Origin of the sequence: Vibrio sp. 10N.239.311.G01, from assembly GCF_041465805.1 — a bacterium.
Lineage (GTDB): Bacteria > Pseudomonadota > Gammaproteobacteria > Enterobacterales > Vibrionaceae > Vibrio > Vibrio crassostreae_C.
In genome coordinates this window covers 1-57,671 of the sequence record NZ_JBFSRM010000011.1, presented here as the reverse complement: position 1 = coordinate 57,671, position 57,671 = coordinate 1, and the positions used below count along the sequence as shown (strand labels likewise).

General features: G+C 45.1%; 42 protein-coding genes. 17 read left to right on the top strand and 25 right to left on the bottom strand.

Going from position 1 to position 57,671, the window contains the following annotated elements:
• Window positions 1-19: 19 nt before the first annotated feature.
• Window positions 20-1,168: an L-threonine dehydrogenase gene (yiaY, locus tag AB6D06_RS10895; RefSeq protein ID WP_017060904.1), complete on the bottom strand. Its 1,149-nt coding sequence runs from the start codon at window positions 1,166-1,168 to the stop codon at window positions 20-22.
• A gap of 260 nt (window positions 1,169-1,428) precedes the next feature.
• Window positions 1,429-1,581: a hypothetical protein gene (locus AB6D06_RS10890; protein WP_017060903.1), complete on the bottom strand. Its 153-nt coding sequence runs from the start codon at window positions 1,579-1,581 to the stop codon at window positions 1,429-1,431.
• 234 nt (window positions 1,582-1,815) lie between these two features.
• Between AB6D06_RS10890 and yjjG the strand changes: the two genes are divergently transcribed.
• Window positions 1,816-2,490: a pyrimidine 5'-nucleotidase gene (gene yjjG, locus AB6D06_RS10885; RefSeq protein ID WP_372107258.1), complete on the top strand. Its 675-nt coding sequence runs from the start codon at window positions 1,816-1,818 to the stop codon at window positions 2,488-2,490.
• Between the two features lie 180 nt (window positions 2,491-2,670).
• Window positions 2,671-3,603, top strand: a complete 933-nt coding sequence (gene yddG / locus AB6D06_RS10880; protein ID WP_017060901.1) for an aromatic amino acid DMT transporter YddG — start codon at window positions 2,671-2,673, stop codon at window positions 3,601-3,603.
• Window positions 3,604-3,650: 47 nt separating this feature from the next.
• Here the strand turns inward: yddG and AB6D06_RS10875 are convergent, their stop codons facing one another.
• Window positions 3,651-4,547, bottom strand: a complete 897-nt coding sequence (locus AB6D06_RS10875) for a cation diffusion facilitator family transporter (RefSeq protein ID WP_102428335.1) — start codon at window positions 4,545-4,547, stop codon at window positions 3,651-3,653.
• Between the two features lie 288 nt (window positions 4,548-4,835).
• On the opposite strand from AB6D06_RS10875, the gene AB6D06_RS10870 reads away from it, so the two are divergent.
• The gene (locus AB6D06_RS10870) at window positions 4,836-5,186 is read left to right on the top strand and encodes a hypothetical protein (protein WP_017060899.1); all 351 of its coding nucleotides are present in this window, start codon (window positions 4,836-4,838) and stop codon (window positions 5,184-5,186) included.
• A 57-nt stretch (window positions 5,187-5,243) separates the two neighbouring features.
• On the opposite strand, the gene AB6D06_RS10865 is transcribed toward AB6D06_RS10870, so the two are convergent.
• On the bottom strand, window positions 5,244-6,122 hold the full coding sequence (locus AB6D06_RS10865; RefSeq protein WP_017071134.1) for a LysR family transcriptional regulator: 879 nt from the start codon (window positions 6,120-6,122) through the stop codon (window positions 5,244-5,246).
• 161 nt (window positions 6,123-6,283) lie between these two features.
• Between AB6D06_RS10865 and AB6D06_RS10860 the strand changes: the two genes are divergently transcribed.
• The 3 genes from AB6D06_RS10860 to AB6D06_RS10850 all read left to right on the top strand — a co-directional run bounded on the left by AB6D06_RS10860 (window position 6,284) and on the right by AB6D06_RS10850 (window position 9,745).
• Window positions 6,284-6,883: a class I SAM-dependent methyltransferase gene (locus AB6D06_RS10860; protein WP_017064785.1), complete on the top strand. Its 600-nt coding sequence runs from the start codon at window positions 6,284-6,286 to the stop codon at window positions 6,881-6,883.
• Between the two features lie 338 nt (window positions 6,884-7,221).
• Window positions 7,222-8,787 carry a YjjI family glycine radical enzyme gene (locus tag AB6D06_RS10855; protein ID WP_017060897.1) on the top strand — a complete coding sequence of 522 codons (1,566 nt, stop codon included), beginning with the start codon at window positions 7,222-7,224 and terminating at the stop codon, window positions 8,785-8,787.
• 43 nt (window positions 8,788-8,830) lie between these two features.
• Complete coding sequence (locus AB6D06_RS10850; protein ID WP_372110201.1) at window positions 8,831-9,745, top strand: YjjW family glycine radical enzyme activase; 915 nt, start codon at window positions 8,831-8,833, stop codon at window positions 9,743-9,745.
• A gap of 75 nt (window positions 9,746-9,820) precedes the next feature.
• On the opposite strand, the gene AB6D06_RS10845 is transcribed toward AB6D06_RS10850, so the two are convergent.
• The 5 genes from AB6D06_RS10845 to yccS all read right to left on the bottom strand — a co-directional run bounded on the left by AB6D06_RS10845 (window position 9,821) and on the right by yccS (window position 15,375).
• A complete protein-coding gene (locus AB6D06_RS10845; protein WP_372110200.1) occupies window positions 9,821-10,732 on the bottom strand; it encodes a LysR family transcriptional regulator in 912 nt (303 codons plus the stop codon).
• Window positions 10,733-10,807: 75 nt separating this feature from the next.
• A complete protein-coding gene (locus tag AB6D06_RS10840; protein WP_029235254.1) occupies window positions 10,808-12,070 on the bottom strand; it encodes a hydroxymethylglutaryl-CoA reductase in 1,263 nt (420 codons plus the stop codon).
• 161 nt (window positions 12,071-12,231) lie between these two features.
• Window positions 12,232-12,552, bottom strand: coding sequence for a hypothetical protein (locus AB6D06_RS10835; RefSeq protein ID WP_017060893.1), 321 nt, complete (start codon window positions 12,550-12,552; stop codon window positions 12,232-12,234).
• 121 nt (window positions 12,553-12,673) lie between these two features.
• Window positions 12,674-12,859, bottom strand: coding sequence for a hypothetical protein (locus AB6D06_RS10830; protein WP_029235859.1), 186 nt, complete (start codon window positions 12,857-12,859; stop codon window positions 12,674-12,676).
• A gap of 332 nt (window positions 12,860-13,191) precedes the next feature.
• Window positions 13,192-15,375 carry a YccS family putative transporter gene (gene yccS / locus AB6D06_RS10825; RefSeq protein ID WP_017067021.1) on the bottom strand — a complete coding sequence of 728 codons (2,184 nt, stop codon included), beginning with the start codon at window positions 15,373-15,375 and terminating at the stop codon, window positions 13,192-13,194.
• Window positions 15,376-15,552: 177 nt separating this feature from the next.
• On the opposite strand from yccS, the gene helD reads away from it, so the two are divergent.
• Both helD and AB6D06_RS10815 read left to right on the top strand, forming a co-directional pair.
• A complete protein-coding gene (gene helD / locus AB6D06_RS10820; RefSeq protein WP_372110199.1) occupies window positions 15,553-17,628 on the top strand; it encodes a DNA helicase IV in 2,076 nt (691 codons plus the stop codon).
• An 87-nt stretch (window positions 17,629-17,715) separates the two neighbouring features.
• Window positions 17,716-18,066, top strand: a complete 351-nt coding sequence (locus AB6D06_RS10815) for a VOC family protein (RefSeq protein ID WP_017071128.1) — start codon at window positions 17,716-17,718, stop codon at window positions 18,064-18,066.
• Between the two features lie 120 nt (window positions 18,067-18,186).
• Here AB6D06_RS10815 and AB6D06_RS10810 read toward each other — a convergent pair whose 3' ends face one another.
• Both AB6D06_RS10810 and torT read right to left on the bottom strand, forming a co-directional pair.
• The gene (locus AB6D06_RS10810; RefSeq protein WP_017064778.1) at window positions 18,187-18,642 is read right to left on the bottom strand and encodes a methylglyoxal synthase; all 456 of its coding nucleotides are present in this window, start codon (window positions 18,640-18,642) and stop codon (window positions 18,187-18,189) included.
• A gap of 60 nt (window positions 18,643-18,702) precedes the next feature.
• Window positions 18,703-19,731, bottom strand: a complete 1,029-nt coding sequence (torT, locus tag AB6D06_RS10805; RefSeq protein WP_372110198.1) for a TMAO reductase system periplasmic protein TorT — start codon at window positions 19,729-19,731, stop codon at window positions 18,703-18,705.
• A gap of 92 nt (window positions 19,732-19,823) precedes the next feature.
• Here torT and torS point away from each other — a divergent pair, with 92 nt between their 5' ends.
• Window positions 19,824-22,829 carry a TMAO reductase system sensor histidine kinase/response regulator TorS gene (torS, locus tag AB6D06_RS10800; protein WP_372110197.1) on the top strand — a complete coding sequence of 1,002 codons (3,006 nt, stop codon included), beginning with the start codon at window positions 19,824-19,826 and terminating at the stop codon, window positions 22,827-22,829.
• 135 nt (window positions 22,830-22,964) lie between these two features.
• On the opposite strand, the gene AB6D06_RS10795 is transcribed toward torS, so the two are convergent.
• The 3 genes from AB6D06_RS10795 to AB6D06_RS10785 are packed head-to-tail and all read right to left on the bottom strand — an operon-like array spanning window position 22,965 to window position 27,005.
• A complete protein-coding gene (locus AB6D06_RS10795) occupies window positions 22,965-24,545 on the bottom strand; it encodes a hydantoinase/oxoprolinase N-terminal domain-containing protein (protein ID WP_017064777.1) in 1,581 nt (526 codons plus the stop codon).
• A gap of 4 nt (window positions 24,546-24,549) precedes the next feature.
• Window positions 24,550-25,674 carry a DUF917 domain-containing protein gene (locus AB6D06_RS10790; protein ID WP_017064776.1) on the bottom strand — a complete coding sequence of 375 codons (1,125 nt, stop codon included), beginning with the start codon at window positions 25,672-25,674 and terminating at the stop codon, window positions 24,550-24,552.
• Window positions 25,675-25,679: 5 nt separating this feature from the next.
• Window positions 25,680-27,005 carry a cytosine permease gene (locus AB6D06_RS10785; protein WP_017064775.1) on the bottom strand — a complete coding sequence of 442 codons (1,326 nt, stop codon included), beginning with the start codon at window positions 27,003-27,005 and terminating at the stop codon, window positions 25,680-25,682.
• Window positions 27,006-27,098: 93 nt separating this feature from the next.
• Between AB6D06_RS10785 and AB6D06_RS10780 the strand changes: the two genes are divergently transcribed.
• Entirely contained in the window at window positions 27,099-28,037 is a 939-nt protein-coding gene (locus AB6D06_RS10780; RefSeq protein WP_017085486.1) for a LysR family transcriptional regulator, read from the top strand.
• A 101-nt stretch (window positions 28,038-28,138) separates the two neighbouring features.
• Here AB6D06_RS10780 and AB6D06_RS10775 read toward each other — a convergent pair whose 3' ends face one another.
• The 3 genes from AB6D06_RS10775 to AB6D06_RS10765 form a co-directional block, all read right to left on the bottom strand.
• Window positions 28,139-30,493: a fatty acid cis/trans isomerase gene (locus tag AB6D06_RS10775; protein WP_102428329.1), complete on the bottom strand. Its 2,355-nt coding sequence runs from the start codon at window positions 30,491-30,493 to the stop codon at window positions 28,139-28,141.
• A 215-nt stretch (window positions 30,494-30,708) separates the two neighbouring features.
• A complete protein-coding gene (locus AB6D06_RS10770; protein WP_372107251.1) occupies window positions 30,709-32,373 on the bottom strand; it encodes a VRR-NUC domain-containing protein in 1,665 nt (554 codons plus the stop codon).
• A gap of 57 nt (window positions 32,374-32,430) precedes the next feature.
• The gene (locus AB6D06_RS10765; RefSeq protein ID WP_017067032.1) at window positions 32,431-33,669 is read right to left on the bottom strand and encodes an OFA family MFS transporter; all 1,239 of its coding nucleotides are present in this window, start codon (window positions 33,667-33,669) and stop codon (window positions 32,431-32,433) included.
• Between the two features lie 594 nt (window positions 33,670-34,263).
• Between AB6D06_RS10765 and AB6D06_RS10760 the strand changes: the two genes are divergently transcribed.
• Window positions 34,264-34,644, top strand: coding sequence for a hypothetical protein (locus AB6D06_RS10760; protein WP_017064770.1), 381 nt, complete (start codon window positions 34,264-34,266; stop codon window positions 34,642-34,644).
• A gap of 180 nt (window positions 34,645-34,824) precedes the next feature.
• Here the strand turns inward: AB6D06_RS10760 and AB6D06_RS10755 are convergent, their stop codons facing one another.
• Complete coding sequence (locus AB6D06_RS10755) at window positions 34,825-35,169, bottom strand: YajD family HNH nuclease (protein ID WP_017060876.1); 345 nt, start codon at window positions 35,167-35,169, stop codon at window positions 34,825-34,827.
• Between the two features lie 284 nt (window positions 35,170-35,453).
• Between AB6D06_RS10755 and yghU the strand changes: the two genes are divergently transcribed.
• The 3 genes from yghU to AB6D06_RS10740 all read left to right on the top strand — a co-directional run bounded on the left by yghU (window position 35,454) and on the right by AB6D06_RS10740 (window position 41,603).
• A complete protein-coding gene (gene yghU, locus AB6D06_RS10750; RefSeq protein ID WP_102332906.1) occupies window positions 35,454-36,311 on the top strand; it encodes a glutathione-dependent disulfide-bond oxidoreductase in 858 nt (285 codons plus the stop codon).
• Window positions 36,312-36,587: 276 nt separating this feature from the next.
• The gene (locus AB6D06_RS10745) at window positions 36,588-41,075 is read left to right on the top strand and encodes an SslE/AcfD family lipoprotein zinc metalloprotease (protein ID WP_372110196.1); all 4,488 of its coding nucleotides are present in this window, start codon (window positions 36,588-36,590) and stop codon (window positions 41,073-41,075) included.
• Between the two features lie 204 nt (window positions 41,076-41,279).
• Complete coding sequence (locus tag AB6D06_RS10740; protein WP_017060873.1) at window positions 41,280-41,603, top strand: DOPA 4,5-dioxygenase family protein; 324 nt, start codon at window positions 41,280-41,282, stop codon at window positions 41,601-41,603.
• 165 nt (window positions 41,604-41,768) lie between these two features.
• Here the strand turns inward: AB6D06_RS10740 and fruA are convergent, their stop codons facing one another.
• Genes fruA through fruB form a run of 3 tightly spaced genes read right to left on the bottom strand, consistent with a single transcriptional unit; the run spans window position 41,769 to window position 45,647 of the window.
• A complete protein-coding gene (gene fruA / locus AB6D06_RS10735) occupies window positions 41,769-43,511 on the bottom strand; it encodes a PTS fructose transporter subunit IIBC (protein ID WP_372100281.1) in 1,743 nt (580 codons plus the stop codon).
• Between the two features lie 15 nt (window positions 43,512-43,526).
• Window positions 43,527-44,504: a 1-phosphofructokinase gene (gene pfkB / locus AB6D06_RS10730; protein WP_372100283.1), complete on the bottom strand. Its 978-nt coding sequence runs from the start codon at window positions 44,502-44,504 to the stop codon at window positions 43,527-43,529.
• Window positions 44,505-44,513: 9 nt separating this feature from the next.
• Window positions 44,514-45,647 carry a fused PTS fructose transporter subunit IIA/HPr protein gene (gene fruB / locus AB6D06_RS10725; RefSeq protein WP_372072848.1) on the bottom strand — a complete coding sequence of 378 codons (1,134 nt, stop codon included), beginning with the start codon at window positions 45,645-45,647 and terminating at the stop codon, window positions 44,514-44,516.
• A gap of 374 nt (window positions 45,648-46,021) precedes the next feature.
• Between fruB and cra the strand changes: the two genes are divergently transcribed.
• Window positions 46,022-47,026: a catabolite repressor/activator gene (gene cra / locus AB6D06_RS10720; RefSeq protein WP_108167004.1), complete on the top strand. Its 1,005-nt coding sequence runs from the start codon at window positions 46,022-46,024 to the stop codon at window positions 47,024-47,026.
• A 33-nt stretch (window positions 47,027-47,059) separates the two neighbouring features.
• Here the strand turns inward: cra and AB6D06_RS10715 are convergent, their stop codons facing one another.
• The 4 genes from AB6D06_RS10715 to nirB form a co-directional block, all read right to left on the bottom strand.
• Window positions 47,060-48,850 carry a bifunctional protein-serine/threonine kinase/phosphatase gene (locus AB6D06_RS10715; protein WP_108167003.1) on the bottom strand — a complete coding sequence of 597 codons (1,791 nt, stop codon included), beginning with the start codon at window positions 48,848-48,850 and terminating at the stop codon, window positions 47,060-47,062.
• A gap of 167 nt (window positions 48,851-49,017) precedes the next feature.
• The gene (locus AB6D06_RS10710) at window positions 49,018-50,487 is read right to left on the bottom strand and encodes a NarK family nitrate/nitrite MFS transporter (RefSeq protein ID WP_017060867.1); all 1,470 of its coding nucleotides are present in this window, start codon (window positions 50,485-50,487) and stop codon (window positions 49,018-49,020) included.
• 143 nt (window positions 50,488-50,630) lie between these two features.
• Window positions 50,631-50,975 carry a nitrite reductase small subunit NirD gene (gene nirD, locus AB6D06_RS10705; protein ID WP_012600889.1) on the bottom strand — a complete coding sequence of 115 codons (345 nt, stop codon included), beginning with the start codon at window positions 50,973-50,975 and terminating at the stop codon, window positions 50,631-50,633.
• Between the two features lie 67 nt (window positions 50,976-51,042).
• On the bottom strand, window positions 51,043-53,625 hold the full coding sequence (gene nirB / locus AB6D06_RS10700; protein ID WP_371721339.1) for a nitrite reductase large subunit NirB: 2,583 nt from the start codon (window positions 53,623-53,625) through the stop codon (window positions 51,043-51,045).
• A 472-nt stretch (window positions 53,626-54,097) separates the two neighbouring features.
• On the opposite strand from nirB, the gene AB6D06_RS10695 reads away from it, so the two are divergent.
• A complete protein-coding gene (locus tag AB6D06_RS10695) occupies window positions 54,098-56,695 on the top strand; it encodes a molybdopterin oxidoreductase family protein (RefSeq protein WP_372100285.1) in 2,598 nt (865 codons plus the stop codon).
• Between the two features lie 408 nt (window positions 56,696-57,103).
• A complete protein-coding gene (locus AB6D06_RS10690) occupies window positions 57,104-57,607 on the top strand; it encodes a hypothetical protein (RefSeq protein WP_017064753.1) in 504 nt (167 codons plus the stop codon).
• Window positions 57,608-57,671 lie beyond the last annotated feature (64 nt).

Genomic DNA, 57,671 nt, shown 5'->3' with positions numbered 1-57,671 from the left:
TAAGTGACTTAATGGCAGATTACATTGCCGCTTCGAAAATCGCAGAGATTTCTTCGTGGGTCGCTTGTTTAGGATTAGTAAAACCACATGCGTCTTTCAGTGCGTTGTCAGACAGAGTAGGGATATCTTCTAGCTTTGCACCAAGTTGCGCGATACCTGTTGGGATGTTCACGTCATTTGCTAGTTGAACAATTGCGTTGATCGCAGCTTCTGCGCCTTGCTCTGGTGACATACCTTCAACGTTAACGCCCATTGCTTTTGCAACATCACGTAGACGCTCAGGACAAACTTGCGCGTTGTAGCGTTGAACGTGTGGTAGCAAGATAGCATTACACACACCGTGTGGAAGATCGTAGAAGCCGCCTAGCTGATGCGCCATCGCATGAACATAACCTAGTGACGCGTTGTTGAACGCCATACCCGCCATGAACTGTGCGTAAGCCATTTGTTCACGTGCTTCAATGTCTTCGCCGTGCGCTACTGCCGTTCTTAGGTGAGCTTGTACAAGTTCAATGGCTTTAATCGCTACAGCGTCTGTAATTGGTGTCGCTGCGATAGAAACGTAAGCTTCGATTGCGTGTGTTAGCGCATCCATACCTGTTGCAGCAGTCAGTGATGCAGGCTTAGCAAGCATTAGTTCAGGATCGTTTACTGAAATAAGCGGTGTTGTGTGCTTGTCAACGATCGCCATTTTAATGTGACGTTCCTCATCAGTGATGATGCAGAAGCGTGTCATTTCTGATGCTGTACCAGCCGTAGTGTTGATAGCGATAAGAGGCATCATTGGCTTTTCAGATTGGTCTACGCCTTCGTAGTCTGCAATCTTGCCGCCGTTAGAAGCAACCAGAGCAATGCCTTTTGCACAATCGTGTGGAGAACCGCCACCTAGAGAAACAACGAAATCACAATCGTTGTCAGTCAGCAATTCAAGACCATCGTTAACGTTCGTGATGGTTGGGTTTGGTTGAGTGCCATCGAATACAACTGCGTCTACGCCTCGCTGGCTAAGAAGGTCTTGTACCTGCTTAACTACACCAATTTGATTCAAGATCTTATCAGTTACGATCAGACCTTTTTTAAAGCCTTGAGACTGAATACTATCAGCAGCATCCTTCAGACAGCCAGTACCCATGAAGTTGATTGTAGGGATGTAAAATGCAGTAGACATTGGAAAACTCCGTTAATTATGATTTTTAATTTCCTACATGTTGTCGGCATTCAAGTGGTCGACCATTGATCTGGAACAACTTTGAATTCGAACTACCACTTTGTGGCTAGTCGTTGTGATAGGGCTCATATAGCAATCGTTTTCATGGTTTTTGGCTGTGTTGATTGTCAGTAATAGATCGCGATAAATCGACTAAATTAGAGACAGTATGGAGCTCTATAACAATGAAAAATAAGGTTTTTCATTGAAAACTCTTCTAGTTAGGCTGGTGTCGACGTTTTATCTGAGTCATCGCTGCATTCAATTTCAGGTTCTTGTGACTCTTCAGAATCAAGCGTGTCTTCTGACTCCTCGTCATAGTATTTGACAAGAAAAGGGGTAAGCATGACAGACGATGGTAAAAAGTGCTTCATAGTACCTCCCGGTACCTAAGTGTATTTATTGTATGGTATTGGTTTAATATGTGGCAAAATTTGCGATACATCATGACTTGCGGCTTGTTTTCTATAAATTATTAGATTTATATACAGGCTCACAGATTTACGAGTAAAGTGATTGCCAGCCTACAAGGCGAAGAGAAAAATTAAGCAAAACTACGATAAAAACAAACACAGCACTGCTCAACAACGCGAATAACAGGACAGAAAATGAAGTACGATTGGATATTCTTTGATGCGGATGAAACCTTGTTCCACTTTGATGCTTTTCAAGGAATGAAGCTGATGTTCTCCCGTTTTGGTGTGGACTTTAGTGAACAGGATTATTCGGTTTACCAAGAGGTTAATTTACCACTATGGGTAGACTATCAAGATGGTCGCATTACGGCTGATCAACTGAAACACACGCGCTTCGAAAGCTGGGCTGAGAAATTAGAGACAACAACCGCTGCTTTAAACAGTGCATTCTTAACAGCGATGGCGGATATCTGCTCTTTATTACCGGGTGCACAAGAGTTGATGGAGTCTTTAAAAGGCAAAGTGAACATGGGCATCATCACTAACGGTTTTACAGAGCTGCAGTCAATTCGTTTAGAGCGTACAGGAATGACGGATTACTTTGAGCACGTGATAATTTCTGAAGAGGTTGGGGTAGCCAAACCGGATGCACAAATTTTTGAATATGCCCATAAGCTGATCGGGTTACCATCTAAGCAACGAGTATTGATGGTCGGAGATAACCCACATTCCGATATTCTAGGCGGATTAGATTTTGGTATTGAAACCTGTTGGTTAAATAGTCAAGAAAAGGCAACGCCAGCCGGAATTAACCCTCATTATCAGGTTAAGTCTCTGGCTGACCTGCAAGCTCTTTTACTAGCATAATTGCTAATTGCTAATTGCTAATTGCTTTTAGATTTTTGAGTGAATGATTGATAGCCGAGTACAGTTATGTGCTCGGCTACTTATTTTTACTTACTGCAACTTATCGATAGTGGCGTTTAAGCCTACCTTTGCTTTAAGCTCGCTTTGATTACCCCATTACAATAAAAATAAGGAAGAGGCGTGCTGAAATCTCATCGCCATAGCTGCTACGGCATTGCTGCCATTTTACTTTGGAGCTGCTTAATCGCGCTGTCTCGTAGCGTATCAGAACAACTGGGCCCAATTGGTGGCGCCGCCAGTCTTTATACAGTGAGCTCACTGTTGTTGGTCTGTGTTATGGGGTTACCTAAGCTGTCGCGGTTTTCTAAGTCATACCTGTTGATTGGTGGTGCTCTGTTCGTTTGTTATGAGATCTTCTTAGCTCTGGCTTTAGGGATGGCAAACAACCGACATCAAGCCTTGGAAATGGCCGTTATCAACTACTTATGGCCTGCATTGACGGTGTTGTTCGCGGTATTGCTCAGCGATAAAAAGATTAACTGGTTGGTTTACCCAAGTATTTTCTTAGCCTTCTTTGGTGTGGCTTGGAGTATCAGTGGCGATCAGGGGCTTTCTGTTGATCAAATCGCTGCCAATATTGCCACCAACCCTAAAACCTATTCAATGGCGTTTTTCGGCGCGATTATTTGGGCGGTCTACTGTAATTACACTCAGAAAGTGGCGAAAGGACAGAATGCGATCGTGCTGTTCTTTATCGCGACTGCAATCACCTTGTGGATCAAATACGCATTGAGTAACGAAACCGGCATGGTGATGACAACCAGTGCTGCAATTGACTTAGTGTTAGCCGGTGTGTGTATGGGCGCAGGTTACGCACTTTGGAATACCGCGATACTTGGCGGCAATATGGTCTTCCTAGCGACCATGTCTTATTTCACGCCTATTTTTGCGACCTTACTGTCTTCTATGATTTTGGGTTTGTCACTGAGCATGACGTTTTGGCAAGGCGTTTGTATGGTGACGATTGGCTCTTTAGCTTGCTGGTGGGTAACCAGAGACAAAAAGCCGACGGTTACGGCGTCGGCTTCTAAAAAGGTTCAATCAGAGTCTTAGTCAGCGAGAGGTTGATTGGTTAGCTCTTGGTTCTTAACTCTCGACTCTTAACTCGCGATATTGAGATTCAATTGAAGCTCATAAGGCATCTTCGATAAGCGTCGCTTAAGTTGGCGGCGCGTACGTTCAATATCATCAACCGCAATTGCATCTTGGTCATTGGTATGAATATCAACGTTGATTCTTAGCTCAGGACCAACCTTAGTCACGCCCATTAGCTCTAAATCTTGATCCGCTTCTTTGTCTACCGCGACAACGTTCTTATCTACCGCATCACAAATATCTTTGTTTGCCGACATCATAAGCAGTTCGCGCATCGCCTCACGTAACATGTCGAAAGGCACTTTGATGAAGTAGAAAGACATTAGCAACATCATCATTGGGTCGGCATACACTGCGTATTCTGCAAGCGGAGAAAAAGTAATTAACCAAGCCGCTACGAAACCCGCTGTTACCGCTACACTCAGTAGCGTATCCATCTGCCACTGCTTAGATTCAGCCTGAATCAGACCTGAAGAAATACGTTTGCTCTTATTCGCGATGTACCACCAAGCGTAACCACAACCCAACACGTTGAAAATACCAAACAGAGTTGCAATAGAAGCATCAACTTCACGACCACCCGTCATTAGGGCACCAATCGCAGAGTAAAGTGAATAACCAACCACAAGAAGAATCACAACGGCTTTAATCGCAATCACAATCGGCTCGATGATAGCTCGACCAAACGGGAACTCAGTGTCCGAAGGGCGATTGATGTATTTCGACGCAGCTAGTGACAATAAAGTTAACAGTAAGCTGATAAGAGAATAGACACCGTCAAACACTATGACCAGAGAGCCAACGAGAAGACCCAACACCAATCCGCCAATTGCGAAGCCTGATGCTAAAAGGGCTGAGAACAATAGTACTCGATTTTCGTTTTGGCTTTTCCTGTCACACATAATATTTTCCAGATGTTTTTGATAACTTCATTGTTCTAATAATGAGCTAACTTTACAAACTTTATCTGATGATGTTTATATGTCTTATTTAATTCGAACATATAAATCAATAAAATTCAGTTACTTAAGATCAAGGTGTGGTGTCAATAAAGTTGACGTTGAGTGTTTTTTGGTGATGGTGTGCAACTGAAATAGGATCGTTTATGATTAATAAAACACATTAGTCGCTAAGGTCTTATTGGTCTTCTAGATTTGACTGCGACTGCGATGGACAAGGAGTGAATCAATATGAAGTTTGACGATATCAGTGATAATGAGTTGTGGGCGATTGCTAACCCGATCATGGATAATCTGATGGATGGTTCAACTAAGGTTGATCATGAACAGCACTGTCGAGATTTTACTCAAAGGATGAAAGACATTGTTACGCCAGAATATTTAGAAAAGGTGTGTCACCATTATCAGCACAGTAATGGCTTTTTTGCTGAGCGTGAGCAAGTTGCTTTATTTAGACGTTCAGACTCCATCGCCTTTGTGTGGAAACAAGCTTACACCATCGCCAAAGGTGAGTTTGTCGCTGAAATGGTATTGGTTGAAGAAGACGGACGCTATTTAGTGGATCACGTGATGGTCTTTTAGGAGTAGTGCTGTTTGTGGTTTTTCCCTTTGTTATCGACGATAAGCAATAAGCGCGAGCTAGAAATCAAACAAATAATCACTAAGCTGGTCGGCCAACCAATTCATTCCTGGGTGCTCTGCCATGCCAGCCGCGGTAAACATACAGTAGTCTTCTTGTGTTAAACCGTAGGTGTGTTTGATCACGGCAAGCTCTTGTTTACGCAGTAAATGGCGAATCAATGGCTCAGGCATTACGCCCCATGCTTCTTCACGTAGAATCGTATCCAACATAAAGTCGAAGCTAGAGAAGCCAATGTAACGACGCGAGAAGGGCTCAAGTTCAGGATTATCCTTTTCATTAAGATAAACCATGGTTGCTTGCATCGAATTTCTCAGTACTTCATCAGACACTCGTCGCATCGCACTCAAATCATGTCCTTTCTTACATACAGACATCATTCGAATCTTACCAAGCGGGTTGTAGATAATTCTTGGGTCATCGACGCGTTCGTAATCGACACCAAATGCGAAGTCGACTTGCTGAGTTTCAACTAGGTTAGCTAAGTCACCGCTCGATGCGAGAACGAAGTTGAATGAGGTAGAAGGGTACTTGTTATTTAAGGCGTGAGATAAGTCCTGCCACATTTCATCGGGTAGGGAGTCATCTCGTGCTATCCAAATTTCTGCGTTGAATTCGCCCGAAACATGCAAGCAGGTTTGTTTAATACGCGCGGCTGTCACCAACATGCCTTCGCAATCTTTGTAAATCGCTTTACCCGCTTCTGAAAGCTCAACGTGGTTTCCGCTGCGGACGAACAGCTCGACATCTAACTCTTTTTCCAAGGCTTTAATCGACATGCTGAGTTTGGTTCGGTTGCATTCTAACTGGCGTGCAGCTTCAGAAACTGATCCTAAATCAGCAACGGAACAAAAGGCTTGGACTTGAGAAAGGTTCATTTCATTTCCATATTGAGCGGGGGTCGGTGCATATTATCTGAATATTGTGCTGACTATCTTAGAAATAGTCCATCTTTGCATGATAACTCTATGACGAATTGACTAATTTGGTTTACTCTGGGGAAGTTCCGAACCTACAAGAAGTAAAGATGGAGGCCATGATGGCGAAACAATGGGACGAATACGCCGTTGATTGGGATAAAGATCCCGCAACCGCAGTATTCGCACAATCCGTATTTGACCAGTTAACACAGCTCGTTGATTTAAACGGAACCCGTGTCCTTGATTTTGGTTGTGGTACAGGACTACTCAGCCAGAAAATATCTCCTTTAGCAAAAGAGATCATCGCACTTGATATCTCTGAAGGGATGATTGAAGAGTTAGATAAGAAAGAGTTACCTAACGTTGAACCGGTAGTTGATATTTTATCGCGCGGACTTGCAGCGCAGCATCCAGCATTCAGAAACCAGTTTGACCTAGTGGTAGCCTCTTCGGTGTGTGGTTTTATCCCGAACCTACAAGACACAGTCAGTCTGATTTACACGCTGCTTGAAAACGACGGTACGTTTGTACACTGGGATTGGTACTTGGAAAGCGACAGTGAAGACTACGGTGTAAGCCAACAGCGCTCAGAAAATGTATTGAGTGCAGCGGGCTTTGCAGTAGTTGAAGTCTCTACACCGTTCTCGATTGACACTCCACAAGGAGAGTTAAAGGTATTAATGGGTGTTGGACGTAAACAAGCGCTTCCAGATCTGTAATCGTGTGTATGCCTTGAGCTAGCATTCAGAATGCTCATTTAAACTACTAAACCCACATTAACGACTCTAACGTCAGTTATGTGGGTTTTCTCTTTTTGGCGCTATCGTTTTAAACAGAACGAATTAGCGCTTTCTCATTTCTTCACTACTAACTCTGGTTTCTCTATTTCTCTATTTCTCTATTTCTCTGTTTCTCATCTCGCTCATAGAAAACTCAACACCGCTAATTTACAAATTATTTATTTCCATTTTGGAAATGTAGTCTTGCATACATTTCATTAGTGGAAATATAACGGTGAGATATAAAATAAGCCCATAACAACACTAAGGGTTTAATCATGAGCCACCAATCTGCGTCATCTACTTCTTCACCACTTTCAGAGCAACAACAACGCTTTAGCAATATCATTTCAGATGCCAACCTGTCACCAAAACAGAAGTCGAGCTATCTTGCCTTAGAAGCTGAAGCCAGCTTACCGTATATGCCGGTAAGCAAAGAAGTAGAGCAAGCCTTACAACAAGGTGTGCTGTGTGACATGTTTGAAGGGCACGCCCCATTTAAGCCGCGCTATGTACTTCCAGATTATTCTAAATACTTACATCAAGGCTCAGAGTATTTAGAGCTTAGCGCGGCAACCAACTTCGATGAAGCATTGAACATGCTTACCATCCTTTACCACCATGTTCCGTCTGTCACTTCAATTCCGGTTTACCTAGGTCAGTTGGATGATGTGTTGATGCCTTTCGTGGGCGACTTAACAGAAGAGCAGGTATACCAAAAGATTAAGCTGTTCTGGATCATGTTGGATCGCACACTGCCAGACGCCTTTATGCATGTGAATATCGGCCCGACAGACAACATTATCTGCCGTACGATTTTACGTGTAGACGCTGAATTGAAGCAGATCGCGCCAAACTTAACCTTTATGTACGACCCAGCCGTGACACCTGATGATCTACTTCGTCATGCGGCGAGCAACATCTGTGAATGCAGTAAACCACATATTGCAAACTATCCAGCGCATGCCGAGGCTTACGGCGATAAGCGTTTTGGTATTGTGAGCTGCTACAACTCTCTGCCGTTAGCGGGTGGTTCAAACACCTTGGTGCGTATGAACCTTAAGCAAGTGGCGTTGAAGTCTGAGGACAGTGCTGATTTCTTACAACAAGTATTGCCGAACTACAGTGGCATCATGGTTGAGTTGATGAACGTTCGAAGCCGCTTCTTGCATGAAGAGTCTAACTTCTTCGAAGGCTTCTTAACCAAAGAAGGTTTGATCGAAGAGGATCGCTTTGCGCCAATGTTTGGTATTTACGGCATGGCGGAAGCAGTCAACATCTTGTTGGAGAAAGAAGGTCAAGCAGGGCGTTATGGTCACGATGAACTGGCGAATCAGCTTGGTCATCGTATCTCTGAAAAGCTGGCTGAGATCGTTGAACGCTCTGAAGTGAAATATGGATTAGAAGGTAAAGCTCTGCTGCATGCTCAAGGCGGTATTAGCTTAGATGAAGATGTGACGCCGGGTGTCCGTATTCCTTATGGTACCGAACCGGATCCTGTCTCTTACGTTCGTGCAACCGCGGGTCACCATAAGTTCTACACCTCGGGCATCAGTGACATTCTGACCATCGACGAAACAGTGAAATCTAACCCTGAAGCGATGTTTAACCTGTGTAAAGGCGCGATTCAAGCGGGTTACCGAGAGTTCACGGCTAACGTTGCATCAAATGATTTGGTTCGTGTCACGGGTTACATGATTAAGCTATCTGACATTGCCAAATATGACGAGCAAGGCTCACGCACCAATACCACCTTTTTAGGTGCCGAAGCTGCGAAGAACACGGGCATATTAGAGCGTAAACCACGCGTGGCGAGTTTAGAGATGTCGCCGACATACGAATAGCTTTAACGTGTGTTATGCGTTTCGAATACGAACAATGTGAATTATGAAAATTTCTGATCTAACAACTCAAATGGCTAGGGTTAAAAATAATAAGACAGAAAAACAAGCGAAGGTCAGCCGTGTGCTGACCTTTTCTTGTGTTGATGGACCGGGAAATCGCCTAGTGCTGTTTCTACAAGGGTGCAATTTCGATTGTATAACCTGCCATAACCCACACACTATTAATCACTGTAACCATTGCGGAGACTGCATAAGTGGGTGTCCAAGCGGCGCATTAAGCTCTGTAGATGGTAAGGTGAAGTGGGATCCGGTCGCGTGTACCAACTGCGATCAGTGCGTCGATATCTGCGACCATAAGTCGAGCCCGAAAATTACCACAATGACGGTCTCAGAGGTTCTGGAGCTTGTCAGGCATAATCAGTTTTTCTTGAGTGGCATTACCGTTTCTGGCGGTGAAGCGACCATGCAGTTGCCGTTTATCATAGAGCTGTTTCAAGCGATTAAACGTGATCCACAGTTAGCGCATCTCACGTGTTTTATTGATAGTAATGGTTCGCTGTCACTTCAAGGGTGGGACAAGGTGTTGCCTTATCTTGATGGCGCGATGATTGACCTAAAATCATGGCAATCGGAAACACATCAATGGTTAGTGGGTAGAGGTAATCATAGGGTGTTTGAAACCATTAACTACTTAGCAGATAAAGAAAAACTGCACGAAGTTAGGTTGCTACATATCCCAAATAAAAGCGATCTTGAGGACGAAATTGAACAAGTGGGGCGTTACTTGAAGACTCTACCAAGTGATGTTCGAATTCGGCTGAATGCGTTTCAGCATCATGGTGTCATTGGCGACGCGTTAGATTGGCCGAAATGCACCGAAAAACAGATGCAGAGCTTTCACGATAAGCTCTACACCATAGTTCAAAGACCGATGCAAACTCCTGAGGTTTATACCTAGTCTTTAGATTTCTTAGGCAGTCAATCAGGCTTCTAAGAACGTTAACTTTCTAAAGATATTAAGTCTCTAAAAATATTAAGCTTCTAAAAACAGGTCACACAACCACTTGATCGCTTGATCATTCATGTTGGGCTTGTTCCACACTAAGCTATACGCCACCTTACCGTAATCAAAAGGCAAGGGCTTGCTCACTAAGCCCTGAGCTTGCTTAGCACGCTCAGCCCACTGTTTAGAGCAAGTGAACAGGAAAGGCGTGTGGTGACACAACACAGCCGCAGCGCCGAAGTCCGCGACCGATATTGCCATCTCTCTTGGTTGGTGGCATTGAACCAAGTTTTGTTCAAAGTAAGGCTGAGACAGTTCGTTATCTAAAATCCCAATGTGCTTGTAATCTAAGTAGCCTTCTACCGTCAGTTCTTGCTGAGCGAGAGGGTGGTGTGCGCCAATCAAACAAACCATTTCATCTGGAAGAATTGTTTCCCAAACCAGCTCTTTGTTATCGGTCGGCGGCTGAGATATATCATGAGGCAACAAGATCAAATTGACCTTGCCACTGAGTAAAGCATCGAAGCCGAGCTGTTGTTTCGAATAGATGTTGAGCTTCGCGTTTGGCGCCAGTTCAGTAGTGATTTTACTTATCTTAGAGGCAAATACTTCGAAGGTACTTTCACGCATCGAAAGTGAAAAACTGCCTTGGTACTCTTGAGGGGTAAAACTCTTTTGATGAAGCAGTCCATTCATGCTTGAAAGAATTGCGTGAACAGTGGGCGCTATCTTCAGAGCAAAGGGAGTCGGGATAAGCTTGGTACCATCTCGATAGAAAAGCTCATCATTCAGGATGTCACGCAACTGAGACAGGGTTTTGCTTACACTCGAAGGGCTGACACAGAGTTGCTCTGAGGTCTGAGTGACGCTGTGGGTGTTCAGCATAATATGAAGCGCAGTGAGGTGCTTAAGGCTCACCCTAGATAAGTGTAAGTAATCCATTTATGACTCACGCATTCAGATTGGCTTGTGATTTTGCATGAACGACAAAATCGAACAAGCCAAATTGGATAAAGGTTATTTACGAGCTAGCTTATGGTGCGCTCGTGAAAAGTGGCCTGCGCAAAATGCGCCCACAATCGATAGTTCACCCGCTAAACACAGTGCAGCACAAACTTCAGCTAGGGCTTGTGATTTACCGTTACCATGCAGCCCAAGTAAATCTAAACAGGCTTTTTGACTTGGCAAGCCAGTACCACCGCCGACAGTCCCCACCATTAGGTTAGGCAGTGTCACGCTAGCGTATAAACCGCCTTCTTTGTTGAGTTCCATACGCGTCATACCAATCGCTGACTCGGCGACACAGGCCGCGTCTTGGCCACAAGCGATGTAAAGTGCCGCCAGTGCATTCGCATAATGGGCGTTGATACCGATAGTGCCGCTCAAAGCGCCACCGACTGTGGTCATTTGGCCAAACTGGACCATCTTCTCTGGTGTCGTGTGTAGGTACTTCGCGACAAGCTCTGCAGGGATATTAACCTCAGCAGTTACCTTTTTGCCACGAACGCTGCGCAAGGTTTGGGTATTGGCTTTCTTATCGCCTGACAAGTTGCCATCAAGGAAAGCATGGTCAGGCTTAACTGGCGTATTTTCGATGATGTACTCAAACACGGCATTGGTTGCGATGGTCACCATATTCTGACCAGAAGCGTCTCCGGTTAGAAATTCGAACACCAAGTAAACATGGTTACCTTCGATGTTGATATTAATGTCGGTCAGCTTGCCGTGTGATGTTGTTGATTCTGCCAAGATCTTGAACTGGTCATACTGAGTCACAGCCCAAGCCACAAACTGTCCGGCTTCAACTAATCCTTGAAATGCAAAGCCAGGAGTACGTGTTACGCCTTCATTGAGCAACATAGCACTTGCGCCACCACAAGCCGTAATCAGCTTAGAACCACGGTTATAAGACGCGACAAGCGCAGCTTCTGTGGTCGCGAGTGGTACTAGGTAATCGCCCGTAGCAAATAGGCCATTGACTCTTAAAGGGCCAGATATTCCCACAGGGACTTTAACGGTGCCAATAAAGTGCTCAATGTTTTTCTCATAAGCTTGGAACTGACTTTGTGTATGAGGGTCGAGCAGTTCTTGCTGTGAATCTGCATTATCGAGCGCTGTCCAGCGACGTGTGAGATTCTTTTCTGTCAGGTAGGGGCTAGGTGTCAGCTTATTTACTGGCTTTTCAAAATGAGGCTGAAGCTTTTTTTCTAATTCGTCTGCGGAGATGTCGCCTCCTAAAATAGAAACATAGTCACGGCGATGCAGATTTAGTTTTGGCATAAATAGTATGAAGTAAAGTTTGTGCAGCAAATTGGTTTGCGCTGATTCTACCGAGTAATAAACCAGAAACAAGCGCCTGATATAATGAGTTACAGTTTGTGTGGTTGTTGAAGCAAAAAGCAGCGAAGTTTCGCGAAATATAGGCTGTATTTGAGCGAAATTTAGATATGAATGTCGAGAAGGCTACCGATGGCTTCGTTTTGACGATCAACCACACTTGCACCAACGCGGTTATAACTTGCGCTTTGTGTCAGTTTAATCAAGGAATCGGTTGAAGATGAAGCAGGTTCAGGTTCTTTGTCTTTAAAGGAAATGGCTTGTTCAGGCTCTATTTGATTAAAGCTGAGATCGCTAGCTTCGAAAGTGTCGTCGGATTCTAGAGCGTGTTTGGAGGCTTGGTTGAGCTCGATTGCGGCTTCTTCAGCCATGTTGGTGGATTGCTGAATAATGGCGTAACCAGATTGAATACCAGATATCGACATATCAGAACCTTTTATTGACGTATGAAATGAGTCTAGGCGGACGATATTTTGAGCGCAATGGTGAACAGATGAAATTTACGGTGAAAATGTGAACTTAAGCTAAAATAGTGATGTCTGTCTATTAACTGAACAGGTCATTTAGCGCGTTTAACTCTTCATCAGTAAGCAAAGAAGGCTTCTCTGTTTCGAGGTTGCCGTCGATCTCACCCTGAAGTGCTTTTAATTGTTGTGGGCTAAGAAGCTGTATTTGCTGCTTAAATGCTTCAAATTGCTGTGTATTCATAGTGTGACCTTTGTTCAAATCAATATGCTCTTTAGAGCATAGTCTACTGATTCAGGAAATCAAACAAGATTAAGTGAATTTTAAATGATGTTTGAAGTTTCTTGAAACTAAGACAACTATAAATTCCTGTGGTCGTTTTTTGTCCGAGAAATGTTAGGAAAAGTTAAGGCTTGGTCAATCAAAGTCAGAAAATTCCTACAATGTAAAAACGCCTTCAACCCTTGTGGCACAAGGGTAGGTAAGTAATTTCTCTACCCAATTAGGGGTATGGGTAAAGCAATGTATAAATATTTGTGATGATCAAAAGATAAGCAATTGGCGTTATCTTTTTGTTTTTACGGTATTTTGTTTGTTGCTCAAGAAGCTTCTGTTTCAAACGACTTGTCGATCTTAACCTTAACTGCAAACTTGGTCGCTAAGGTATGCAGTTCTGGAAGCATTCGATAGATCAAATGGAGCTGTTGTAGAACCATTTTGACAGAATTCTCATCTTCTTCTCGCCATTCACTCAAACGTTTATCCAGCTCCGGGTCATAAGCGTTTTTCACTTCACAATGCTCTTTATGAGAATAGAGTTGATCATTTAGAGCGTCGAGATGCTGGTGGATTACTCTGTGCGCATCTAGCACCAGTTTGTGTGTCGCTTCATCATCAATACGCGTTCTGTGAGCACCCAGAGCCGAGATATAGCTAAGTAGAGCATGATTGAGTGTTAAGAATCGGAAGCTCTCATCTTCAGAGGTGCGGTACTTACCCGGTTCAACCAACATGCTACTGATCGCGGCAGTCAGGTTTGCATCATTATTATGCGCACTACGTCGAGCGATACGATAGTTTAGGCTATCTTTCTTACCGACACGGTATTGGCCGATGATCTGAGCGAGATAGTTCTTATTGGAATCGAGCGCATTCGCCATCACTTTGTGCAGTCGCTTCGACTGCCAATCAGGTAACACATAAATGACAGCAAGCACGGCGAGAGCACAACCAATAAAGGTATCCGCTAACCTTGGCAATACTACCGCGTAGCCTTCACCTAATTGGTTAAAGCAGAAGAGCACAAGCAGTGTGATAAAGCCGGTCGCAAACCCGTAGTTATTGATTCGAAACGCAAAGAACATCACGCCACTGATCACAATGAACACTAATTGGCTCTCTTGCGACGGGAAGAAAGTCAGTAACGGTACTCCGATCAATAAGCCTGCGACCGTGCCAATGACACGCGCCGTCAGTTTTTGACGGGTTGCACTGTAGTTTGGCTGACACACAAACAGTGTCGTCAGTAGAATCCAATAACCTCGTTCGATATCAAAACCCTGGATAATCCCGTAGCCCAGCGTCAAAGTGATCGCCATGCGAATCGCGTGGCGGAATAGCATAGAATCGGTGTGCAAGTTAGCTTTGATCTTGTGCCACATTGCCGTCAAAGTATGAGGGTTGGTATCGTCCAATACACCTTCTTCAATCTTCTCTGCATCTGGGTTGCTGATATTCGAGAGCTGTTTTTCAACGGTTGCTAGGTTATTGAATAAGTAATCCAACTGGTTCAGCAGTGATTTCCATTTAGGATTATTCTGTTGGTGCAGATGATTGAGCGAAGACATCAGCTCATCGAGTGCCAATACAGACTTGTCACCATGCTGGTATTCAGCGCCAACTTTCAACGAGCTCGCCACTTCTTTACACGCAGTGGCCTGCGCTTCCAGTAGATACTTAAATCTAAACAACACGTCAGAGCGCTCAAAGTGTTTTGCTAGCTCTTGATAGCGATAGTGGCTAGAGCTGACGCGTTCATGAATATCTTGTGCGATGAAGTAGGTGTTAAGAAATCGGTCACTAGGGCCGTCAATGTGTCCGCGCTTAGAGCGATTAAGCAGCGTCGCTTTACACATGTTGAGTGCGTTAACGGTACTCGCGTTGAGTTTGGCTTCAATGATTCGGTGTGGCTGGGGAATCAAGTCAGAAACGGGGTAGAAGAGTTCCGCTTTTGAATCGATGTAGTTACCGATTTGATCGAATACCGTGGCTAAGTTTTGCTGCACGGGTTGCATTGGCCACACTATCTGCCAAATCATCGACATGAAGTAGTACCAAGCGGCGCCAGTTAACAGTAGAAGCGGTTGAAACCAAAGGTTGGTGCTCTCGTGTGCACCAAGCATGGTATAGATGGCAACCAAGAGAGAACCAAACGCGATACTCGCGTATTTAGGGCCAATTGCCCCGAGAATGATAAAAGAGAAGGTTGAAACAAAAAGCCCGATCGCGAACAGCCAAGGCGTATCGAAGAGAAGCTCAATAGAGAAAGCCGCAACGGCGAAACAGATAAAGGTCAGCGTGAGTGCTTTCAAGCGCCCGGTAAAGCTGTCATCACTTTCCGCAAGAGCCGCAGCAATAACGCCTAAGATCAAAGGCGTGATCAGTGTGTTTTGTCCATAATACCAAGCAGGCACCACCACGCCGAGCAGAGTGATGAGAATTAATACGCTGTAATTTATGGTTTTATTCGCCCAATAGAGGCGTAATTTGGCTGAAAAGTCCACAGTCGCTCACTTGACACACTAAAAACCATAATCCTAACAGAAATCAAGCACAAGAATTTGATACTTATCCATAATTGCCCGTAGGTGGTCATGAAAGCGTCGATAAGATATGAGATATTATTAATTCTCATTGCATCATGATATAAATTCAATATTCCCAATTAAGAGCACACTCCAATGCAGCTAAGCGCTAACAAGACTGCACAGTTTTTTATTCAAAATGAATATCATCAGGTTGAACTTGATGGTCCACGCTTGCTGTTATCTTCAGTAGGCAGTGAAGAGCGTATCCCATTTACTATTTGGAGTGGCAAGATCGCGATAAAGCGCGGATTGTTCTGGGGATCGCTACAATTTTTTGCTAATCAACAAGATGGAACACAGCGCAGTTGGTTAGTACAAGGCTTACCTTGGGATCAATGCCGTCAATTTGCACGCGCGTCAGTTAGTGCTTATCAGAAGTGGCACGACACTCAATGTGAACAATTGGCTGAACACGTACCTCAGTGGGAAGCTGAATTAACACGTCTTGAGCAATTACCAGCCTTTCTACCGCATTCTAAGGTCAACACTTGGGTTGATATGGTCAACTCAGGCTTAGAGAGTATGACAATGACGCTAGAAGAGGCCGCACAACGCATGCCAAACCGCATCGCAAGAATGCAGCTATGGTTATCTGAAACGGAAATCAAGCAAGCTGAAAGAAACCAGCAATGGCTAGAGACCGAGCGAAAAAACTGGGAAGTGTTGTTTGCGCAATGTGAGTCGTCACCACTGAACTTATCGCAGCAATATGCGGTGTTGATGAATGATGATCACAACCTTATTTTAGCGGGTGCAGGCTCGGGTAAAACCAGTGTTCTAACGGCTCGCGTCGCGTATTTACTGCAAAGCCATCAAGCTCAAGCTGAAGAGTTGCTATTGCTCGCTTTTGGTCGTGAAGCGGCAGAAGAGATGAAGCAACGTCTCGACAGCAAAATTGGTTTATCAGCAGAGAAGGTGCAAGTCAGCACTTTCCACCAGTTGGGTTTAAAGATACTGAATCAAGTTGAACCCGAACGTGTGGTTATTTCTCCTTTAGCGCTCGATGACAACCAACGCCAAGCATGGTGCATTGATTGGTTGAAGAAGCACTGGATGACACCGACCAACTTTAAACGTTGGCAAAAGCATTTGTCTAAATGGCCAATCGCTTATTTAACCGGTGACGATGAGCTTGGTAGCCACGTTTCAAACCTCAAATTGATCGGTTGGCTTGAAAAGCAGCTAGAACAGTTGAATGCGTCGGGTTTAACCAAAAAAGAAGTACAGCAACAGCTGATTGATCACCGAGACTATACGCGCCTCAACAGCGAGCTTTCACTGTGTTGGCCATGTGTAACCGCGTGGCAAAAGGAGCTGAAAGAACAGAATCATATCGACTTCTCAATCATGATCAGCCGAGCGACTCAGTATGTCGAGAAGGGCAAGTTTATCTCACCTTGGAAGTTCATCATGATCGATGAATACCAAGATATCTCACCTGATCGTCTTGCCTTGGTTGAAGCACTGTGTAATCAGTCTAAAGCCGAGCATCAAGCCTCTATTTTTGCAGTAGGCGATGACTGGCAGTCGATTTACCAGTTTGCAGGTGCGGATGTGGATTTGACCACGGGCTTTAAGGATCGTTTTGAAAGCTCGACCATTCATCACCTAGATACGACTTACCGCTTTAACAATCAGTTAGGTGCGGTGGCTAATCGCTTTGTACAAGAAAACCCAATTCAGATTCCGAAAGAACTGAACAGCTTCAAGCAACAGAAGCAGAAGGCGGTGTACAGTGCGCCAAGTAAAGAAGTTGAGAAGATTCTTGATCAACTGAACCGTCAATCCAAAGGCAAAACCAATAAATCGGTGCTGCTACTTGGACGTAATCATTACCACAAGCCAGAGTTGTTGGAAGACTGGAAGAAGATCTTCACTTCCATTGATATCAAGTTCATGACTTGCCACGGCAGTAAAGGTAAAGAGGCGGACTTTGTCATTATTCTTTGTGTTGACGAAGGACAGTTCCCGACCAAGAAGAAACAGCTGCATATTGATGGCGCATTGACTGAATCATCAGACGCGTTCCCTTATGCTGAAGAGCGTCGTTTATTCTATGTAGCAATGACGCGGGCAAAAGAGAAAGTATGGATCACGCACAGTGGCGACGGCTCTGGCTTTGTGCAGGAGCTGCATGGTTCTGATTACCCAGTTGTTCGTAAAAAGTGATGTTACTTGACTTGATTGTCTAAGATTAGATCTTCAATCCCTGCCCTAATATCACAAGGCAGACGCATAAAGCATAAGGAATTTGCTATGGAACACGGCTCTATTAACTACATTGAATTTGCTGCGAAAGACATCGCCGCAACTAAGGCATTTTTCAGTCAAGTGTTTGGTTGGAGCTTTGAAGACTATGGCCCTGAGTATTCTGCGTTTGAAGGCAAAGGCTTAATGGGTGGCTTCTATTTGGCGGATCTGGCGTCGAATACGGATAATGGCGCGGCGCTGATGGTTTTTTATAGCCAAGATCTTGAGCAAACCGAGCGCGATGTAATTGATGCTGGTGGTCAGATAAACCGTGAGATCTTTAGCTTTCCCGGCGGCAGACGTTTCCATTTCAGAGAGCCAAGTGGCAACGAGATGGCAGTGTGGAGCGATAAATAGAGAGACTCTCGCACTGTTTTATGATTGAACTGTTTAATGTCTGAAAACGAGACATAAAAAAGCCTGCGATAAAATGCAGGCTTTTTAGTCTGTTCAGTAGAGAGCACATTTAACGTGCGATTACGTGCGCTCAGCTAGGTACGCTTCGTAGTCTGGGATTTCGATGATTACTTCTTCTTCAAGCAATGAAGAGTTAAACAGGAAGTTAGCGGTAGCGCGGTTAGTTGCCACAGGAATGTTCCAAACACTTGCGATACGAAGCAGTGCTTTTACGTCTGGGTCGTGTGGTACAGCATTAAGCGGATCCCAGAAGAAAATCAGCATATCGATTTTGCCTTCAGAGATAAGCGCGCCAAGTTGTTGGTCGCCGCCCATTGGGCCGCTGATCATGCTCTTGATTGCTAAGCCTGTCTCTTTACTGAGTAGAGAACCAGTCGTGCCCGTTGCGTAAAGGAAGTGCTTTTGTAGTTTTTCTTTGTTCTCTTTGACCCATCTTAGTAGCTCAGGTTTGAAGTGGTCATGAGCGACCAAAGCGATATGCTTGTGTGTTGGCATAGTGCGCGTTGTTTTTTGCATGAATGTTCCCTAAATTGTTGTTTCGTTTTTATTGTTTTGAGTTCTTCAGCCAATATAGCACTATGGATTCACACTGAATACCGGACGAAACTCAGAAGGTGACAATGAGTCGGCGATAATTTGATCTTTGAGAGTTGCAGGTGTCAGCGCTTCGATAATCGGTGCGCTGTGTTGCTCGTAAGGTTGACCGCGTAAGTAACTCGTGGCTTGTTTTACCGACAAGCGACCTTGCTCAACCATTTTATCTGTTGGCGCAAAAAGTACCTTGTTACGGAGTAAACCACGGTAGGTTCCGTGACTTAGGTAACTTGAGATTAACCCAATATCTTCGGTTTTATCGGCCGCTCGTAGCTCACTGATCGCTGCTTCAATCGCGACGGCACTTCCGACTATATATTGGATATCAGGTTCTTCTATCACCTGCTGTACTAGATTTCTTTGAAGTTCTTTATCGTTATCTGCCCAATAGCTGATCGCAATTTTGATATCACTCGACTTGATCGCATCATAAAACCCCAGTGCTACAGGCTTAGTGCCGCCACTCGCTTGTGGGCCAAGTAACAGGGCGATAGGTGTTTCGCCTGATCCTTTCGGGTGTCGTTTCGACAAAAAATCTCCGACTTGGTATCCCATTTGGTACCAATCGACACCGACCGTACCTTTTAATACCTTCTGTTGTTCTTCATTGACGGTTAACTCATTTACCGTAGCAAACACAGGCGTCGAGCCAACCCAATCGCTGAGATTGTCATGATACGCATCGGGTGAAACCGTACCTAAAATAATGGCATCGGCTCCCCATTGCGTGCAAAGCACCAGTTGCGAGGCTTGTTTGGCCACGTTGGGGTAACCGCCAGCTTCCAATACTCTTAGCTCAACTTGCTGCTTTTCTGCTTCAGAGATCATTCCATAGTTTACCGACAACCAATAAGAGTCTTTGAGGTGCGGATAAATGGCACAGATTTTCTCTTTTTGTGATGTGGCATTGGCGGGTTTTATTGGGCTCAAAGGCTCACTAGCACCTGCGACAGGAGTCACTGAGGCCAGTAGTGAGAGAAGAATTATTGAAGCGAAAGGTCTAGATAGCATGAATTGCCGTTTTGTTGGTTTTAGATAAGAAACACTGCAAAATATAGCGTATTCTGCATGGGTAAAGAAGAACGTTTTAAGGTTTAGAGTTTATGTTGTTAGCTTCAGCGAGTATTGGACGCAAGCTGCTGGCCTCATTCTTAGTGATGGCACTGTTGGTTCTATTGTCTGCATTGATCGGTGTTTCTGGTTTTAGCTTTGTAGCCAAAACGGAAAGAAACGTCGTTGATTCGGCGCTTCCTGCCATGATCGAAGCTCGTCAGGTTTCTGAGTTGAGTAACCGTATTATTTCGTCAGTACAAACACTTTCTAATGCGAGAAACGAGGCCGAAAGAAAAGAGGCTGGCACCGTACTGTTTGACCAACTTGAGTCGCTTCTTCAACATATCAAAGAGCTTGGTGTCGACAGTTTCGATTCTCAGCTCCTCAATAAACTCGAAAACAATGTTCAAAGCGTTATTAACACACTGGCTGAGTTGGGTGTGTCGGTTGAGCGTAAGCTTTGGTTAAGCAAAGAGTTGTCGTCTCGTGTCGAAGAGATGCGCCTATTGGCCGAAGAGCTAGAGCAGTTGACGCGAACCCAAGTTTTGAACACGGCTACCATTGCGGTTGCTAACGTCACGCATATCTATGACCTGCTAGAAACCAAAGAAACGGATAAAGCCTACCAAGCCTTAGATGCGCTTGTAGAGGTTGACCTTGATTTGTCTGAGCGCCTACACGAATTGCATTTGCTGGCGTTCAAAATGCTTAACCAAATTGAAGAAACGCAAACCGTTACCAACGTAGAGCGTATTCATCAAATCCAATCAGAATTTGAATCCAACCTAAGAATCATGGCGCGCCGCGTTAAAGCGGTCGAAGATCCTACTCGTTCAGCGCAGATGTCTCAGCTTCTAGAAGAGCTCAGAAAACGCCAAGTCGTGTTCGATATTTCATTAGAACAATATGAGAACACCAAAAAGTCAGAGTTTCTGATGCAAAATACGTTGGAGCTGTTCTCTCAGCTGAATACAACGGTTAACCAACTGGTTGATGATTCAAACCGCAGTACCAAAAAAGCGGTTGATGAGCTGACCAGCACGTTGAATTTGGCTCAATGGTCACTGTCTGTGATTTCGGTTATTGGTTTGGTTATCGTTGCATTTATCGTGTGGCGAGTGGTGTATATCTCGGTTGTTAAACGTCTTACTGAATACTCATCGGCCTTGATGTCTATCGCACAAGGTCGCCTGAATATTGATATCTCGGTAAAGGGTAATGATGAGCTGGCTCATATGGGCGAGGCGATCATCACTGCCAGAAACACCGCGCAGGCGCTACAAGTGGTTGCGGTGGGTGAAGCAAAGGCGAAACGCGAACTTGAAGAGCACAAAGAACACTTAGAAGAGTTGGTCACAGACCGAACCTACCAGCTGCAAAAGACCAATGAGAAGCTGAACATCGAGGTAGGGAACCACGCTAAGGCTCGTAACGCCGCAGAACAAGCAAGCCGCGCAAAATCCGCTTTCCTTGCGACGATGAGTCATGAAATACGAACGCCGATGAACGGTGTATTAGGTACTGCAAGATTGCTCAAAGATTCCGGGTTAGACCCGCTGCAATCCGGCTATGCAGACATCATTAACCGCAGCGGTAAGAACCTACTCGCGATTTTGAATGACGTGTTGGATTACTCAAAGATTGAAGCAGGGCATTTAGAAATCCGCACTGCTTCGTTTGATCTTCATCAGATGGTTCAAGATACCTACCAATTGATGGAAGGGCGTGCCGCTGAGAAGAAGCTGAACTTTGATTTCCATATTGAAAGTGATGTGCAACGCTATTGGCGTGGTGACGTAACGCGAATCAGCCAAATCTTGAATAATTTGGTCGGTAACGCGATTAAGTTTACGGAAAGTGGCTCGGTCGATATCTTTATCAGCTTAGATATCGAAGATGAAAATCGAGTGATGTTTGAAGTGTCAGATACAGGTGTCGGTATTGATGCTAGCGAACAAGCTTGTCTGTTTGATGCCTTTACCCAAACCGATAGCGGTCGCAACAAAACCGGCGGCACAGGGCTTGGATTAGCGATCAGTAAAAGCATCATGTTGGCAATGAACGGGGATATTGGCGTTCATTCTGAAGAAGGCGAGGGTAGCCAGTTTTGGTTCTCACTGCCACTTGAAGCCGGTGAGAAGATAGAAACGAAAGTACCGGTCATTGAAGCGTGTATTCGAGCTAAAGTACTTCTGATTGAAGATAACCCCGTAAACTGCATCGTTGCTGAAGGCTTCTTGCATAACTTGGGGCACGAGGTTGTGATTGCGACAACCGGACAAGAAGCGAGAGCCATATTCAGTGAGCAAGAGTTCGATATTGCGCTGGTGGACATTAACTTACCCGACTGCGATGGCGTCGAGTTAATTCAACAACTCAAAGACGATGCGCTTCAGCATAAAAGTGAAGAAGACGTAATTCGAAAAGTACCCCCAATGATCGCAGTATCGGCTCATGTGTTTAACGAAGAAGTGGAAAGCTGTTTGTCGTCTGGCTTTGATGGATTCTTACCTAAGCCGTTAGAGAAGGAAGCATTATCGGAATTGATTGTTGAGCAGTTGGACGGTCACACGCTGTTGCTGCCTCAGCCGGATCCGTCAGATGCTGTTTGCTGTCAGCTAAACTCTAAACCTCAGGAAACCGAGCTAGACTTATCAGCATTGGCATTTGCAAGCTCGACACAACGAGCAAACCAAGACGCGGAACATAATCAAGGAGAACCGATTGTGCAGATGATTAACCCTAAGATTATCAAAGACGACTTGGCCATTCTCGGTCGAGAAAAAATAGTGCAGATTGTTGGGTTGTTTGACCAAAGCAGCCAAGTCACTCTCGATGAACTGATTGTGGCAAGTGCCGCTGACAACGCTCGTGAAATTAAGTCTTTAGCTCATAAACTGAAAGGGTCTGCCGGCAGCCTAGGATTATCTGCACTGTTTGCTTTATGCCAGAGCATTGAAGCGAGCGAGGATCCATTACTTCAATATCGCGATAATGCAGACTCATTACCTGAATTGGTGAAAGACTCGTTAGCAGCGCTCCGAGAGCAACTATAGAGTGGCTATTGGGCGGAAAGCCCCAAAATAAGAACAGAAAACAAAAAGCAGGCTATTTCTCCGTTTTAATATGAAGAAGTGACCTGCTTTTTTATTGTCGAATAAGAATCTAAGTAAGGCTTTCAAGGAACGGCTCTAAGCCATCTTGATATGTCCAGCAGCTTTGATCTTAACGTGAACCATATTGCCTTGTAGGTAGCTTAATGGAATCTCGCTGCGTTCAATGATCGCGACATTATCGCTGCATGCGCCAGCTTCAATCGCCAGTTGCTTTGATTGCGCTTCCAAGCCCTTTAAGGTCTCTTCACGTGATGCTGGGTCAATCGGTACGATCTTATCGAATTGACCTGATATTTCACCCAACGCAACACCAATCGCATTAGCCACTTCAAAGTGCTCAGGACGAACCACTTGGCTCACACCTTCAAAATGATCTGGGAATAGGGCACTACCACCACCAACCATGATTACGGGTACACTCGCCGCAGAGGTCTTCATCTTATCGATGCCTTCTTCAACATCCGTGACCATTTGTTGATAAATCTTGCTTGCTTGTTCGGCTGAAACACCAATCTCATCACTCAGTTGATGTTCTGCCTGCCACTGCATTTGTCCTGTTTTGAGTGCAATATCGGTGAGCGTAAGTTCATCACCACCAAAGCTACGCGCCGTTTGCGTCAAGGTATGGCCAACACTTTCTGGGCCTAGCTCTATACGCTGCTGTTCAAAGCGAACCTTGGTACCACCACCAATGGCTAACGCCAAAATATCAGGCATACGGAAGTTGGTTCTCACTTCACCGATTTCTACTGCTAAGCTCGATTCTCTTGGGTAGCCGTGAGTCAGTACGCCGATATCAGACGTAGTGCCGCCCACATCGACCACAATCGCGTCTTTTAACTTAGTTAAGTGACTCGCTCCACGAATCGAGTTTGTTGGCCCACAAGCCACGGTAAGAATCGGGTACATCAATGCGAACTGCTGTGACATCAGTGTTCCGTCGTTCTGACCGAAATAAGGCGTGGTGTGGATTTCATGATTGATGAGTGCACTGCAAAAGCCGTCAACGAATCGTTTTGCTGTCCCTTGCAGAGCCGCATTGAGGATAGTGGCGTTCTCACGCTCTAAAAGCCCTAAACTGCCCACTTTATGGGATAACGATAGGTTCACGCCCGGAAGTTCTTGTTGAATCCATTCTGCTGCTTGAAGCTCCTGGTCGCCGTTGACGGGAGAGAACACTCCGCAGATAGCAATGGAATCCACTTGGCCTTTCATTTTCTGGCAAAGCTCGCGGATCTCAGACTCTTGAATGTCGGCAATCAACTGGCCGTCATATTCATAGCCGCCGTGTGCTTGGTAGAAGTGCTGACCAAGCAGGTTTTGCCACGCTTCACTCCAACCACAAAGGGGCGGGACGCTATCACCACTGGGAAGCGCTAAGCGAATCATGCCGACTCTGTCTAAGCCTTTTCGTTCAACGATTGCGTTGGTGCATTGAGTCGTGCCAAGCATCGCGTGTTTCACTTGCTGACCATCAATGTTTGCTTGGTTTAATAGCGCAGAAATCGCGTTGTCGATCCCTGTTGAAACATCATGTGTGGTTGCGGTTTTTACTTTGGCAATCACATTTAAGTCTGCGTCGAGCAGCACACCGTCGGTATTGGTGCCACCTACGTCAATGCCCAAACGGCAGTAATCAAGCGTAATGTTTGTCATGCGACTACCTCTTCAATGCAGACTTTAGTTGTTCAATGGTTTGATACTCGACGGTGTAGCCAAAGTAACCCGGGCCCGCGACTTCAATACCTTTGTCAGTGCGCCATTTGGGGTCGCAAGGGTAAGCGATAAGGTCGATGCGCTGCCCGTAACGAAGTTGTTCGGTTGTGATTGGCTTACCCGTTTCATGATCCAAGATCGAAATAAGATCCGGTGTTGATGCCAGCAGGTTATCTTGGCTCATGTCTGCGCGGCTTGTACCTTTGTGCGCGAGAAGTAATTCGTTTTGGAACTGCACAAACACGTTATCGACGCCGGTATCTTCAAACTGAGCCAGCTTTTCAATCACGACACCACCTGTTGCAAAACCACCATCGGTTTCACGTTGAATATCAACAATCTTGCCACTGATGATGGTATGGCCGCCGACAATGTCTAATACGGCCTGTGTGCCACTTTTATTGTTGTCGTTCGCCAGTCTAATCGCTTCACCAATCTTCATTGCTTGGGTCAGTGTTGCAGGCAGTGCGCTGCGTTTTAGGTTCTTACCGTTCATTGGGTAATCGCACATTGCTGCAGAGCCACCCATCTGTTCGGTAATCGGCCTCGCAAACTTTTCAGACCAAATACCGTCAATCGGATAAAGCGTGACGACATTGCCACGCTCATCGGCCAATGTGTTCGGTGCCGAAGGGAGACCATCAAGAAAGAAGGTCACCATCTGAGCTTCTGGGAACGCACGTCCCATCGCATCACAATCGATCACAGGAATGTTCTTTTGTGCTGCAACGAGAATTGGAATCAATGAATTGAAGCCGCCTACTTCGATAGGAAACGTTGCCGCTACTTCAGTGCCGAGCGCTTTTTCCATCGCTTCGAAAGCAATCAACATTTGATCTTTCGAATTGAGTTTCTCTACTGCGACTGTTGGTGCGCCAATCATTGAAGAGGGCACTGTCATCCAATCGTCTTGCACGTCTTCTAAAGGAATCATGCGTACAGGGTGCTTTGCCGTTGCAATGGCTACTTTCGCCATCAAGGCACCGCTGTATGGGTCACCGCCGCCGCCAGTACCTAATACCGTCGCACCCAGCGCGATATCATCAATCATTTGTTCAGTAATAATCACAACTACTATTCCTTATCACTTGAAGGAGAAAGCTTCATTAGGGCGAGGTAAATCACACCAGCGGCAAGAATGCCGTCTAACGCCGAGATGCTGGTGAACGAAAACAGGTTGAAAAACTCTGGTGCAGTACAAGCGCTGAATGCAGTACCAAATGCCCAAGAAGCCAAGCCTTTAAACATCCAAGCTGGAACTTGTTGGATGTTCTCAAAGCTCATTTTTGTCGAATCTAAAACATAATATTGAACGATGTAGACACCCGCAGCAGGCGCAATGGTTACGCTGAGTAGCATTAAGAAGTCGGTAAACTTGTTCACCATGCCGAGTTGAGCGATACCAATGCCGACGATGGTCATGATCACAACCAGAACAGGGCGCGGAATCTTAGGTAGAACCATCGACATGCATAAGCCGCCAGAGGTTAGGTTGCTACTGTTGGTGGTCCATTGTGCGAATACCAGTACTATAATGGCCGCCATGCCTAAACCTAGGGTGAAGAAGACTTCGACTAGGTCGTCGGTGCCGGTCATTTTGGTCAAGATCAATGCGATAAGAATGATGGCACTGTTACCGACTAGGAAACCGATACCCGCTCCTAGAATCGCATCACGACGTGTTTTGGCGTAGCGAGCAATATCAGGTGCGGCAACCGCAGCCAAAATCCAGATAGACATAACAAAAGAGATGGCTTGGCCAAGCGTCAAAGGGTCTTCAATCGATGGCGCTGCGCCACCTTGATAATCAGCAGCCATAAACAAACCGATGGTAATGAGTGTCACCATCAAAGGCACTGAATAGGTACTGAGTTTGCCTAAAGCACGAACGCCATAGATAGCCGTCATCATCATTAACACACTGCCGCCAATAAGAGCGGTGAGGTGTGAAATTATGATGTCGTATTTCGCCAGTGCATCGACCATGATGAAAGCGAAGAAATCAGCCTGGAATGCGAACCAGCCGACTAATGAGATGCCGTTGATGAAGCCAAGAATTTTACCGCCGTTACGGCCAAATACCGCGCTGCTCACCAGCGGGGTAGAGACGCCAGCTTGAAAGCCAATGTTGGCACACAGCATCGCGATGATCGCCAATAAGCCTGAACCAATAAACGTGGCAAGCAGTGCGTCTTCAAAACCAATACCGCTGCTTAGAATCGAGCCGAGAAACAGTCCCGAAATGTCGATGCCGATTGCCAACCAAATAAGGCTGATGACCCACCAAGATCGTTTGGCCTTCTCGGGAACGGGTTCCAACTCGAAGTCATCTATCTTTTTGTGGCTGTGTGTTGCTTCGGGTTTATTCACGTAAGCTTCTGCCGCCATAGTGCCATCCATGCATTGTTATTCCATAAGTGTGAATAAAGCATACTGATGTATTTATTGTTAATAAATGAATATAATCAGATGTAAACATAACAAAAAACAAATGTGAGTGGCAAAGTGAATTCAAACAATAAGTTAGATAAAAGAGACCTGCGAAGATTAGAGCTTTTTTGTGAAATTGTTGAGCAAGGAGGCATCAATCAGGCGGTCGCAAGTACTGGGATTAGCCAACCTGTGCTCAGTAATCAGCTTATTGCCTTGGAAAAAAGCTTAGAATTAACATTATGCCAACGTGGAAGAAGGGGTTTTAAGCTGACTCACGAAGGTGAGCAAGTGTATAAATATGCGAACCAATTAAAATCGACTTTAACCGACTTCGCTTACAAGTTGCGAGGTGTACAGACAGAGCTCTCTGGGCATGTGCGAATTGGGTGCTTAGATAACACCGTTACTTTACCCTATAACCCACTTCCCAAAGCGATCGAGACGTTTTATCAACGCAGTAACAGTGTAGAGGTGAGTGTTGATGTCGGTGATTTCACCCAGTTGAATGAGAAGCTAGCAAAGAATCAGATTGATATGATGATAGTGGTTCTAGGGTCACATCAAAAATCAGCGTTTCAACATAAATACCCACTGTTTGAAGAGCACAGTTATCTGTATGCGCGCAAAGATCTGGCCGAGAAGATCATGGACAGGGATTTCTCATTGAATGGCTGTCGTATCAATATGGGCGGCTATGCCAAAGACGAGATGTTCCGATTACTAAATATTGAGCAGTACGATTCCGTAAAGCCTTTTGATGGTTGGCATGTTGAATCGGGCGTGATTCTAACCTTGGCGGGTACACACCTGAGTTTCTTGCCTTCTCACTTAATCGACCGTGGCCATTATGACCAAGCCTTAATTCCGCTTCAGCCCGAGAAGTGGAGCCTTAAGAGTCAGTTTTATGTGGTGTTGAAGCAACCTGTAGATTCCCTTTCTCCCGCCGCGCGTGCGTTTTTTGATGAGCTACACCAACCGGAAACATCGGATTCAATCTAGAGAACTCGTCGCTTCTCAATAGCACTTAAGATACTTTCCCATATACAAAAAATCCTCTGCCAAGACAGAGGATTTTTGCTTTTATGCTTTATGAGTGAAAACTAACGGTTCTCGAAGCGGTTGTAATCCAACAAGCCAAACTCGATCGGTTGGTCTTGTTGATACCAACGATGCACGCGATCACTGAATGGCCAGAACTCGCTAGAACTGCGTCGTACCGCAAACTTGTCTAGCAGCGCCACGTATTCCTCTTCTGTGTTTAAGTTTTGCAGCGCTTTAACCAGAGCAGGAATCTCGCTCTCGGTTAATGACAGGTAAGCCGCAGGGTAGCTTCCCACAACACCTCTTACGAGGGTTAGGTCATCATTGGCGTAATCTCGGTTACCTTCTTCATTAAACAAGCTTGAAATGTTGCTGTGCGCATTATTGTGAATCATGGTGAACAGCTGTTCTTCGCCGTTTTTGCCTTCAATCATGATCATCACTAATTGAGGCACATGACGCAGGCCTTCTCCCTTAATCAAATTCACTTGATTAAGCAGTGCTTCATTCTTTCTACCAAAACCTGTTTCAACAATCTTAAAGCGATTATCGAGAACAGGTGCGAGCTTATCTTTGATCATATTAAGCAGTTCACGCTTCGGATCGGCCGTTTTGTAAACCACGCTGGTCGGCTGATCAAAAGGTGCAATGTTTCGCTGCAAGTAGTCACTCAGTTGTGTGCTTTGGTTCTGGTACCAACTAGAGTGTTCAATGTGGCGAACGTCTTTAGGAAGAAGGGTTAAGAAGTTACTCTCACCTTCAAGGCGCAAGAAGTCCATGAACATGCGTGTAATCAGTTGGTGGCCAAAGTTACCGTAAACATCGAAGCCTGCAACGAGAAGATAGTGAATACGCTCTAGAAGAGCATAATCAAGAATCCATGCAGTCTTAGGTTGAGTGCCAACTAACCCTTGTACAACAGAGGCGCTATCGAAGTGCCTAAAGACGGTGAGAGCAGCATTTGGGTTGATGCCGTCGCCATCCCAAATGATGCTAGTGTCTAGGTTTACGCCACTCTCGAACCATTGGTTGGTGAAGTCTGATTTCGCGTTTAGGTATCGCGCTTGTTGCTTCGCGTATCTTACCCAGTTGGTCACAGGTACGGTGTTACTTTTCAGCTCGCTAGGCAGCTTTAAGTTTTTCTTTTGGCTCGCATAGAAGGCGTTAATTTCCGGAACATCGGCTTTCTCTGGGTCGATGAAGAAAACCCAAAAACGGTCGTTAATTACGTTCAAGGCAAGTTGACCACGACACACCGGCCCTTTGATATAGGCCATGATGGTGTTTTGCGCGTTATCTAACATGAAGTTGAAGCGCGAGTTTACTGGCAGCGCTTCAAATGATGTCATTGGGTTAGCAGAAACATCGATGTCGTAACTAGGAAGTTGTTTTACTGCGTAATTGACGTCGACAAACCAGGTATTCCACTTTTGTAGACGCTCTTTATTAAGTGCGAAAGGCATATGCGTTTTGTCGACGATGGTGCCTTGCTCTGGAATCAGACGGTAGTAAACACGGTCTACTTTTGGATCGTCATAAGGGCGACGAGTCGTGATGCGCTGTACCGCTTCACCTGGTGGTGTTGCAGAGCGAACAACAGTGAAGAAGCGTGTTGGCTGAGCTAAATCAGAAAAATAGACATGAGATAAAAACAGGTGCTCGTAGATGTAACGTGCTGAAAGTTGACTCTTATTGTCACTCTTGTTTAAAAAGCTTTCGTAGACATTAACGAGCTCTTGTTCTGCATCAGTCAATGGAATGTGGTCGTTCATTAACGCGCCATTTTCCAACCAACTCATTAAAGTCGCGTATTCGGTTTTGTCTAAGTTTGGCATCCCATAAGGCATTCCCCAAGTTGGGTAATCTCTCTCGTATTGAGCGTATTCTTCAATGGTTGGGCACTGTTGGTCGCGATCGATTGAAAAGTCGAAACCTTCAAGCTGGGTTTGATCGGGCAGAGGGTGATTCTCTTTCTGGATCAACATACGAGAAACAAGACCAGCATCGAGGTTAGCCGTTGAGTTTTGCATGCGCTCATTGAGGACAGGATGAAAATCCGCATCGCGCCACTCTTGCGTGGTTAAAGCATCTTCAAACAAGCGAGTAGGGGCTGATGCCGTTAAGCGGGTGCCTTGATAAACGAGTGCCTTGCTCGCGCCTCGGTCTATACCTTCCACTGAAGACATTTTGAGTTGGCAAGGGGCGTCATAACAAGCGTGACAAACCACGCATCGGTTATCAATGATGGGCTTTACTTCGTCAATGAAGTGCTGCGCTTGAGCTGAAAGAATAGGTGCTTGGCGATCGCGTACTTGTTGTTCACCAAACAGTTCGTCGAAGTTTAAACCCGCGTAGACGGCACAACCTGAGAAGACGCTAACAAAAGCTAAAATGAAGAGTTTTTTCAAATTCATACGTATTTAAATATTAGGCATTTTCTATAATTATATCGAAAATGATTGAAAATGCTCATGTTCTAACAATTTTGTAGACAAGATCTTGATGGGACGAGTGACTTGTCGATGCGCGTCACTCGCTAGTGCTCAGAAATTGGTGTTTAGACTTAGCTAGATTTAAGTCCCAAGAGCTAAAAGCTAGCAGTTAAGAGTTAAGAGTTAAGAGCTAAGACTCATTGATTGACGTAACAAACAGAGAAGGGGACAGACAATCGCTCAAACTCTTTGATCCAGCGCCACTGGTTGTCTTGCAGTTTATCGCCAGGGCCTTTGACTTCAATCCAATGAAACTCATCGCCCTTGAACGCAATCAAATCCGGCATCCCAGTTCTAAATAGCTTTAAGTCACTCAATATCACTTTGAAGAGGTCTACAACCAAGGCATTTGGAATTGAAGCCATGCCGTGTTCGATGAGTGCTTTAGGAAAATAATTCCAATGAACAAAGGGGTTCGCGATACCTTGCTTTTCATCGTAAGTATCAAGAAAATGGTTCAGCCCATGTTTGGATATCGTCTGAAACACGGCTTCAATCTGTTCGGCTCGCTTGTCTACGAAATCTGAATGGTACAGATCCAATGGTCGATGTTGGTAACGATTGATAAAGGCGCCTTCAACGTCTGCGAAAATGACATCCCAGAAAGCCAAACCAAACAAGCCACACAGAAAACTGTTTTCTGAAAAGTAGACGTCCCAACCTTGGTTCTCAAAATGCTGCTTTACCGCAAGCTCGACTCGAGTTTGGCTGAGGTCTAATTCCAGTTTTAACTCTTTGCAGCTCGGCTTTATGGTTCGTGAAACTTTGTGCCCCTGTTTCCGTAGCAGCCGGTCTTCAAGCTTAATAGCGATTTCCAACTCTGACACATCCGATGGAGTAGCTTTCATTTGCGTGACAATGTCACACATTAAGTCTAGCGTACCTTGCTTATCATAGATGCGTGCAAGTCGTTCTCTGCTCGGAGGAAGTGTAGATTGTCTGAACCAAAAGATAGCTTGGTCGTTTAGATTAAGCCTTTCAAGATCGCGAGCAATATCATTGATCAAACGCGATCGTTTTCTGGCAATACTTCTGTGTTCTGATTCTTCAGGAATCGCATTTAAAAGCAGTTCCAGAAACTCGCCATCTTTGCGGTCACCTTCTGAATACAAGCGTTGAATATCGCGCATCTGGATTAATTGATTGAGCTGATCCCTAGAGGTGAAGAAGCGGTGTTGCTTGCTTAATGGGTAGTTCTCAAAGGTGTTTAGCCCAAGGTCGCTTAACACGAACTGACTTAAGTCTTGATAGGTGTTGGCAAAGAACAGCAACAGTAATACATCAATCACTTGAGATTCGATGACGTAAATACAGTCGAAAGAGAGGTTTTGAAATTGATCAAAAGGTTGCTGATCAAGCCGTAACAACAGCTCGTCTTTCTTGGCATTTCTATGGCTCTTAAGGGCGGGGAATACACTCAACAGCTCTGGTTTGGTGAGCAAGTGAAACCCGAGCTCGACCTCACTAATGGCGAGGTCATGCTGTTCTTCGCGATGACTCAACCCAATGAAGCCTGAGCTGTTTAGCTCTTGCAGTACGGTCTTTAGATCTGGGATCTCAACATAGTTGAGTTTATCGCTGCGAAACCAACGGCCTTTACGAGAAAGCAAACGAACCATTAGGCATTGGCTTGAAACAGAAAGACGTTTGTATGCGGACAACCAACGACATTCATCATCACTCAGAAGATCGGGGTAGAGCGTTTGAGCGTGTTCAACCAGTCGATTGAAGTTGTCGAGATAATAAGTGGGGGAGAGCTGAAGAGTGGTTTCGGTCGTCAATGGAGAAGTCGCTTGATACAAAAAGAGCCTAACCCTAAGGTTAAGCTCTTCAGTAACAAATTCAATCTTTTCTGTTGATTAAGCTTGTGATGCTTTTAGTTCAGCAACTTTAGCTTCAGAGATTGGTTTAGTGATGATTGCTAGAACAATACACACTGCCATCATAACTGCAGAGATTGTGTAAGCTAGGCCGTAACCTTCGCCGTTTGACATTGAGAAGCCAACAACTGCTGCACCGATAGCGCCGCCGATACCCCATGCCGTGTAAAGCACGCCGTAGTTAGTACCGTAGTTTTTCAGGCCGTAGAACTCAGCAGTTAGTGTTGGGAATACTGCTAGAAGCGTACCGTAACCAACCGCTGCGATAGCCGTACCAATGATTAGCGTGAATTCAGAGTTGAACGTAGCGAATAGAGCCATGTTCGCGCCTTGAAGGATGAACGCTAGAAGTAGAGTACGTACGCCACCGATTTTATCTGCAAGCATACCCGCAGCAACACGGCCGCCTGAGTTGAATACTGCAAGGATAGACGCTAGGTAAACTGCGTTTGGCAGGTTAGCTTGAACGCTAGCAATTGTAGTGATGTTACCGATGATCATTAGACCAACAGATGCAGCGAATGCGTACATGATCCATAGAGAGTAGAACTGAGGAGTCTTCAGCATTACTTTCCAAGTTAGGTCTTCAGTCTTCTTAACCGCTTTAGGAGCTTGGCCTGCTTTTACTTTAGGCTCAGCTGGCGTGTAATCCGCTGGTGGGTTGTTGATTGTTGCTGCTAGAGGTACTGCGATTGCAAGTACACCAACACCAAGAATCATAAAGCTAGTTTGGATACCCATGCTGTCGATTAGCGCAGAAGTTACTGGTGCTAGGTAAATAGCCGCAAGACCGAAGCCTGCTGCGATAAGACCGTTAACCATACCTTTCTTAGAAGAGTGGAACCACTTCATTGCTGATGGAGACAGACATGCGTAACCGAAGCCGATACCTGCACCTGTTATAATACCGAACGTGATGTTCAGCATCATAGGCGTTGTAGCGAAACCAGAAGCAATCATACCTAGGCCTGTAAGCGCTGTACCTAGGATAAGGATCTTACGTGGACCCATACGGTCTTGTAGGATGCCCGCAACAAGAAGACAAACAGAGAATGTGATAGTTGCAATAGCGTAAGGTGAAGATGCTTCAGCAGCACTCCAACCAGCTTCAGTTACTAGCGCTTTGTTAAATACACTCCAAGCATACAGGATGCCAAGACAAAGGTTGATACAGAAGCCTGCTAGCAGGATACGTGTTGCTTTATCAATCTTGCTCATTTTTATTCTCAGTTTTGTCATCGGTTAGTGGAGAGCCACTTAACTAAAGACGGGTTATTGTGATTGTTTCTTCAAAATTAGTTTGCGTTTATCAACAGATAGCGCAAAAGAGCGCGGATTATAACCAATTAAAATGTGATTGGAATCTCTTTTTCCATTTTTGGTAAATTAAATTCAATTTGTTAATAAGTTGTTTTTCATTGGTTTTTGAAATGTTTTTAACACCTCTCTATTTTGTTCTTTTTCGCTCTGTCTTCTTATTATTTCAGGGATTTTGAGGTGATGGTTTTTGAATAGACGCGTATTGCGTGCGGATATCACAGAGTTACAAATAATTTTAATTAATTTCCAAGGTTAAATTTGTGTAACAAAATAAATCGTAACAGCGCTTTGTTCATATGAGACAAGGAGTAACGGAGTTTTATTAAAAACAGAATGTTAAGCAATTGTTAAGGGTGATTTTTGTTAGTACTTTTGCTTACATTTTGTTCGATTGGAGGGGTTGTGTTGTCCGTAAAAAGTGGGAAAATAGTATGCAAACTGAGATTCCAAATTTGAAAGGATGCGTTTCCAACTTATGGTGAGGCGAGTATTATGAAACTGTTTTTAATTTTATTGATGTCAATTTCTGGTGGTGTAGCGGCAGCTGACCATATTCACTCTTTCCTATTCGGCTTCTATGTTGCGGCTCTAGCAGTTGGTAGTTGCTACTGGCTTGCATTCCGCAGTACGCGTTTCCCACAGTTGGCATTAGTGCTATTGATGTGTGGCTTTTTTGCGAAAATTGCAGTGACTGTTATCGGTGTTTCTTGGGGTATCTCGAACGATATCATTCAATCGCCGTTCATTTTCTCATTGTCATACCTGTTCTTCTTAGTGGTTGTGTCTTACGTTTGGTTTGCATACCGCGATAAATTGACGCTAAAACAACGCGCTAAGAAGGTAGAAGAGTCTCGCAAGCAAGCGGCAGCATAATTCGATTTGATTCTTAAAAAGCCTTCTTCGGAAGGCTTTTTTGATCCTGCCTACCTGAACTCTATTATTTGGTTATGACGGCAGATAAAAGAAACCCCAGTATGGTGACATACTGGGGTTACTTGTTATGTATCTATTATCTAGCAGTTACCATCTACCAAAGACTACTCTGAAGGTGTGTTATTTCTTCATCATCTTAGCGAGATCGGCGAACGGGTTGTGTGTCGCTGACTGATGATCATCTAAACTCGCTTTTGCATCCACACCATAACGCTCATGGTCAGTGTATTTTGAATGCTCATGATCGTGACAGTACAGGCACAGTAGCTCCCAGTTGCTGCCATCTTCAGGGTTGTTTGTATGGTCGTGATCCACGTGGTGAACGGTAAGCTCTCGGAGGTTTGAGTAAACAAATTCGCGCGCACATTTACCACAAACCCAAGGGTACAGTTTTAGTGCTTTTTCGCGGTAGCCTTTCTCTTGGCGAGCATACGCTGCACTCGAACCTGTGAAATCAGAAGACATTGCCAAATCCTTATCAATTGTAATACCCCGATTTTATCACAGCTTTCTTGAAGCTGTCGGTATGTCGTTCGTAAAATCATTGCTAAATGATGCAGTGGACTTATCGATATTAGATTGAAGTTTGAATACAGACTTACCTTCTACACACTAACGCTTAAGCGGGTTATGTCTTTCTGGAATAAGCCATGCTTAACAGTTTGAAAATAAATCGTATTCAGGGGTTTTAACCGCAGGCATGTGACCTAATATCAGTTTGTGAGACCCTATATTAATAAGGAAATATCATGTCAGAACAATACACTCCGCCAAAAGTTTGGGTTAACGATACTGCTGGTGGTAACAAGTGGGCAAACATCAATAGTCCTGAATCTGGAGCTCGCTTTGATAAAGAGCTTCCTGTTGGTGACCATGCTTTTCAATTGTATTCTCTTGGCACACCTAACGGTCAAAAAGTCACTATCTTGCTGGAAGAGTTGTTAGCGGCGGGTGTTAAAGAAGCTGAATATGATGCGTACTTGATCAACATTGGTGAGGCTGATCAGTTCTCTTCTGGCTTTGTTGGCGTGAATCCAAACTCCAAAATACCAGCACTTGTCGACAAGTCTGGTGACGAAGACGTGAATGTATTCGAATCGGCATCTATCTTGATGCATCTAGCAGAAAAATTTGGTCACTTCTTACCAAAAAAAGGGGCAGCAAGAACACAAACCATTAACTGGTTGTTCTGGGCACAAGGTTCTGCGCCATTCCTAGGTGGTGGTTTTGGTCACTTCTACGCTTACGCGGATGAAAAGCAAGAGTACCCAATTAACCGCTTCGCAATGGAAGCTAAGCGTCAACTAGATGTGTTAGACAAGCAACTTGCTAACAGCACTTTTGTTGCGGGTGAAGAGCTGTCTATTGCAGATATCGCGATTTGGCCTTGGTACGGTAACTTAGTACTTGGCAAAATTTACGACGCAGCCGAATTTCTACAAGTTGAGTCTTACACCAACGTTGTGCGCTGGGCGAAGCAGCTAGAAGCGCGTGAAGGTTTCCAACGCGGCCGAGTGGTTAATCGTTCATTTGGCGAAGAGTGGGAGCAAGTACCAGAGCGCCATTCTGCAGAAGACATTGACCGAGTTTTAAAGCTTAAGCCTTAGTTCTTTTTTGAACGTGTTTTTGGCAGATATACCCTATCGGTCTTAATGTTAATGGCTAATTGAAACGCCATATCTCAATCGAGATATGGCGTTTTTCCGTTTTAAGGTAGGGAGAGGTTTTGTAATTGGAATGAGAGTCTCAATTATCATTTTGTTTTTCTTATTCAATCGCTTATGAGTAATGGTCTTTGTGGTTAAGACAAAAAACGATAGTCATCGAGGTGGAGTAAATCTATAAGATAACGGTCCACTTTAAATTACGACTAACTTCGCTCAATGAAAAAAAACTTAATTGCGTTGGCTATCATATCCACGGCTCTTTTAGGGTGTAATCACGACTCACTAAGCTATAGTGGTGGCCCTGATACGGCTCCTCCAACAGATATTGTACCACCAACGGACATTCTTCCTCCGACAGATATTGTTCCACCAACGGATATTCTTCCGCCGACTGACATTATCCCACCGACGGATATTATTCCTCCAACGACTTATATAGGTACGTTACTGTCGAGTGGAAATATCGTATCAGGCGATGTGTATTGTGATGGTATCCGCCTTGAAACTGGCTCGTTCAGTGTGAATCAAGGAGTAAGTTTTAGTTGTACACTGGGTCATCTCACTTTAGGTGATTTCACTGCTCCTCTCCCTGAAGTCACAGAAAGCACGATTTCAACTGATGCGCTTCATGCGGCATTTGAGTTGACAGAATTACATGGAGACAACGTTACCAAGGTACTCGAATCAATTGATGTTTGTGAGACTGAAAGTGCTATCTGTCTAAAAGAGCTGGATGCTTTTGATATTGAGGATGTGTTCTCGCAGCTTGATGATCAAGATGCTGTCGATGCGTACTTTTCATCGAAAGAAGAGGAGTCTACAGATGAAGTAGGTAAGGCTCCTAGTTCACACGTAGACACAACTGTTGTTCCTGCGGTTGACCCTAATGCGGAAAATAACCTTAACGCTGGTTTTGTTTCTGCAGACGCGGAGTCTACCTATGCTTATAAGCCAAGTGTTGAAGGTAAGGTGTTAACTCGCAGTAAGCTTACAGACGCTAATGGTACGCCGATTTCTGGGATCAGTTTCTTTTCGGCTAACGCGACGGGCGTGACGGATGAAGAGGGAGTCTTTGAGTACCTGTGGGGCGACAGAATCGTTTTTGGTATTGATACGTTTGAGTTTGGCTCCATTACGGGTAATCAGGTTGCTTATAAATTGTCTGATGTGACCAATAATGTGGTTGAGAAAGCGAATATCCAGTCATTACTAGAGCGCTATGCGGTTGATCATGTAAGTTATTATGAGATATCTGAAGAAGTCCAAGATACCTTTTCAAATTACCCTAACGTTATAAATGAGTTGATCAACCTAACTCTGCCAAATGGGGGGCTGATAGAGGGTACAGACTTCGAACTTCCTAATGAGTTTGTTGGTCAGTTTAGCCAAGGGTTAACGGCAGTCATTGATGAGCAGCTGCGCCAAACGCCTCAGTTTATGGATTATGTTCGTCAACCTGCCGTTTTATCTATGAATTCTGGTCAGTATGTAACAGAGTCTCTGCAGCAAATCTTCCACAACGTCACCAAATTCCATGTCTTCAATGACAATGGTAGCTTTTACGGTGCGACGGGGTATACCCGTGGTATGCGAGCTCTGAACATATCGAACAGAGCATTCCCTGTGGTGATGCCAAGAACTGATAAAAACCGTGAGCTTTACTTTGGTGAGCAACAGGCTTGGACTCGTGAAGGTAAGCCTTACATCGCACAACACCCAAGCATCTCGATGCCTCCGATTCCTTTAGTCTCTGAAGACAACGCGACTTATGGTTTCCCATTCGTTACTGCAGGCGAGGTAGGCAAAGGTAAGGTCGTGTTCATGGGCAATGGCTTATATCCAAGTATTCTGTCATGCCCAGAGAATTATTGGGCTAATCGCACATTACATATCGACAGCAACAAACAACAGTGCACTGTTTCGACGTTTGAAAACCTACTACATGATGACCAAGGCAGCATGAGGTTGTTTTTCTCGAACTTGTTTGAGTGGTTCAATAATGGTTTGCCTATTGCTGGGATGAATGCAGTGACCAATATTGACCAAGCCTATTCGGCTTATCACCACTCCACAATGGGTAAGCAGTACACGTTTTTTGTTAGTCCTCAGTATGGTTTTGCGTCAGTAGAAAAGCGTGGTTCAGGTGACTTTGATGATTTGGATGCGAGTAATACGCCGATTTTGATCCTTCAGGCATACCCACCTAAGTTGGTTCAAGATGGCATGACTAACCAGTTTGTTGCTGACTTGGATAACCCGAACTTAAGCCAAGACGATATTACCGCTCTTATCAACTATGTTAATAACGGTGGCAATATCTTGTTTATGGATGCGATTCAAACGACAAACCCTGAACCTATTGGACGCTTGGCGGATGCCGCTGGTGTTTCACTAGGTGGTGAAAACGTTACGCCGACAAACCAAGCTTTCTGCGGTAGCTCTTATTATTGCCAAGCGCCGTATCCAAATCTTCACGTGAAGAGCGAAAAGGAAATGGTGGTTCTTGAGCGTTTTCAAGATAACCAAGGAGAACCTCCATTCACGGTAAATCAAGATGGTACGGTTGAGTGGATCAAAGATGAGTCCAAGATTAAGTTTGAGATCCCGACTTATGAGGTTACTAAGTTAGACGCTGAAGGGAAGCCAGTGCTTGATGCGTCTGGTGTAACAGTAATGGAGAAAAAATCCGCACGTATCTTTGTTGAATCGGCAGAAGAGCGTGAAGCGGCGATCAAAGAACTGCAATCTGCATTTGTTGGAACTGATCTTTGTACAAACGATTATGAATATGAATTTAACTGTATTGAGACTCGTTCTGGAGACGGTGTTACTGTTCGCGGTGCTTATTATCGCGCAGACTTTGATCGCTATGAAGTAAGTGAAGCTGTTGTTGGTAGCATGGTTAAAGCGGCGAACTTGGGCACTAACTTTACGGCGCTTTATGAGCATGAAATTTACTATAGAACAAAAGGTACTCAAGGTAAGCGTCTGTCTAACAGCGAATTGAATCAAGCGTTTGATAACCTGTCTGTTTGGATGTGGAATGACAACGCATACCATTTTGAAACAGAAATACAAGATGAGTTGGGGTTCAAGCAGGCTGTTCAGTTCCTTAACTGTTATACCGAAGACTTACATCAAACAGACACAATGGATGCACAGTGTCCTGTTGACCTAAAAGCGTCGTTAGTCGCTAATGGAATGATTCATGGCGAAGGTGAGTTATCTGGGCAGTTGAATCCTAGCTATCCATTAAATTACATGGAGAAACCTCTGACTCGTATTATGTTGGGGCGCTCATTCTGGGATCATGAAATCGTTGTTGATACCACAATGTATCCGGGTCGAACTTCGGGGGCATCTTCGTCAAGTACGGTAATGGTTCAGACCAACGGTAAAGCGGTGACGTATTCGGCAGGAAACAATCAATCGACAGGTCTGTGGGCACCTCAATTACAAGAAGTAACTATTCAAGATGGCGTGGCAGCTACGATTACTGTGATGATCGCGGATGATCTTACAGGTAAGCCGAATAACGAAACGAGTTTGAAACGCCCTCCACGTATGCAAACCAGCTTTGACTACAATGGTTCGAGCTTAACTTTCAAGGTTCCATATGGTGGCCTTATTTACATTCAACCGAAAGTAAAAGAGCTTGGTGAAGTCTCGTTTAGCATTGATGGCGCGTTAAAAGCGGCTTGGTGGAAAGAGGGACAGTGGATTAACACTATTCAATCGGCAGACGCACCAATTGCAGAAATCGATACGGGTTCATTTATTTACACTACACCAATCAGGAATCTAGAATCCGCTGATTTGAACCAATTCGCAACAGATATGAATCGATTCGCTGAAGCGGCAAGTGACTTCTACGGGCGTGATGAGAAACAAAGCACTGGTTTACACCGTAGGTTCACTTATCCAGAACTGAATGCGTTCCGCCATCGTTTTGTGAATGACGTGCAGATTTCGATTGGCGCTGCTCACTCTGGCTACCCAGTGATGAATTCAAGCTTTAACGCAAATCGGACATACATTCCAACCAACCCTGTGAACGATTGGTTGTTGTGGCATGAAGTTGGTCACAACTTAGCATCAGCTCCTTTCCTTGCTGCTGGTAGTACAGAAGTGACCAATAACCTTCTTGCGTTGTATATGCAGGAGTTAGAGGGGCGCAATGCAAACCCTGAAATGGATCGTATTAAATCGGATATTAAGAAAGCACCTAAATGGCTAGAGCTTAATAATGAACATGCGTGGTCACATGGTGATGCAGGTTTACGATTAGTTATGTTTGGTCAGCTAAAAATCTGGGCAAAATCGAACTTTGCAATTGATGATTGGTATACACGCGGCGCAAGCCAATCTGATGTGTATGGTGAAGATGAAGGCTGGAACATGTTCAAACTTATGCACCGTAAAGCTCGAGGTGATAGAGAAGGCGACTCGAATACGAACTATTGTAGTGCTAGCGAGACTGGGCTTTCTGGTGGAGACCTAATGATGGTGTGCGCTTCTTATGTTTCAAACTATGACTTAAGTGACTTCTTTGAAGTTTGGAACGTGGGCGAAACGTCCATGACTAATGCTGATGGCACGAAGTCTTATAGTGGCGGAATTAGCTCTAAAGGTCTTAGTGCGGTTGAACAATTAAAACTAGAGAAACCAAACAACAGTCCTTTGAATGTTGATTCAATTTACTAACGCTAATTATTGCTAAAGCATTTTATAGCTTAAAAACAAACGCCACACTGAAACTACGTGTGGCGTTTTTGTTGGAATGCTCTAGAAATTTCAGCTAGATCAGTCTTCTACATGATGTTTAATACTTCGGCTGCCATTGGTTGACTGTCCTTGCTAGAGAAAGCAGGTTAAACTGTTCGCATCATAATTCTAAAGGATGGTGCCATGTACCACGGTCATATCTATTTCCCTCTGCGATTTGCAGAGCAAGCAGAAACACTGCGTCAGAAAATTTTAGCGGAACGTAAAGATGTATTAGAGGTTTTCCCATTAATACAGCGTTTGGTTGGTCCACATAAGATGCCAATGTTTGAGATTCACTTTGCGAACAAAGAGTCGGGCATTGTTGAATGGCTTGAGCAAGAACGCGGTGATATGTCGGTGCTTATTCACCCTGTAACTGGCGGTGAAGAAACTTTGGATCACACAGTACGAGCGATCTGGCTTGGTCGTGAATTGGGTGTCTTTGAAGAAACGCTTACTAGCTAATCAAATATACCAATATTGCACTTAACTCATTCCGACCGGAAAATACATGAACAATAAAAAGGCTCCTCAAATGAGGAGCCTTTGTTTTAAGGAGCCGTTTTACCAAGAAACCGGTTATCAAGAGCCTCTGGTTATCGGGCTGAACCGTTAACCAGAGTAGGGGGATTAAGCCTCTGCCGTTACTTTAGAGCCGCTCATCTTTTTAAGTGCTGCGTAGCCAAAGCCTGTTACTAGCGTACCTGCTGCAATCGCTACTAGGTACATAAGTACTGGAGAGATAGCGCCAGGAATCAGTAGTACGAATAGACCGCCGTGTGGAGCCATTAGCTGTGCACCAAACATCATTGATAGAGCACCTGTTAGTGCACCACCTGCCATACAAGCTGGGATAACACGCATTGGATCTTTCGCTGCGAATGGGATTGCACCTTCAGAGATGAAACATAGGCCAAGAACGAATGATGCTTTACCTGCTTCACGCTCGCCTGCTTCAAACTTGTCTTTCACTAGGAAAGTCGCAAGGCCCATACCTAGAGCTGGAACCATACCTGCTGCCATGATAGCCGCCATTGGTGCGTAAGTTTGCGAAGCCAGTAGACCAACACCGAATGTGTAAGCGGCTTTGTTTACCGGACCACCAAGGTCGAAACACATCATTGCGCCTAGAATCACACCCAGAAGAATCGCGTTAGACGTTCCCATGTTGTTTAGGAAAGTCGTCATTGCGCTCATCACGCCAGAAACAGGGCCACCCACGATGTAAACCATCACAAGACCAGTGAACAAACTCGCGATAAACGGAATGATCAGGATTGGTTTAAGGGCTTCCATGGATTGTGGAAGTTGAACCTTGTCGGCAATGAATTTCGCTGCGTAACCGGCAATGAAACCTGCTGCGATACCACCTAGGAAACCTGCGCCCGTTGAGCTAGCCAACATACCGCCGATTAGACCTGGAGCCAGACCCGGACGGTCAGCAATCGAGAATGCAATGAAACCAGCAAGAACAGGAATCATCAGTGCGAATGCAGAACCACCACCGATAGTCATCAATGCTGCTGCTAGTGTGCCTTCTTCTTTAAACGCTTCGATACCGAATACGAAAGAGAGTGCGATAATCAAACCACCCGCAACTACCACTGGAAGCATGTGAGAAACACCTGTCATTAGGTGCTTGTACACGCCTTTCTTCTCGTCAGCAGGTGCTGAATTTGAAGAAGCTGTGTGTTGGTATGGTTTAGCTTCTGCGAACGCTTTTTCCATCTCTTGCTTTGTTTTCTTCAAAGCAGGGCTTGTTGTCGTTTTGTATAGCGCTTTGCCGTTAAAACGATCAAGAGGAACGTCGATGTCGGCAGCGATGATAACAAGATCAGCGTCTGCGATTTCTTGGTCTGTCAGTTGGTTCTTCGCACCTACAGAGCCGCGAGTTTCCACTTTGATTTGGTGACCTAGGCGTTTGCCTTCTGCTTCAAGCGCTTCTGCTGCCATAAAGGTATGTGCAACGCCAGTTGGGCAAGCTGTAATCGCTACGATCTTCTTGCTGCCTGTCGCTGGAGAAGTACCAATAACTTCCACTGCTTTTTCAACTTGAGAAGCGTCTAATACCGTTGCTTCTGCTACCGCTTTCTCTAGAAATGCTTTTGCATCTGCAGTGCATTCAGAGATAGCCGCTTGGTACACTTTCTTGCCGACAAAGCGCGCTTTATCAACGTTGGTGTTGGCTGCGATAACCACAACGTCGCTGCTGTCGATAGTGTCTTGCGATACGGTTGAGTCAGGTAGTACGCTTGATTGACATTCAATAGCGGCGTTCCAACCCAGTGCTTTTGTCGCTTGCTCTAACAAGCCTGCTGCGATGATGCTGTTTGCTACGCCACTAGGGCAAGCTGTGATAATGGTAATATTCATAATAAACCTTTTGTCCTATTTGCTTGTGTCTAACTGGCTAGTTGGAGCACTAAGCGACTGTAATTGGATATTTTGTAGTACTGAATCCAGCTCTTGTTGGCTGGTGATGCCCACGCCTACCTGTGAAACTGCTAGAGCAGATAGGGCGGTTGCGAATTTAATAAGTTCTGGTTTCGGCATCTGTTGCATGTAACCCCAACATAGGCCAGCAACTAAGGTGTCGCCTGCGCCTACTGTGCTCACTACTTGCATACGCGGCGGTTGAGCATGTAACCATTCACCTTGGTTAAGCCACATCACGCCTTCTGCGCCAAGTGACACCACGATGTTCTCAATACCTTTTTCATTTAGGGCTTGGCCCGCGTGTTGGCATTGGTCACGAGTTGTCAGCTCTGCATTGAACAGCTGAGACAGCTCTTCATCGTTTGGTTTGATCAACCATGGTTGTGCATTGATACCGGCTTTAAGTGCGTCACGGCTGCTATCAAATAGCACCTTCTTACCTAAATCGTGTAAGCGTTGAACCCAAGAAGCGCAAAGCTCAGGAGAGATACCTTGTGGCAAGCTGCCTGCAATGACGAAATAATCGTGCGTTTCAGCAAGTTCTAATAGGGTTTCTTCGAACGCTTTAATCGCGTCAGCATCAACAGGAACACCTGGGAAGTTGATGTCGCTTACTTGGCCTGAATTCTCTACCAATTTCACGTTAATGCGAGTTGCGCCATCAACACGGATGAAGCGGTCAGTTGCGCCCATCTCTTCAAACAGTTGGCAGAACGCTTCTTCGTTATTGCGACCAAGGAAACCTGTTACGGTCACTTTCGCGCCAAGCTCTGAAAGAACTTTTGCGACGTTTACGCCTTTGCCCGCTGCATGCAGAGAGCCTTTGTTTACTAGGCTAACTGAACCTACATTTAGTGCGTCGATAGCGCCTGTCAGGTCTAGAGCAGGGTTAAGCGTTACGGTAACGGCTTTGATTTGTTTATCAGACATATCGACTCCTTAACCTTCGCCAAGGCCTGAAGCGATAGCTTTACCAATCGATTCAAGTGCTTGTGCTGCATCGTCACCTTCAGCAACAAACTGAAGCTGGTGGCCGTGTTTAACGCCAAGTGCGATGACTTTCATCAAGCTCTTCGCGTTCACTTCTTTTCCGTCGCCATCTAGGTTTGAAACGCGGATTGTTGATTCGAATTTCTTCGCTTCAGCAACCAACATTGCACCTGGACGAGCGTGTAGGCCGTGTGCGTTTTTGATTTTGAAGACTGCGCAGTTGTCGTCGTCTTGAGACGCTGTAGAAACCGCTTCACCTTTCAGAAGGCCAATCACTTGCGCTGCGTCAGCGGCTAGCAGTTGTTGCTGTTTACCTTCGAAAACCATCTTGCTTAGGTTTGCCAGAATAGATTGGTGCGCGCTGTTACAAGCAGCAAATGCGACCAATGCTTTAACTGGTGTACCTTCGTATTCACAATGGTTGGCTGTTGAAACGAAAGATACGCCAGTGCGAGTTACACCTTTGTCGCTGCCCAACAACCACAGGCCTTGGCCTAGGTGAGTTGGTGTTTTCGTTACCAGGTCAGCAACGAATGCGTTGTCTGTGCAACCTGTGTTTTTAAGTAGGCCGCCCGCAACTGCAGACATTTGAACCATGTCGCTCGCAGGGAATAGTAGCTGAACTAAAGAAGCGTCTAGGTCTGCTTCTAGCTGAACTTCGCCGTTAAGTAGGGCGATGATTTCGTCTTCTGATTTCGCTTGCTTTAATTTCTCTTCAACGCCGTCAGCCGCTAGCACTTTCGTTAGCTGCTTAAGAATGCCTAAATGCTCGTCAGATTTCGCTGCAATACCAATTGCTACGTAAACACGGTTGCCGTCTGCCCAATCAATACCTTCAGGGAAGTGGTGTACCGCAACGCCTGTCTCTTTTACTAGGCCACGCGTGTCCGTTGTGCCGTGAGGAATCGCGATGCCGTTACCTAGGAACGTAGAGTTCTGGTTTTCACGGTTCAACATTCCTTCAACGTAACCAGAGTCAACTAAGCCTTTCGCGGTTAGGTCGCCAGCAATGTTTTGGATAGCTTTGAATTTGTCTTCGGCAGTTTGGCCTAGAGTGATGTCAGATTTTGATAATTTAAGCATGGTGCCTCTTTAGCGTATCGCTTGAGAATTTGTGTATCGCTACGATTCAGTCTAGAGCAATATTTGCCCGTTGCTTGCTCTTTGTCTTATGCTTGCTGAATCGGTTCAGCATTCAGTGTAAAAAAATTCAGCAAAGCCGATTTTGGTTTTCAAAATAGTTTTGCTGCGTGTCGTAATTTCAGTTTCGTTAATAACGAGAAGTTGAATCACAACAAATGACGCTCAATCCATACAAAAGGATGATTGAAGTCACTTTTCAGATTTTGCTGAATCCTTTCAGCTTTTATACTGAATCGATTCAGCATATAATTCAACTAATCCGAGGATCAGATCATTGGTTATATGATCCTACGCACAAAATACAGGTCACCCATATGACACTTGATGAAATTGCTAAATTGGCTGGAGTATCGAAAACCACGGCCAGTTATGTCATCAACGGCAAGGCGCAGAAATACAGAATCAGTGAAAAGACTCAGCAGAAAGTCATGGCGGTTGTGGAAGAGTATAACTACCGACCAGACCATGCTGCTTCGTCGCTGCGTGCTGGTAATAGCCGTTCATTTGGTTTGATTATTCCTGATCTGGAAAACAGCAGTTACGCGCGTTTAGCAAAATTGATAGAGCAGAACTCACGTAAAGTGGGCTACCAGATTTTGATTGGTTGCTCTGATGATGATGCTGAAACTGAACGTAAAGTCGCTGAAGCTTTGGTGAGCCGTCGTATTGATGCCTTGCTGGTGGCGAGTTCAATGCCGGACGCCAACGAGTTCTACTTGAAGCTGCAAAACTCAGGTACCCCAGTAATTGCGATTGACCGTCCGTTAGATGATGAGCACTTTGCTTGCGTGATCAGTGAAGATTTCGAAGCAGCATTTGAACTGACGCATTCAATTCTTGATGACAGCATTCACAGTGTTGGTTTGATTGGTGCACTGCCAGATCTAAACATTTCACGTGAACGTCAGTTGGGTTTTGAAGCGGCGAACAAAGCGCATACTCAACAAACAGGGCTCACAGACAACAAGCCGATGGTTGTCGGTTATGGTGAGCACTTTGATAGAGAATCTGGACGTGAGGTTTTTGAGGGTTGGATTGCCAAAGGCATAGTTCCTGATGCGATTGTGACTATGTCTTACACCTTATTAGAGGGTGTGTTGGATGTGATGGTCGAAAAGCCAGAGCTGATCAATCAAGTAAAACTGGCAACCTTTGGTGATAACCGTTTATTGGATTTCTTACCTTTTAAAGTCCATTCACTTCCGCAGCAGTTTGAAGTGATTGCCGATAGTGCTTTTGCCTTGGCGCTAAATGCATCAGCTAAGCGTTACCAAGCGGGTATTGAACTCGTGCCAAGAAGCTTAGTGAAACGAGGTTAAACGCGGTTATATTAGGCTAATTCGTAAGCGTATCTAGCTTGGGTTTAACAATAAACCCAGTTCTACGACTGCAACAATGCCGAGCAACAAAGCCAACACTTTCCAAAACTGGATCGGGTTTCGGTTTATCAAAGGTTGCTTGGCTTTGCTTTTGACCAAGCTTTGGTTTGGTGTGTAAAGGTCTGCCACAAAATCCCCCAACACTTGATGACGTTCGCTTGGTGATTCGGCACAGGCTTTTTGTAACACCAAATCTACCCAGCTTGGTAAGTCCGCTCGTTTCTGAGTGATGGGTTGGTATTCCCACTGATGATGACGAGATTGCTTAAGCGATTGTGCAGTCATTTCAGAGTAGGGCAATTCACCGGTTAGCATCTCATAGCCGATCACAGCGATAGAGAACAGATCTGAGCTGGTGGTCGCGCTGTTATGTTTGATGGTCTCGGGTGCAATGTAATTGACCGCACCTAATGGAGTGTCGTCTTTGTCTGCGAGCTCTCCCTCTTCAAGTCCTCTGACTAATACAGCGCCAAGGTCGATGATTTTTATCTCACCATCATGTTGAAGCATAATGTTCTCGGGCTTTAAGTCTCGGTGCACCATGTCTGCGCGTTGTAATACTCGAATACCTTGTGTGATTTTTTCTAGTATGTCGCGTACTTCATTGAGTGACGGTTTTGGATTGTCGTACATCCATTGTCTTAGCGTGATGCCTTCTACCCATTCGCAGATTTGATATAAGAATTGCGAGTTCTCTGGCGTAGGGTAGACCTTCATTACTTTCTTATTGTTTAGCAAGATCCCCGCCCATTGTTCATTAAAGAAAGCTCGAAGTTGCGAAGGGCTATCATGATATTGGACGGAAGGGACTTTCAGCACGAACTCGGTTTGTGTCTCTTTCTGCATCACACGATACACATGGCTTCTAGAGCCTGCATACAACACCTCAAGCACCATGAAGTTGTCGATACTTTGCCCGAGCTTTAACGCGGGTGGAATGGCTCGTTTAGCCAGTTTTTCATGGAACTCGATGAGCGAAGGCTTAGGTAGATGACTGACTTGCACAATCAAACAGCTCACGTTGTCCGAGCTATTGTGGCTTAAAGCCGTGTTACAGATGGTTTGTGCCGCGTATTCGAAATCCGCTCCGGGTTTGTCGATGTGTTCCTTGAAGGTGTTGGGAGAGACAAACTCGTGCACGCCATCAGATGTCAGGATAAAGCAGTCGTTTTTCTTTATAGGTAGGGTTTGATAGTCAACGTTGAGTTGGTTGTCCATGCCTAAGGCGCGTGTTAGATAATGCTTCTGTCCCATATTTTTACGCGTGTGGTCGCGGGTCAGTTGGCGTAATTCTCCATCTCTTAGTAAGTAGATACGGCTGTCGCCCACGTGGAAGATATGCGCGGTGTTTGATTTGAGTATCACGCTGCTGAACGTCGAAACGAGGGCATTGTGGTTCACTTGTTGTGCGGGATGAATATTAGAAACAGACGTGTTGAAGAGCCAAGAATTGAGGGACGTTAAGACCTTTTGCGCCGAACGTTGGATGCTCCAGCTTTGGGGAGTTGCGTAATAGTCGTCGATAAACTGCATCACGCTGGTGTGACTGGCTTTCTGGCCGTGTTCACTGCAACTTGCGCCGTCTGCTATGCAGGCAACACTGCCTTTCAACTCTTGCTCTGCGCGAGTTTTTGGGTGTTTTACAATGATGGCATCTTGGTTTTCATCTCGTACGCCTTGATTCGAATAACCACCAAACTTAAGCGTTAACTGGTTGTTGGATTCTGGCGTGATGACTTGCCCTTGGCTGAATGAAATTGTCATAACTGGTCTTCTTCTTAACTGCTCTTCTTCCCGCTTCCTTGACAGAACATCCTAGGAAGAACAAAAGCCCTAGTGAACTTAGAGCCTTTGAACGAAGCACCTAGCATTGATGTATCCGCTAAGGTGCTTCTCCCGATTCAATAATATCAATGCTTCATAGTACAGACCTAGCTTGAAACATTAATCAGCGTGACACTGCCATCGTCGTTTACTTCGGCGATTTGACCGTTAGGCTCTTCCATGAATAGTAGAGTCACAAAGCCAAGTACCGCTGTTGCAGCAATCACTAAGAAGAAGGTTTGGTAGCTCACGAATGACAACACAGTTAGGTAAACTACTGCACCCACGTTACCGTAAGCGCCCGTCATACCTGCAATTTGACCTGTCATACGACGCTTGATTAGAGGAACCGTTGCGAATACCGCACCTTCACCCGCTTGCACGAAGAAAGAACACGCCATCGCCGCAACAACCGCTAGCCATACAGGCCATGTGCTGTCGACTTGACCCATTGCGAAGTAACCCACAGCAAGACCAATCGTTAGAATAAGCAGTGTTGGTTTACGACCGAATTTATCTGAAATCCAACCACCACCTGGGCGAGACATTAGGTTCATAAAGGCATAAGCCGATGCAACCATACCTGCAAGAACCGGTGTTAATTCAAAGGTTTCAGAGAAGAACAGTGGCAGCATAGAAACCACAGCCAGTTCAGAACCAAATGTTGCGAAGTACAATACGTTAAGTACCGCTACTTGCTTGAACTTGTACTGGTGAATCTCAGGCACTTCTTCTTTAAATACGTTCTTGTTTACTTTCCAAACTTGCGACACTTCGTACACGTAAAGTGCTGCTAAACCTGCATACACAGAGTAAACCGCCATGTCAGACAACATGTTGATGTTGCTTGGTGATAGCTTCCAAGTCAGTAGCGCTAAAGCGGCATACATAGGGATCTTCATAATAAGTAGGAAGAAAAAGTCACCCTTTGATGTCACTTCCATCGCTGTTACTTGAGCAGGCTTGAAGTAAGTTGAACCTTTTGGTGTATCTGACACGTTTTTGTAGAAGATAAACGAGAACGCTAAGCTCATTACGCCAGTAATACCAACCGCATAACGCCAGCCGTCTTCACCACCAAACGCTAGAGCGAGAGTTGGAAGTGTGAACGCTGCTGCTGCTGAACCGAAGTTACCCCAGCCGCCGTAAATACCTTCTGCAGTACCCAGTTCGTTGTGTGGGAACCATTCAGACACAAGACGAATACCGACAACGAAACCTGCACCAATGAAGCCCAGTAGGAAACGAGCGATTGCTGCTTGAATGAAAGAGTCTGCCAGAGCAAACATGAAACAAGGGATAGAACAGACCGCGAGTAGCGAAGAGTAAACCAACCTTGGGCCGTATCTATCGGTTAGCATGCCTATTGCGACACGTGCCGGAATGGTCAATGCAACGTTGAGGATCAGGAGGGTTTTGATCTCTTCAGTAGAAAGACCAAGCGTAGTTTTTACCATTTGCAGTAGTGGGGCAAAGTTGAACCACACAACAAAGGTAATGAAAAAGGCCATCCAGCTTAGGTGTAAGACCTTCATCTTACCCGTAAATGAAAGCAGCGAAAATTTAGTGTTATCCATGGTTTAAATCCTTTAAATCTGGAAAATTACCCGGTTTGTGCACCTGCGTTACTTCCGAACTTAGAACGCTTTTAATGTGCATAAACCCTGTGCCGAAATTGCGCACGCTAATAAGCGTTTGCATGATGGTGTCGGCGGTTTAGTTAACTGGCGATAGCAAGTGGTGCGAGAACTTGAACTTGTTCTCCTTGTTTGCGAACTTCAAATTTCACGAGCTTGAGCTCAGGCTGTTCAAGACATTCGCCAGTTTCTAAGTGGTAATGCTGCTTGTATAAGGGTGATGCCACGTAAGGTTCTCCGCTTAATGAACCAATTATACCACGTGACATCACATTCGCCTTGCCGATAGGGTCGTAATTAGAGAGCCCATAAAGCGTGTCGCTGCGCTTGCAGTAAAAAATAGCCACTTGGTTATCGTCTACTTTAGCGCAAATTCCCCCGTTTGGGGTTAGATCGCTGGTGCTGCATACGGTTGTCCAATTTTCCATGACTTTCTCCTAGTCTAAAATTGAGTTTTTATTTTTTTATTGATGAACCTGATGAACCTGATGAAATTTATGAAACCTCAGTCACTTCGATTTGGTCTGCTTTAGCGAGCTTTTCATCGCGTTTTGAATTCGAAGCATCACTCAAGCTCGGCTTAGGAAAACGCTGCTCTCGCTCTTTGATGAAAGAGAGGCTAGTGTCCATTTCTTCACTGTTGATGTAGTGCTGGAAGCGCTTCATCTTCTCAGGGTTTTCAATGGTGGTTTTCCATTCACACTGGTACTTCTCGATGTTGAGTGCGATGTCCGCTTCGAGTTCTTCAGCTACGTTGAGCTTGTCTTCAATCACGACTTGCTTGAGGTATTCAATGCCGCCTTCGAGGTTCTCCATCCATACCGATGTACGCTGTAAGCGGTCTGCGGTACGTGTGTAGAACATCAAAACGCGGTCGATGTATTTAAGGAGTGTGGTTTCGTCTAAATCAGTGGCGAATAGGTCTGCATGACGAGGACGCATACCGCCGTTACCACAGATGTAGAGGTTCCAACCTTTGTCGGTGGCGATAACACCAATGTCTTTCGATTGGGCTTCTGCACATTCACGAGTACAGCCTGAAACCGCAAACTTGATCTTGTGTGGTGAACGCAGGCCTTTGTAGCGGTTCTCAAGTCGAATCGCTAAGCCAACACTGTCGTCGACACCGTATCGACACCAAGTGCTACCGACACAAGATTTCACGGTACGAACCGATTTACCGTAGGCGTGGCCCGTTTCAAAACCTGCATCAATCAGCTTTTTCCAGATGATAGGCAGTTCGTTAAGCTGTGCGCCAAACAAGTCGACACGCTGACCGCCCGTGATTTTGGTGTACAGGTCGAACTCTTTAGCGACTTCGCCTAAAACAATCAATTTATCTGGAGTGATTTCACCGCCAGCAATACGCGGAACTACCGAGTAAGTGCCGTCTTTTTGCATGTTGCCAAGGTAGATGTCATTGGTGTCTTGCAGCTCGATATGTTGATCTTCAAGGATGTAATCGTTCCAGTACGAAGCCAGAATCGAACCGACAGCCGGTTTACACACAGTACAGCCCAATCCGTTGCCGTGAGAATCTAACAGCTCGTCGAAGGTCTTGATTTTGTTGACGCGAATGATGTCGGTAAGCTCTTGGCGAGAATAAGCAAAGTGCTCACAGATATCGTTAGAGACTTCCACACCTAGGTTACTTAGCTCGCTATCGAGAACCTGTTTCGCAAGGGCAGAACAACCGCCACAACCTGTTGAAGCATTCGTGGTTTCTTTCAATGCAGCCATCGTGGTGCAGCCAGCTGAAACGGCCTCTTTAATATCGCCTTTGGTCACATCAAAACATGAACAGATCACAGCGCTATCAGGCAGAGCTTCAACACCCATTGCAGAGCCAGAATCATCGGCCACGTTAGGTAAAATTAGCACTGATGGGTTTTCAGGAAGGGGCATATCATTTTGCTTGATTTGCAGTAGCGAACCGTAGGCTTCTGCATCACCGACCAATACGGCACCGACAATTTTCGTGCCGTCAGCCGAGATGATCAAGCGTTTATAAACTTGTTCAATTTCATCGTTATAAGTATACGATTGAGCGCCTTCCGTCTTGCCGTGTACTTCACCAATACTGGCCACATCAACACCCAGTAATTTGAGTTTGGTGCTCATGTCTGCACCAGTAAATGAAGCGTCGCTCGTTCCGTCCGATAAGATATGCGCAGCCGCGATTTTCGCCATTGAATAGCCAGGGGCGACTAAGCCGAAGATCTTGTTGTCCCAAAGGGCACATTCACCAATCGCATACACGTTGTCGATGTTGGTTTGGCAGTGATCGTTAATCACAATGCCGCCACGTTCACCAATGGCGATATCAGAGCTGCGAGCTAAGGCATCTTGAGGGCGAATACCCGCAGAGAACACGATCATATCGGTTTCAAGGTGGGTGCCGTCTGCAAAGTTCATACGGTAGCGAGCGTTTTCTCCGTCGACTATTTCAGAGGTCGCTTTCTCGGTGTGAACCTGCACCCCAAGGTCTTCAATCTTTCTGCGCAGTAGCGCACCGCCACCGTCATCTAATTGTACGGCCATTAGGCGAGGCGCGAATTCAACCACATGAGTTTCCAAACCAAGGTTTTTGACGGCGTTTGCGGCTTCTAAGCCAAGCAGACCACCACCAATCACCACGCCAGATTTGCTGCCTTTGCTTGAAAGCTCGATGGCGTCTAAGTCTTCGATGGTGCGATAAACGTGACAGTGTTCTTGGTCGTTACCGGGAATAGGGGGAACAAAAGGGAAAGAGCCCGTCGCCAAGATTAGCTTGTCGTAACTTTCAACGTGACCACTTTCAGTGATGACTTGTTGATTGGCGGTGTCTAGCTTGGCAACCTTCTGGTTCAACAAGTAGTTCACGCCGTTGCTTTGGTAATACTCTTCACTGGTCAATGACAGGTCATCAGCGCTTTTACCATTAAAGTAAGCCGTTAGCTGAACACGGTCGTAGGCCAGCCTTGGCTCTTCACTAAAAGTAATCACATCAAACTCATCACTCTCTGATTGCAGGATGTTGTCGATAAATTTGTGTCCAACCATGCCGTTACCAACAACGACGATTTTCTTCTTGCTCATAATCCATTCCTTATTCTCGGCGTCACCATCACTAGCATCTAATTTCTAGTCGTTAGCAGATGAATACCGGGTTGAGATTCCACTCAATTCATAATCATCAAGAAAAACAAAAATGTTTTTTCTAAGTCTTGGTTTTTAGTGGAGCAAGGAGGATGCCAGATTACGGTTCGTTCATTTAAATAAAAATTAACTTATAATTTTCAGTGGTTTAAAAAATAGAGGTAGCACGCAATTACCCCTAAAGTGGTATGTAAAATTTTTGTTAGATTTATATAAATGAGCGTTTGTGGTGCAACTTTCAGCAAGATGGTGCAAAAATTAAGTTTCTATCTTTGTTAAGTTCTAATTGGTTCATTGCTGATATTTGTGTTTTTATTAAGTTGTTGTTTTTAAATTAAATTACTTACTATTCATCAACTGCTATTAAGTGGCGTGTTATTTGCTTGTTTTCACTTATTACAATTATGGATAATTGAGCGAGAAACGGATGACCGATTCAAACAACGGCTGGATAAAATCGACCTGTGCTTATTGTGGTGTAGGGTGTGGAATAGAAGCGAGACCGACATCGCTAGGAAAACTAGAAGTACGTGGTGATAAAGATCATCCATCAAACTATGGAAAGCTATGTACTAAAGGGATCGCGCTCGGCGACACCGTCACGCCTTTGGGTCGTCTTACACAGCCTGCTTATATTCAGAATGAGCAAAAACAAGAGCTGGATTGGAACAGTGCCACTCAGTTGGTCGCAGACAAATTTAATCAAACCATCGAAGAATTTGGGGCCGATTCGGTTGCGTTCTATGTGTCTGGTCAGCTGCTTACCGAAGACTATTACGTTGCCAATAAACTGATGAAAGGCTTCATTGGTAGTGGCAACATCGACAGTAACTCTAGGCTATGTATGGCTTCAACTGTGGTCGGGCATAAGCGTGCATTTGGCGCAGACACCGTACCGGTATGCTACGAAGATCTCGAGCAAGCCGATCTAGTCGTGATTACAGGCTCTAACCTAGCATGGTGTCACCCGGTACTTTTCCAAAGATTAAGAGCCGCGAAACAAGCCAACCCTGCATTGAAAGTCATCGTCATAGACCCGCGTTATACCGACACTTGTGAAATCGCAGACATTCACTTGGCATTGGAATCAGGATCAGACGTCGCATTGTTCAATGGTTTATTGGGTTACCTCGATGATAACGACAAGCTAGATGCAGACTACATAGAAAACCACACCCAAGGCTTTACTGAATCGATTCGATCTGCGACTCACTACCGTTATACAGAGTCAGGTTATACCGAATCAGGCTGGGGCGACAAAAGCGTTCCTGAGCTGACAGGGTTAACAGAGCAGCAGCTAAAACAGTTCTACAGTTTGTTTGCATCGAACGAGAAGGTGCTGACCATTTACTCCCAAGGCGTGAACCAATCCACACAAGGGTGCGACAAGGTAAACGCCATTATTAACTGCCATTTAGCCACCGGGAAAATCGGTAAACCGGGCATGGGGCCATTTTCTGTAACGGGCCAGCCGAACGCGATGGGTGGGCGAGAAGTGGGCGGTTTAGCCAATACCTTAGCGGCGCACTTTGAATTTGGTGACCCGCAATCACACCAGACCGTCAGCGAGTTCTGGCAAACCGACAGCTTAGCCACACATGCGGGTTTAAAAGCGATTGACCTGTTTGATGCCATGAATGAAGGCAAAATCAAAGCCGTGTGGATCATGGCAACCAACCCAGTTGTGAGCCTGCCTGACAGCGAAAAAATTAAAGCCGCATTAGAGAAGTGCCCATTTGTGGTGGTATCTGACTGCATTGCCGATACGGAAACCACTCGCTTGGCTGATGTAGTGCTACCCGCGCAAGGGTGGAGCGAAAAGTCGGGCACCGTGACTAACTCTGAACGCCGAATTTCACGCCAGCGCCGCGTGTTACCAAGCCCAGGGGAAGCCAAACCCGATTGGTGGATTCTAAAAGAAGTCGCACAAAAAATGGGATTCAAAGAGCAATTCGAGTTCCGCCATGAAGGTGAGATCTTCAAAGAGTATTGCGAGATGACAGCGCTCGGCAATGAAACAGGTAAAGCGCGTGACTTGTGCTTAATTGGACTCACGCAACTGGATGAAAAAGGCTATGGCGAACTCACTCCACAGCAATGGCCAGTACTTGAGTATCAACCTGAGATCATCGAACAGCGCATGTTCACCAATGGTGAGTTCTTTACCGAATCAGGCAAAGCGCAGTTTATTGCAGTTGAGCACGACAAACCGATTGCCGATACCAGCCTTGAATTCCCACTTATCATGAACACAGGCCGAATCCGAGACCAATGGCACACCATGAGCCGCACAGGCTTGGCGGCAGGTTTAGGTGAGCATACCCCTGAGCCTTTTGTTGCGATGCACCCAGATACCGTTTCAGAACTGAACTTGGATGAGTTTGGGCTAGATGCTTTCAACCACGCGACTATTAACCCTGTGGTGAAAGTGCGCAGCGCACAAGGGGAGTGCCAAGCGCGCTTAGTGGTGACCAAAGAGATGCGCCGTGAACAAGTCTTCATGCCTATCCACTGGAACGCACCCACCGCCAAAGACAGCAAACCATGCGAACTAATCTTGCCTCATACCGATGCCGCATCAGGTCAGCCAGAATTCAAACATACCCCAGTGATGGTTGAACCGTGTGGCTATCACAGCGAAGCCGCACTGGTCAGTGACAAGGTGATGGATTGCAGCGGCTTTGATTATTGGGTTCGCCAAAGAGTAGAGGGCGGTTTTCTGTATCGAATATCTTCCTCTAAGAACCCAATGGAGTTGGTGATTCAGCTTGCTAATACCCTCGATGCCTTGCCAGAACCTAACGCAGAAGCGATCAAATCACTCCATTACCACGGCAATAAATCATTCAAGAACTACGGCTCTGCCAAGCTGGGTCAGTCTGGCGTAAAGCAAGCTTTCGTGGTGAACAGTAAGCTTGACCATCAAAGCATCGATTGGCTGGTGGAATGTCTAACCCGAGAAGCCGATGAAGAGTTCGAAGCCGAGTTTTTGAGTACCATGGCGAAGTAGTTACTACCTCTAACCTATTAATACCAAGAGTTAAGCGCCGACAATTACGTCGGCGTTTTTGTTTGAAAACACGATATTCAAAGATATGACTATTCATTATCGAGCTGCGGTTTACTCACATATTGGGGAGTTTTCTGCATTTTGCAGAAACTATATGGAAAATTTCTGCTTTTCGTCATGTTTGATACGAAGATAAGTAGGTAAGATAATGTTATTAAATGAGTTATTAGACTAAGTGTAGTGTGTCTTGGAAACTAGACAGAATTGTTTCGGGGACAAAATGCAGAATTATTCTGTCTAATATAGCTGTTAACTGTGCTTTGAGTCACGAACAAATACTATGAGCTTTATCATCCCATTTTCATATGCAAAAGTGTGAAGTGTTAGTTTTGTTTAAAGAGATCAAGGATGAAAAAGAGTGTGTTATTAGTGCCTATTCTGGGTGCCTTTTTAACTGGTTGTGCAAATAAATATGTATCACCAACAAATACTGGTAATTTGACCCAACTTAGTCTTCAAGCGGAAGGGGATGGAGCGTCGCTAGCTGGAATACAGATTAGGTTTTGGCATGTAGAGAATGCAGGCAAATGTGACATGTGGGAAATTGAAGGTGACAGAACTCTGATGCATACAATTGAAATCGGCGGATTTTCAATGTTTGGTAATGAACAGTCAAAAACATTACCAATTGTTGCCGGGAATAAATCACACTTTTTGGTAACAGCTACTTCCGGAAGTCTTATGTGTGGGGTCATTTCTGATTTTGTTCCAAAAGAAGATGAATCGTATATTTTGAAGTTTGATGGTGTGCTACAAGCTTTGAGTAAGTCACAGTGTAGTGTTGAGCTAACTACCAGTGACCACAACCCTGTTGAGTCGTTTAACTCTCAACTCTGCTTTAAGCCACATTGACCGCACAGTTAACAAACGACTATGGCGTCAATGATTAATTTTTGGCAGTGTTTTCATCCCACAT

What these genes read in the sequence shown, in the direction of transcription:
- AB6D06_RS10875 (WP_102428335.1), bottom strand. Translation starts at nt 4,547, where the DNA reads ATGTGTGACAGGAAAAGCCAAAACGAAAATCGAGTACTATTGTTCTCA.
- AB6D06_RS10865 (WP_017071134.1), bottom strand. Translation starts at nt 6,122, where the DNA reads ATGAACCTTTCTCAAGTCCAAGCCTTTTGTTCCGTTGCTGATTTAGGA.
- AB6D06_RS10795 (WP_017064777.1), bottom strand. Translation starts at nt 24,545, where the DNA reads ATGACAAACATTACGCTTGATTACTGCCGTTTGGGCATTGACGTAGGT.
- AB6D06_RS10870 (WP_017060899.1), top strand. Translation starts at nt 4,836, where the DNA reads ATGAAGTTTGACGATATCAGTGATAATGAGTTGTGGGCGATTGCTAAC.
- AB6D06_RS10840 (WP_029235254.1), bottom strand. Translation starts at nt 12,070, where the DNA reads ATGCCAAAACTAAATCTGCATCGCCGTGACTATGTTTCTATTTTAGGA.
- yjjG (WP_372107258.1), top strand. Translation starts at nt 1,816, where the DNA reads ATGAAGTACGATTGGATATTCTTTGATGCGGATGAAACCTTGTTCCAC.
- AB6D06_RS10815 (WP_017071128.1), top strand. Translation starts at nt 17,716, where the DNA reads ATGGAACACGGCTCTATTAACTACATTGAATTTGCTGCGAAAGACATC.
- AB6D06_RS10740 (WP_017060873.1), top strand. Translation starts at nt 41,280, where the DNA reads ATGTACCACGGTCATATCTATTTCCCTCTGCGATTTGCAGAGCAAGCA.
- nirB (WP_371721339.1), bottom strand. Translation starts at nt 53,625, where the DNA reads ATGAGCAAGAAGAAAATCGTCGTTGTTGGTAACGGCATGGTTGGACAC.
- AB6D06_RS10690 (WP_017064753.1), top strand. Translation starts at nt 57,104, where the DNA reads ATGAAAAAGAGTGTGTTATTAGTGCCTATTCTGGGTGCCTTTTTAACT.
- AB6D06_RS10745 (WP_372110196.1), top strand. Translation starts at nt 36,588, where the DNA reads ATGAAAAAAAACTTAATTGCGTTGGCTATCATATCCACGGCTCTTTTA.
- AB6D06_RS10765 (WP_017067032.1), bottom strand. Translation starts at nt 33,669, where the DNA reads ATGAGCAAGATTGATAAAGCAACACGTATCCTGCTAGCAGGCTTCTGT.
- yghU (WP_102332906.1), top strand. Translation starts at nt 35,454, where the DNA reads ATGTCAGAACAATACACTCCGCCAAAAGTTTGGGTTAACGATACTGCT.
- fruA (WP_372100281.1), bottom strand. Translation starts at nt 43,511, where the DNA reads ATGAATATTACCATTATCACAGCTTGCCCTAGTGGCGTAGCAAACAGC.
- cra (WP_108167004.1), top strand. Translation starts at nt 46,022, where the DNA reads ATGACACTTGATGAAATTGCTAAATTGGCTGGAGTATCGAAAACCACG.
- AB6D06_RS10775 (WP_102428329.1), bottom strand. Translation starts at nt 30,493, where the DNA reads ATGAATTTGAAAAAACTCTTCATTTTAGCTTTTGTTAGCGTCTTCTCA.
- AB6D06_RS10785 (WP_017064775.1), bottom strand. Translation starts at nt 27,005, where the DNA reads ATGGATGGCACTATGGCGGCAGAAGCTTACGTGAATAAACCCGAAGCA.
- AB6D06_RS10890 (WP_017060903.1), bottom strand. Translation starts at nt 1,581, where the DNA reads ATGAAGCACTTTTTACCATCGTCTGTCATGCTTACCCCTTTTCTTGTC.
- nirD (WP_012600889.1), bottom strand. Translation starts at nt 50,975, where the DNA reads ATGGAAAATTGGACAACCGTATGCAGCACCAGCGATCTAACCCCAAAC.
- AB6D06_RS10755 (WP_017060876.1), bottom strand. Translation starts at nt 35,169, where the DNA reads ATGTCTTCTGATTTCACAGGTTCGAGTGCAGCGTATGCTCGCCAAGAG.
- AB6D06_RS10715 (WP_108167003.1), bottom strand. Translation starts at nt 48,850, where the DNA reads ATGACAATTTCATTCAGCCAAGGGCAAGTCATCACGCCAGAATCCAAC.
- AB6D06_RS10810 (WP_017064778.1), bottom strand. Translation starts at nt 18,642, where the DNA reads ATGCAAAAAACAACGCGCACTATGCCAACACACAAGCATATCGCTTTG.
- pfkB (WP_372100283.1), bottom strand. Translation starts at nt 44,504, where the DNA reads ATGTCTGATAAACAAATCAAAGCCGTTACCGTAACGCTTAACCCTGCT.
- torS (WP_372110197.1), top strand. Translation starts at nt 19,824, where the DNA reads ATGTTGTTAGCTTCAGCGAGTATTGGACGCAAGCTGCTGGCCTCATTC.
- AB6D06_RS10860 (WP_017064785.1), top strand. Translation starts at nt 6,284, where the DNA reads ATGGCGAAACAATGGGACGAATACGCCGTTGATTGGGATAAAGATCCC.
- helD (WP_372110199.1), top strand. Translation starts at nt 15,553, where the DNA reads ATGCAGCTAAGCGCTAACAAGACTGCACAGTTTTTTATTCAAAATGAA.
- yiaY (WP_017060904.1), bottom strand. Translation starts at nt 1,168, where the DNA reads ATGTCTACTGCATTTTACATCCCTACAATCAACTTCATGGGTACTGGC.
- torT (WP_372110198.1), bottom strand. Translation starts at nt 19,731, where the DNA reads ATGCTATCTAGACCTTTCGCTTCAATAATTCTTCTCTCACTACTGGCC.
- AB6D06_RS10710 (WP_017060867.1), bottom strand. Translation starts at nt 50,487, where the DNA reads ATGGATAACACTAAATTTTCGCTGCTTTCATTTACGGGTAAGATGAAG.
- AB6D06_RS10850 (WP_372110201.1), top strand. Translation starts at nt 8,831, where the DNA reads ATGAAAATTTCTGATCTAACAACTCAAATGGCTAGGGTTAAAAATAAT.
- AB6D06_RS10835 (WP_017060893.1), bottom strand. Translation starts at nt 12,552, where the DNA reads ATGTCGATATCTGGTATTCAATCTGGTTACGCCATTATTCAGCAATCC.
- fruB (WP_372072848.1), bottom strand. Translation starts at nt 45,647, where the DNA reads ATGCTTAAATTATCAAAATCTGACATCACTCTAGGCCAAACTGCCGAA.
- AB6D06_RS10855 (WP_017060897.1), top strand. Translation starts at nt 7,222, where the DNA reads ATGAGCCACCAATCTGCGTCATCTACTTCTTCACCACTTTCAGAGCAA.
- AB6D06_RS10760 (WP_017064770.1), top strand. Translation starts at nt 34,264, where the DNA reads ATGAAACTGTTTTTAATTTTATTGATGTCAATTTCTGGTGGTGTAGCG.
- AB6D06_RS10845 (WP_372110200.1), bottom strand. Translation starts at nt 10,732, where the DNA reads ATGGATTACTTACACTTATCTAGGGTGAGCCTTAAGCACCTCACTGCG.